The organism is Paucibacter hankyongi, assembly GCF_037482915.1.
GTDB classification, from domain to species: domain Bacteria; phylum Pseudomonadota; class Gammaproteobacteria; order Burkholderiales; family Burkholderiaceae_C; genus Paucibacter_A; species Paucibacter_A hankyongi.
The window spans coordinates 1-57671 of the sequence record NZ_JBBHJX010000005.1 but is presented as its reverse complement, the minus strand read 5'-3'; the positions used below and the strand labels follow the sequence as shown (position 1 = coordinate 57671).

The following is a 57671-nucleotide window of genomic DNA, read 5'->3' as shown; positions in this document are numbered from 1 at the left end:
CACTTCGACATACCGCTCTGACATTCGCCCTGGCGCTGGCCCTGGCACCCGCCCACGCCGTGGAGACCATCGCCGTACCCGAGGCGGCCATCGAGTCCATCTTCGCCAATGCAGGCGTGTCCATTGACCTGCGTCTTTCGGCGGGCCGCAGCCTGGTGAATGCCAGTTTGCTGGACCTGAATCGCAACGAGTTCTTCGCGCTGCGTTCGACGCTGGGCTTGGGCGCTGCCAATCCCACCCTAGCCCTGGTGTTCGTGGACACCCTGAACTTCACTGATTTCAGCGCCAACCAGGATGCTGTTGCCGGCGTTGGCTTGGGGGCGACGGCCATCGAAGCCGCTGCCATGGAGAAGCTGTTTGGCGCACACGTCACCGCGCAGAGCCTGGGCTACAACCTGGGCCTGACCACGGTGGTGGGGTCGAACGGCAACCTGATGAACCCGACCTACCTGGACATCGCCAACAACCCGGCTGGCCTCACCCCGGCGCAGATCCAGAAGATCCTGCTCAGTCCACTGCTGCAGACCGATGCCAACGGCCAGCGCTTCATCGACATCCTGCCGGTTTATGTGACGGCCACGGCTGCGGTGCCCGAGCCTGAGAGTTGGGCGCTGATGGCTGCGGGCCTGATGGGTCTGGGTGCACTGCAGCGCCGTCGCCCTCGCACCTCACAGGCCGGCGCCTAAACACAGCAGCCCATCCGCGGCCCACGTTTCCAATGCAACAGGAATAGCCCATGAGCCCCCCCTTCAAAACCTCGCGCACCGCCCCGGAGCGCATGCGCCTGAACACCCTCGCCCTGGCCTGCCTGCTGCTGTCCGGCCCGGCCGCGCTGGCCGCACCCGCCGGCCGCACCACCATCGTCGTCAGAACGGGCGACAGCCTCAGCGGCTTGGAGGCTGGCACCACAATCAGTCAGGTGCAGGGGCCTCTCACCTTGAGCGAGGCCGGAGATCTCAGCTTCATGAGCATACTGGCCGGCAAAGCGGTCACCACCGGTAACGATCGCGCCTATTGGCAGGGCACGACACTGGCTGCTCGGGAAGGCGCCGCCGTCAACGGGCTGGCCAAGGGTCAGACGCTGTCGAGCTTTAACCCTCTGGGTGGCGGCAACTTCATGGGCTTCATCACCGGGCCGGGCACTGTGCTCGGCAACGAGGTGGGGCTTTGGTCCGGCGGACAACTGCAGGCGCGGACCGGCACGCCGATCACCAACGACAAGGCCGATCGCGCCGTCAACGGGCAACTGGTGCGCATCGACAACACCTGGCAAAGCCGCAGTGGCGCACTGCTGTACAGCGCGCCGCTGCAGAGCAGCAGCAATCCGACCGAACGCGCACGCCACAGCCTCTGGCGCGATGGCAGCCTACTGCGCCTCAGCGGCGATGCGGCCCCATCGCTAGAGGGCAGCTTCACCGAGTTCCTGCAGGCCGACAGCAATGCCACCGGATCGCTGGCCTTCGTCGCCAACCACAACGCCACCAGCCAGCGCTATGTTGACGGCGCAGCGGGCGTGGTGGTGCAGCAGGGCGTGTGGCGCGGCCAGACGCTGCTGGCCCGCTCGGGCGGCAGCGCGGCCGACACGGGGCAGAGGTTCATCAGCTTCAGCCAGGTGATGCTGGCAGACAACGGCCAGGTGGCCTACAGCGCACGGGTGACGCCAGATGCCTTCCGGGACAACAAACTGTCGATCTGGCGGGACAACGCTCTGGTGGCGCTGTCGGGCAGCGCCGTCAGCGTGGCGGGCCAGAACTTCCGCCTGGGCGACCCCGTCCTGCACGGCATTGCCCGCGACGGCGCGGTTGTCTACGAGGGCCGACTGACCGGCAACAGCGAAACACTGGACGCCTTGTGGCGCGACCAGGCTGTGCTGGCCCACACCGGCCAAGCCAGCCTTGCTAACGGCCTGCAGAACCTGACGATGGGCGGCCTGAGCTTCCGCGCACTGGCCAATGGCGGGCAGGTATTGATGCAGACACAGCTGGTGGGCGCTGGCGTGACTACCAGCAATGACCACGCCCTCGTGCTGACCGATGGCATCGAGCAGGTGCTGGTGGCCCGCACCGGCGACGCGGTGGGCAACAGCGACGTGGTGCTGCGTCTGGGGGCGGCGACCGTCAACGACAAGGGCCAGGTGGCCTACCAGACCGATCTCACCAAGGGCAAGGAGAACGCCTCCATCTTCACGCCCACGCTGCGCTGGCGCGGCAGCGGCAGCAGCGGCAACTGGAGCGACACGGCCAACTGGACGCTCGGCCTCAACCCGGCCGACGTGCATGACGTGGTGCTGGACGCCAACAGCCGTCTCACCGTGACCGGCCCGACTGGCACGGTGAGCGTGAAGACGCTGCAGCTGGGCACTGGCACTGGCACCGGCCTAGCCACTCTGGCCATGGCCGGCGGGCGCATCAACGCCGACAGCGTGCGTGTCGGCGCGCTTGGCGTGCTCAGCGGCCACGGCAGCTTCGACGGCTTCGTGCACAACCAGGGTGTGCTGCAGGTGGAGCATCTGCAGATCACGGGCGGGCTGGAGAACGCGGGCAGCGTACGCGCATCAACCGGCCTGGGCAGCCGACTTGAGGCCAGCCTCAATAACAGCAGCACCGGTCGCGTGCGCGTGGGCAGCGGCGAGCTGCTGCAATTGGTCGGCAAGGCACACCAGAACGCCGGCGTGCTGGAGGTCAACGGCGGCCGGCTGGAAACCACGGGTGACATGGCCAACGCCCGGGGCGGCATCGTCGATCTGAAGAACGCCACTGCGGTGGCCGACGGCGCCTGGCGCAACGACATCGGCGGCCGGCTGTTGATGAACGAAGCCCGCCTGAGCACCAGCAGCGGCCTGGCCAACGCCGGCCAGGTGCTGATCACGTCGGGCAGCAGCGAGTTCTTCGGTGCGGTGACGAACCAAAAGGCCGGCCAGATTCTGCTTTCCGGCCAGGGCACGACCACCTTCTACGACACGGTGGAGCTGCAGACCAGCAGTGAGCTGCGCACCTCGGCCGGCGCCACGGCCGTGTTCTTCGGCGCGGTGGCGCAGCGCAGCGGCGCGCTGCTCAGCGGCACGGGCTACAAGTACTTCGAAGGCGGGCTCAGCATCGGCAACTCGCCCGGCCTGGGAGAGGATGCAGGCAACGTCAGCTTCGGTCTGGGCAATGTCTACCTGGCCGAGATCGGCGGCAACGAGCTGGGAAGCAGTTATGACCATTACCGCGTGGCCGGTACGCTGACTCTCGGCGGCACGCTCAAGCTCGCCTCGTTCGCCGGCTTCAGCGGCCAGGCCGGGCAGAGCTTCGACCTGTTTGACTGGGGCTCGCTGCAAGGCGAGTTCAGCAGGATCGACAGCAGCGGCCTGCTGCTGGCCGAGGGCACGCGGCTGGACATCAGCCGGCTCTACATCGATGGGGTGATCGGCGTGACCGCTGTGCCCGAGCCGGGTAGCTGGGCGCTGATGGCGGCTGGGCTGCTGGGCATCGCGGCCTTACGCCGCCGCGCCAGCAACGGGGGCAACACCTGAGCCAATACAAGTTTGGCTCGAAGAGCAGGCACAAGGCGAACCGCCCGCTGCAAACCTCCTGAGGTCTGAACATCACAGTCGTCCCCTAGCCTTAGTGGATTGAGGCCTTCACGCCTCAAAACAGGCGTTCGTTGAAGCAAGCTTGCGACGGTCGCATGGCAGGATGGCTCTGTTGGTCCTGCCGCCACATCCCTTCGACTCCGAGGACGCCCATGTCACAGCTCAGCCATCCCTCCCCACTGCAAGCGCTGGCCCTGGCCGCTGCACTGGCCGCCAGCGCCAACGCCCAGGCGACGACACAGACCTACAGCAACGAAGCGCTCTTTCTGGCCGCAGTGCCTGGGCTCACGATGGAGAGCTTCGAAGCGCTAGACGGCACTTTGCTGGGCTCGGCCCCGGTCATCACACCGCTGCTGAGTCTGTCGGTTAGCATCCCCGGCATTGCGGTGCAGACCGGCGCAAACACGCCACAACTCGGCTACGACGCTTCGGCGTCCGACGGCAGCCACTATGTGTTGGTCTACGGTGGGGCCGTGGCGCCGGGCACACTGACCATCACCTTCGCCCAGCCGGTCACCGCCTTCGGCTTCACCAGTTCCGATATCGGCGACAGCTCACCCCCAGCAGGCGCATTGCGCCTGAGCACCAACACGGGCACCTACGCTTCGGGCGTGGACGTGCTGAGCCTGAGCTCCAGCCAGCCCAGTGGCGCGACGCAGTTCATCGGGCTGGCTCAGGAGCAAGCCTTCACCCAAGTGCGACTGTCCTTCGGTGGTTTTGACGACGCCTACGGGCTTGATGAGATCTATTTCGCCGCCGCAGCGGTGCCTGAGCCCGCGCAATGGGGCTTGCTGCTGAGCGGGCTGGGCCTGCTGGCTTGGCGGCGGCGCCCGACGCGCTGAGCCATGCCGCCGCCAGTCAGCCCACCGGATGGCCGGCGGACGGCGTCAATCCAGCACGACTTCCGTGCGCACCGTCCCCGCCCGCTCGGCGCTGGCGGTCAGCGCCAGCCGCGTGCCCTTGGGGGCGCGCACCACCCACTCGCCCACCGCCCGGTCGGCGGTCAGTTCGCGGTTCGGCAAAAAGGCCTGCTGTGAGTTCTTGGGCCCATGACCCTCCAACTGCGGGCCTTCCATCCGTTCCTTGCCGCTGACCAGGCTAACGGTCGGGTCCAACGCAGGCAGATGGATTTCGAACATCACCCCGCGCACCACCTTGCGCTCTAGCGCACGCTTGGTCACATAGGCCGGCAAATAGCCGCTATTGGCCACCGCCATGCGGATGCGCCAGCTGTCCGGGCCGAGAGCGCGCACCTCGGTGCGCAGCAGCTCCAGCTTGGGCAGGCTCAGGGCGATCTGGTTCATCCAGGCCGGGAAGCGCGCCGCCTCGCGTTCGCGCAGCGCCGGCGGCGGATTGCGCCAGTAGTTCATCTTGTCCCAACCGCCAATCTCGACGTCACCGAGCTGCGGGTGGTGAAAGGGCTTCCAGTCCAGATAGGCTTGGCCGCCGCATTGCTCGTCGCTCCACTTGAGCAGCTTCAAGTCGTCCTCAACCGGATGATCGCGGTACCAGTCGATCCACTTATAGCCCTCGACGCCCGCCTCTTTATTCGGCGACCACAGCTCAACCACCCAGAACAGAGCGCCCAGGTGCTCGTAGACCCAGTCCTGCGTGCCGGTGATGACCTCCTTGGGGTGGTATTTGAAGTCGTGCCAGATGCTGATGGCCGGGTAGCCGCTGTGCTTTTCACCGAGGGCCGAGAAGCGCTTATAGCTCCACAAGTCCTCGGGGATCATGTCATCGTCGCTTTGCGATCCCATGGGCCGCAGGATCACGCCGCTGTGGGTGTGATAGCTGATGGCCGCGCCGATATTGGGGTGCGCGGTGATGAAGTCGACCATGGCCCGCACCTCGGGCTCGCTGGTCGGATAGGGCCCGGCGCCGACCTGCTTGTACTCCTGCCGCCATTCACTGGGGAAGTTGCGATTCAGGTCCAGTCCTTCGCGGTCCTTGTTGACGGTCACCGTCAGGCCGTCATGGTTCTTGATGAAGCCTTCGGGCAGCAGGCGGTAATACTGGCCGCCGAACTCGCCCGGCTCGCGCGCCACCAGCAGGCGCGGCTCGTCCGGATGCTTCTTGTAGGTGCCATGCGGGTCGGGCACACGCATGCTGAGGATGCGGCCATCTCCGTCCACGTCCTCCGGCGTCAGGCCATCGACCGGCTCTTCGTCATAGGGATAAGGACGGGTCGAGGAACGGATGTGGCGCGGCCGGTCCGCCAAGGCCAGCTCGGCGCCGTCCGGGTTCAGGCGCGGCACCATGTAGACGGCGCGGGTGTCCAGCAACCGCGTCACCTGCGGGTCACTGCCGTAGCCGCTGAGCAGGTGGTGCAGGTAGTAGAGGCAGGTGGTCGAGGCGGTCAGTTCGGCGGCGTGGATGTTGCCGTCCAACCAGAAGGCGGGCTTGTCCACATCGGCGCCGGTGGCGGTGTTGGTCAGCACCAGCACCCAGATGTCGCGCCCCTCATGGCTGCGCCCGATGGAGCGCACCGACACCAGATTGGGGCAGGCCTCGGCATAGGCGAACAGCAGCGCGGTCAGCGGCTCGTAACGGTAGAACTCATCGAAACGGGGAGTCGGGAACGGAGCCATCGATGCTTCTTTGTTCGGGTGAAAACGATCCGGCCATTGTGCACAAAGGCCAGGGCTTGTGTCACGGTAACTCCCCGCCCCTCAAAGCAGTGCCCACGCACCCGGAGGGCGGACTAGGACTGGCAGAAGCATCTGCTCAAAAACGACAGGCCAGAGAGAAGCAAAATCGGCCGACCGGGCCCGCCGGTGTATCGTGCGGCGCATCTCCAAATTTACAGGGACAAGCCCCGTGACCGCAGCACCTTCAGTCGCCCCTTATCCGATCGGCAGCCCCGGCACCCCCTGGGGCGCAGCAGAAAAAGCAGCTTGGCTCGCCCGCCAGCGCTTGCAGCGCAGCTATGCCGACGAGGTGCTCGCGCCGCTGCAGGCCCATCTGCCCGAACACGCTGAGCTGATTCAGTACGGCGCCACCGACTACGCCCGCCTTGGCTTGGGCAGCTACCCCCTCTATGCCGTGCGCAGCCGCAACTGGCAACCCGAGCTGCCGGTGGTCTTGGTCACCGGTGGCGTGCACGGTTATGAAACCAGCGGCGTGCAGGGCTGCCTGCAATGGCTGGCGCAGCAGTTCGATAAGCACGCAGGCCGCGTCAATCTGCTGGTCTTGCCCTGCATCAGCCCCTGGGCCTACGAGACCATCAACCGCTGGAACCCCGATGCGATCGACCCCAACCGGCAATTCAAGCCGGACAGCCCGGCCGCCGAGTCCGCGCTCGCCATGGCCTGTGTGGCGGCGAACTGCGCACATGTCGACCTGCACGTCGATCTGCACGAGACCACCGACACCGACAACAGCGAGTTCGGACCGGCCAAGGCGGCACGTGACGGCTCGGTCTTTGAATGGCATGCCATCCCCGATGGTTTCTACCTCGTCGGCGACGAAGAACGCCCTGCGCCTGAGTTCCAGCAGGCGCTGATTGCGGCCGTCGGCCAGGTGACCCACATCGCCGAGGCCGACGAGCAAGGCCGCATCATTGGCACACCGCTGCAGCAGTTCGGCGTCATCAATTACGCCAAGCGGACGCTGGGCCTGTGCGGCGGCATCACGGCGGCACGCTTCGTCACCACCACCGAGGTCTACCCCGACAGCAAGACGGCCAGCCCCGCTCAGTGCAATGAGGCGCAGATGGCGACGATCACGGCGGCGATCGCCTACCTGTTGAAGGACGGCGCGGCCTGAATTTCAACCACCGCCGTGCCCTGATGCAGCGGCAGCGGCGAGCCGCTTGTTCAGCGCAAGTCTTCGTGCCGCAACTTGATGTCGTAGCTTTTGAACAAGCGCTCGATGCTGCCGTCGGCCCGCATGGCGCGGTGCACGTCCCGCAACCGCTGCTGCTCGAGCTCGGTCACGCCGCCGCCCGCGGCGAGCCAAATTTCACCGGACTCGAGCATCAAGCCGACCTGAAAGTCAGCGGTCTTTCGCCCGCTGACTCGCACCATGTCCAGGGTGATTTCCTCACTCGCAAAGATGGCGTCGGCATGGCCACGCTCTAGCTGCCGCAGGGTTTCTTCCACGCTGCCGGCCCAGACCAGTTGCTCCTCGCTAAAGCCGGCCCGCAGCAATTGTGCGGCGCTGGGGGCACCGCGCAGCACCGAAATACGCAGGCGCCGAGCTTGCTCCAGCTGCGTGATGCGCGCCTGATCGGCCCGGTTGATGAAGACGAAATGCTGGACATACAGCTTCACCAACCATTGATACTTGGCCTCCCGTTCGGGTGTGCGGGTCAAGGGCAGGACCAAGATGCGAGGCTGACTGCTGGACAGCAACAGCGCTCGCGCCCAAGGGAAGAACTCCGTCTTGGTCGGCTGGCCGATGCGCCGCAACAGCTCCTCCGCCAGTTCAACCAACACGCCGGGCCGGTCTGCCGGCGGGCCGGCGGCAAACGGCGGCAAATCACCGGTGACCAGGCGCAATGCGGCGGGCGGCTGCGCGCGTGCACCCGGATGCACGCCCGCCAGAGCCAAGCCTCCGGCCCCCATGATTCCCAAGCAACGTCTTCTTATTTGCTCCATGCGATCCATCATCGCAGCTTGCGACTCGGCTCACAACACGGCAGCAAAATACCCGCTACTGCCCCTTGAACAAACCCTGGAACTGGCGCGACACCGGCAGCTTTTCCTCGCGGCCTTTGAGCGTGATGTGCATGGAGTTTTCGTCCACGCGCACGGCACTGGCGATGTGGCGGCTGTTGACCAGCACGCTGCGGTGCACCTGCCAGAACAGTTCCGTGTCCAAGGTGGTCAGCAGCTCCTTGAGGGGAGTGCGGATCAGCGCCTCGCCGCCGTCGAAGACGACCCGGGTGTAACGGTTGTCGCTCTCGAAATAGATCACGTCCTCGGGCGCGATCAGCTTGATCTCGCGGCCCAGCGAAGCCTGGATGGGCCGCGGCTTATGCGGCGCCACGGCGGGCAATAGCTGCTTGAGCAAGGCGTTCAGGTCGGGGCCCTTGCCGCCTTCTTTTTGCAGCCGGGTCTTGAGCCTCTCGATGGCTTGGCCCAGGCGGGCGTCGTCCACGGGCTTCATCACATAGTCGACCGCGCCGGCGTCGAAAGCCGACAAGGCGTGGTCACCAAAGGCGGTGACGAAGACCACCTGCGGCGGACTGGCGGTGGCGGCCATGCGGCGGGCCACTTCGATGCCGCTCAGGCCCGGCATGCGAATGTCCAGAAAGCAGACCTGCGGCTCATGGGCCAGGAAGTCGTCCCAAGCATCGACGCCATGCTCGCTGGCGGCGACGATCTGCAGCTCGGGCCAGAGCCGATGCAGCGCGGCGCGCAGCTGCTCGCGCGGGCCTTCTTCGTCGTCGGCGATCAGGGCGGTGATGGCAGGTTGGGCGGTGTTCATCGAAAGTCCTCGCAAAGATCGTTCAGGTTTGTTGTTGGGCTTGGGGCTGCGTGCGGCGCACCCGGACCTGCGCCCGGCAGCCCCCCTCGCTGCGGTGGCTGAGGCTCAGCTCGGCCTGGTCGCCAAAGGCTTGCCACAGGCGCAAGCGGCTGTTCTGTAAGCCCAGGCTGGCTTGGGCATCGCGCAATATGGCGGCCGGGTCCAAGGGAGGCAGCTGCAAGAGCGCATCCGAGGGCCCGGGGCCATCGTCCAGCACCTCGACGCACAAGCCGCCCTCGGCCGGCAGGTAGGCGCGCAGCTGCAACTCGCCGCCACTGAGCTGGGGCTGCACGCCATGCTCGACGGCATTCTCCACCAGGGTCAGCAGCACACCGGGCGGCAACTGGGCGGCGGCCGCGTCCGGGGCGATGTCGAGCACAAAACGCAGGCGCCCGCCCAGGCGGGCCTGCATCACCTCCAAGTAGCGACGCACGGCCTCGGCCTCTTCGCCGACCGAGAGCAAGGGCCGGTCGAACAAGGGCAAGGTGGCCCGCAAGTAGGACGTTAGCGACTGCAACAAGGGCGCGGCGCGGTCATCCTTGACCGCCACCCAATGCTGCAGCGAGGCCAGGGAGTTGAACAGAAAGTGCGGCTGGATCTGGGCGCTGCTGAGGCGCTGGGCCAGCTCCAGCTTCTGCTCGCGCAGGGCCTCGTCGTGCAGCCAGTCGGCCATGAATTCATTGCGCCACATGGCCACGGCCCAGATGGCTGTGGCGTAGAGAAAATTCAAAGCGAAGGTGCGGACCAGAAGCTCATGGTTCGACGGGTCTTGCAACCATTGCAGAGGTTTGTCGGCCATGAAGACGCCAATCGGTGCGCCTAACAGCAGGCCACTGATCCCATAAGCCCGGTAGAGGCGCTTCTGAGTCGGGCGCCGCCAGAGATCGGCGCCAAGCCACAGCGCCAGCAAACCCGACAGCAGCGCCGAGGCGAACAAGAGGCGTGCGCTGGCCTGTGGCAACTCCAGCGAAGCGATCCAGGCAATGGCCAGCATGTTGACCGAAGCGGCCACCTTGATGGTGGGCGAGATGCCCGGCAGGCGCTCCAGGCGCTGCCACTGCTCGGGCGTGAAGCGATGGCGCGGGCCCAGCATGAAGACCAGGCGCCAGTCCACTTCGCGAAAGAAACCGCGCAGGTTTGCTATCAAGTTTTTCATGAAGGGATGCCCGTTTCCGGCGGCCATGGCAGCAGTAACTCGGCCACACAGCCGCCCTGCTCACCGTTGCGCAAGCTCAGCCGGGCGGCCTCGCCATAGGTCTGCGCCAGACGCAGGCGCGAATTACTCAGACCCACGCCGCGGCCGGCGCCGGCGGGTGGAAGCGGCTCCGACAAGCCCGGGCCATCATCGATGACTTGCAGGCGCAAGACCTGGCCCCCTCCAGACTCGCCCTCGCGCCGCGCTTCGATGCGCAGCAGTGCGGCGCCCAGCTTGGGCACCACGCCGTGCTCGATGGCGTTTTCGACCAGAGTCAGCAGCAGGGCTGGCGGCAGCTGGACGGCGCGCAGCGCCTCAGGCACCTCGATCTCCACCTGCAGGCGTGCGCCCAGGCGCGCCTGCATCACCGCCAGGTACTGACGCACCGCCTCCAGCTCCTCACCCAGGCTGAGCTGCCGGCGGTTGAACAGCGGCAGGGTGGCGCGCAAATAAGCCGTTAGCGCATCCAGCAAGGGCGCGGCGCGGGCATCGCCCTGGTGTACCCAGTGCTGCAGCGAAGCCAGGGAATTGAAAAGAAAGTGCGGCTGGATCTGCGCCTGCGCCAGCTGCGCTTGAGCGGCCAGCGCCAGCTCGCGCTCGGCCAGTTCGCGTTGGCGAGCGCTGATCTGGTGGCGGCGGTACATGGACAGAAAGCTGATGCCACCCAAGACCATCAGGCCCAGGCCGAGAAACATCAGGCGCAGCCATTCGCTCTCGGCGCCCTCGGTGCCATGCTTGATCAGCAGGGCGAACAGCACCATGGCGATGGCGCAGCCCAGGGAGCTGCGGAAGATGCGCTCGGAGCTGGGCAGGGCCCAAACCCAGCGCGCCAGCCAGGCAAAGCCTGCCGCGGATGAGCCCAGCATCAGCAGCAGCAGGCCGCGCGCGGACGAGCTCTGCACCGGCCAGACCGACAGCAAGGTCAGCAGGGTCGAGGTGAAACCCAGCGGCCACCAGAGGGCCAGGCCACCCAGGGGCTGCAGGCCCAGCCGACGCATGGCGGCCTCGTCGGGCAGGCGATCGCTGGCGCTGTCGCAAGGCATCAGGCGGCGGCGCGTGGCGCGCCAGAGCGAGGCCACGGCGGCCAGGCTCATGCCGACGCTCCCGCGGCAGGCCAGGGAATCTGCACCTGGGCCAAGGCGCCCGGTGCACGCGGCAACAGGCGCAGGCTGGCTTGATCACCGTGCAGTTGGCGCAGGCGATCGCGCGAGTTGCTCAGGCCCAGGCGCTCGACCGGCTCGGCGCTGCTCAGGCCCATGCCGTCGTCCTCCACCTCCAGCACCACCTGCTGCTCCTGGCGCCAGGCGCGCACGACCACGCGGCCGCCGCGCAGGGCCGGCTCGATGCCGTGGCCGATGGCGTTCTCGGCCAGGGTCAGCAGCAGGCCCGGCGGCACGGTCACAGCGTCCAGACCAGGCTCGATTTCCAGCTCCCAGCGCAGGCGCTCGCCCAGGCGGGCCTGCATGACCTCCAGATAGCTGCGCACGATTTGCAGCTCCTCGGCCAGGCTCAGGCTCTCACGCTCGAACATGGGCAGGGTGGCGCGCAGGTACTGGGTGAAAGCGCGCAAGGTGCCACCGGCGCGCGGGTCTTGGGTGTCCACCCAATGCTGGACCGAGGCCAGCGTGTTGAAAAGAAAATGCGGCTGCATCTGCGCCGTGGCCAGGCGGCGGGCGAGTTGGAGGGCATGGGCTTGCTCGTCGAGCTCACGCAGGCGCGCCTCGATCTGCTGCACCCGAATCAAGACCAGAAAAAACCAGGAGGTCATGGCCAGCACCACCGCCGCCACAAAGGCCAGCATCACGCCCTTCGTTTCGGAGCTGCTCAAGGACGGCCCCAGACCCAGGGGCTGAAACTTCAGCAATATCAGCGAGCCCAGCATCAGCACGACACAGGCCACCGTGGACAGATTCAGGCGCGTGCGAGTCGGTTGCCGCCACAAGGACTTGGCAACCCACAGGCTGCCAAAGCTCAGCCCCAAGGCCGCCAACACCACCCAAAGGACCAGGCTGCGCGTCAGCAGGTTGTAGTTGATCGCCAGCAGCACCACCACATTGCCGTAAACGTAATGGTCGATCGAGTCGGGCCAGGGCTGATCACCGGCGCGCGCCATCTCGTCAGCGCTGAAGATCCGACGCGGACCGGGCCAGACCCATTGGCTCCAATCGAGCTTGAGCTTTTGGGCATCCTTATCGGATGGAGGTGTGGAAGAGCATCGCATGGTTGGCAGTCTAGGCCAGCACCGACGGCGCGGCCGCGCTCAAGCGGCGAATGGCGGAACACGGCGGCGAATGGGCCGCACAGCCCGTCAGCTTGCCGCAGCGCCCATCAATTCACCGCCCACAAAGACTTTGAGCTCGCCTGGCTGAAAGGCCACCCAGGGCTCATCGCGGGTCAGCGGCTCGGTGGCGATGATGGCCACCCGGTCATCGGAGGTGGTGTGCGCGGCGAAGTCCACGCTCATGTCTTCGTCCTGCAAATGCACCCGTCCGAAGGGGTGCGCACGCAACAGGTAATGCAGATGCGTCGAGCCATGCGCCCACAGCGCCTGACCATTCGAGAGCAACATATTGAAGGTGCCAAAGCGATTCAGCTGCGGCATCAGCTCGGCCAGCGTGCAGGTCAGCTCGGCAATGCTGGGGACGTCGCAATGCGCTTTGGCCAACTCTTGCATCAACCAGCAAAACGCGCGCTCGCTGTCGGTCTGCCCGACGGGCTTGAAGGCGGCGTGCAGGCGCGGCTCAAAGTCCTTCAAATTACCGTTGTGGGCAAACACCCAGTAGCGCCCCCACAACTCGCGCTGGAAGGGGTGGGTGTTCTCCAAGGCCACCTGCCCCTGCGTGGCCTTGCGGATATGGGCGATGACATTGTCGCTCTTGATCGGGTAGCGCTGCACCAACTCGGCCAGCGGCGAGACGCGGGCGCTGTGATGGTCAACAAAGTGGCGCAGACCGCGCCCCTCAAAGAAGGCAATACCAAAGCCATCCTTGTGTTCATCGGCGCGGTTCGCCAAACCGGTGAAGCTGAACATCACATCGGTGGGCACATTGGCATTCATGCCGAGCAGTTGGCACATAGATTGGCCTTTCCTAGCCTTCGAAGAACAGGCGCTTGAGGCCCTTCAGGCTGATCAGATTGCCCGGGTTGCTGGTCTCGTTCAAAACCCCGCTCATGCGGCGGCGCAGCCGCTCGCTCTTGTTGCCGCGCCAGATCAAGAGGTCGATCAACCAGGGGTGGGCATTGACCTTGTTGGCTCGCTCATACAGGTCGAACTTGGGTTTAAGGGCGCTCAGACTTTGCTCGTAGGCGCTGCGCACTTGCGCCTCGTTCCAGCCCTTGGCGCGACCGGCCAACACGGCGTCGGCGGCCAGCATGCCGGTTTCCATCGCCTTGCCAATGCCTTCGCCGGTGAAGGAGTAGGTGCTGCCGGCCGCTTCACCGGTGGCCAGCAGGCCCGGGCGGCTCCATTTGGCGCCGCTGAGCGTGCAGCGCAGCGGTGCGCCTTTCAGGTCACCCAGCAACTCGCCCTCGCGCATCAACTCCGCCGCCGGCGGGTAGTGCTCGACGAAGGCGTCGAAGATCTTGCGCAGATTCAGTTCCTTTTTGGCGCCTTTGCCGCCGACGGCTTGATGGCTGTCGGTCACGCCCACGCCGATGTTGAAGCAGCCATCGGGCGCCGGGAAAATCCAACCATAGCCCGGCTGCGCCGCCTTGCACCACACCACCTCCATGGCCTTGATGCGCCCCACCATCGCCGGTGCGCGCACATAACCGCGCAGCGCGACGCCACTGGGGGTGTGGCGCTCACACAGGCCGGCGGCCGTCAACGCCTTCGGCACCGCGCCGGTGGCCAGGATGACCCAGTCGGCACGCAACTCACGCTGCTGATCACCCACCTTCAGCTGTGCACCGATGACGCGTTGCTGCGCGTCCAGCAGCGGCGCCTCGAAACGCACCGGGGCAAAGAACTTCGCACCGGCTTCTTGGGCGCCCGTGCAGAGGATGTCATCCAATTGCTGGCGCGGCAAAACAGCCAAGGTGCCCGGCACATCGATGCGACCACCGCGCGGCCCGATGCAGGCCACATGCGCCACCGGTTCGGCGCGGGCCATCACGCGCTCCAACAAACCCAAGCGCGCCAAGGCGGCGTGGGAATCAGGGATTAGGCCGTCGCCACAAATCTTGTCGCGCCCTTGCGGCTGTTGATCGATCAACACGACATCGACACCGGCACGCGCCAACACCCGGGCGCAGGCACTGCCGGCCGGGCCGGCACCGATGATCAGGACTTCGCAAGCCGAAGGTAGCGCCGCGCTGGGCTGCGAATGAATATCGTCTGACTGGGACATGGCGCTATCGATGGGGTTCTTCTTCTACAAGAAGGTGGATTCTAGGAGGCTTCACCGGCTGAGCCCGGCCGGGCCTGCCGGCAAAAAAAATGGAGCCCGAAGGCTCCATGGTTTGATCTACTCAAACGGCATCAATAGCCGAAGGAATAGCCCAGGTAGTACTGACGACCCACCGCACTCATCGAGTTCGGGAAACCGGCATTCTGGTCATTGTCGGTCTGGCCCGGCATCGTATCGAAGGCATTCTTCACCCCAAAGATCAGCTTGCTGTTCTTGAAGCCCAGGCCTTTGTAGCCGAGTTGCAAGTCCACGGTGTTGAAGCCCTTGACCTTCTTGGTGGTGGCGGAAACGTCTTCCGGCTCATTGGCGTCCTTGAATCCGTCCATATAGCGGTCAGACACCGAGGCCATCCAGGGGCCGAAGTCCCAGTTGACGGTCACGTTGTTGACGAACTTCGGACGATCCATCAGGCCCACATAGTCCTTCAGCGGCTCGCCAGGAGCGCGGGCTTGACGGAAGTGCAGGTTGTAGCTGAACTGGTTCTCCAGCGCGAAACGACCCACGGCGGTAGGCAGACGGTAGCTGAGGCCAAACTCCAGGCCCTGCGCTTCGATCTTGGCCACGTTCAGGATCGGCAAGTCCGCGCCGACCAGATTGCCCACCTTGGAACCTGCGCCGGGTGCTGCGCGGGTAACCCAGTCCTTGCCCAGCTTGCCGCCAATCATCTTGTCCGGGTTGTCCAAGATGTATTGCAGGCTGCGGCCGATGGCGTCGGTCTTGTTGATGGCGTACCAGTCGGCCGACACCACCAGATCGCGGCTGATCTCGAACACCGCGCCGAGGGCGAAGTTCTTCGAATGCTCGGGCTTCAGATCGGGGTTGTTGTGGCGGACCACGTCGTACTGCGTTTGCACGCAGTTGGCCTTGTCGATGCCTTTGTCGGCGCAGACCAGATAGTCCTTGGCGAACTCGGCCGACTCTTCGTTGTCCTTCAGCAGGTCTTCAAACGCCGGGGCGCGGAAGCCTTCCGAGTAGGAGCCACGAATGGCCAGGCTGCGCACTGGGGTCCACTTCATGGCCAGCTTGGGCGTGGTGACCGAGCCAAAGTCGCTGTAACGGTCATAACGAACGGCGAGTTGCGCCTCCAGCGTCTTCAGAATGGGCAGGCCCAGTTCTGCGTAGACGGCGTCGAGCTTGCGGCTGCCATTGATGGCCGTGACCGGTGCACCGGTGGCGCTCAGGCGGCCAGCGGCCGACAGCTCATCGGGCTGGTAAGAGATCGACTCCTTGTTGTGCGAGTAACCGACCGCCGCTGCGGCCATGCCGCCGTCCAACTTGAACAGTTCGCGCGTGGCCTTGGCGTTGAAGAAGTCCACCTTGCCCTTGGAGATCGTCGTGCCGCTGACGTTGTACTTGGCAATGTCGGCCGCGTTCGGCACCACCCATGGCGAGAAGGTGCCCGCGGCGATGTCCTTCTTGGCGGTGGCGTAGTCGAAGAAGCCGGTCGCCTGGTAGTCGGTCTTGCTTTCGCTGGTGCCGATTTCGAAGGTGAAGTCGGTGTCCATGGCGCGGGTTTCAAAACCGGCGCCAATGCGGCTGAAGTCGGTCTTGGGCATCCAGCGACGCACGCCGTTCTGGTCATAGCGGATGCGGATCTTCTCGGCAATCTCACCCTCGGGCAACTTGGTGCCATTGGCCAGTGTGATACCACCCGCGGGGACCTTCACATTGGTAAAGGTGCCGGGAGGGGCGGAGAAGAAGTTGGTGGTCTTGTTGGTGCTGACCAGCGCTTCGACGTAGGCGCTCGACTCTGCACCAATCTTCTTCGTCAACACGCCCAGCACGCCGGTGCGCTCGGTGGCCGGGATCAGGTTGATCGCCTTGTTGAAGTAATAGGGGCAGTAGGTGCCGGCGTTGTCAGTCACCAGTTCTTCCGTGCACTTGTTGACGGGCATGGTGGCGCCGCCGGTGCTCTTGGAGATCACGTTGCCTGTGGGTGCGGCATCGTTATACATGCCCGGGCCCTTGCGGAAGGTGATGTCGCGGTCGCGGCGCAGGATGGGGTCGCGCTTCAGGTGGTCCAGCGTGACCAGCAGATTGAAACCGTCCCGCTCAAAGTCGCCGAAACCCAGGGCGCCGGAGAAGCGCTTCTCTTCACCGTCTCCACGCGAGGACTGGCCGTAGGTCACATTGCCTTCGATGCCTTGGAAGTCGCGGCGGGTCACAAAGTTGACCACGCCGGCGATGGCGTCGCTGCCGTAAATGGCGCTGGCGCCGTCCTTCAACACTTCGACACGCTCAATCGCGGCCAAGGGGATGCTGCTCAGGTCATAGGCGCTGGCATTGGCGGAGTTCTTGGCCATGCGGCGGCCATTTACCAAGACCAATACGTCGTCGGCCGAGAACTGGCGGAAGCCCAAGGTCGAACGACCGGGCGCGCCGGTGGCGTTGGCTTCGTCGTTGTAGGAGCTGAAGCCGGGCAGCTTCAGGAACACTTCGTTGGCGGTGGTCGCGCCCGAACGTTCGATGTCTTGCTTGGTGATGACCTGAACGACGGTGGCCTCTTCGGACTGCACACGCTTGATGTTCGAGCCCGTGACCGTCACGCGTTCGATCTGCTGGGTCTGAGGCGCTGTTTGCGCCGATGCGCTGGAGCCCAAGGCGCTCACAGCCAGGAAGGCCGCAGCGCCGATGGCGCTGACTTTGTACTGCTTCAACATGGAAAACTACTCCGGAAACTTTGGTGGATGACCAAACACACAATGGGCCGGAGCGATTCGCCGTCGGGTGGACGGCCTACGCCTCGGCGTCCATTGCCGGAACAAGTCTAGGGAGACGCCACACAAAAATTCGGCCACGCCAAGCGCTGTCAGGGGAGCACAACAGGGGGCCAAAACACCAACATTCCTGGTGTAGCCACTTGATTTCAATGCGCTATTCGCACCAACCCAGCGAACACACCGCCAAACCCATGACTTTTGGCACTCCACCAGTTCTTGCTGCGAGTAGGCTCACTTCCAAATCAAGCCTGCTTGAGGCACATCAAGCCGATCCGCTCAGCACCCAAGGGCGACATGACCGGGCGCCCTGCGCACACCCAGGCCCCAAACACGCCAGGTCGCCCACCCGCCCCCTCGCTTCGGGGGTACTTGAACGGTGACAGTTCGATGGATTGATCCATCAAGCCCCAGTATTTCCACCCCTAAGTCAGGCGTTGTGTTGCATACGACCAACGCCAATGCCCCTCAAGTCCATTCGCATGACCCCTGAATTCAGCGAACACGGCCCGACTCAGGATCGCCAGCGAATTGCGTTTGTAAATAAATATTTCCATCAAATCAAACACTTAACCTAACTTTTGGCACCTGCCATTCGTCACAAGGACTGCCGCAGCAGCACCCGCGCTTGTCGCAAGGGGTTTTCCCCTGAGCCCAGAAACTAGGTGTTCTGGGCACACTCGCCGGTCACGGCCATCGATACACGTCGCATCCGCTATCGCGGGGGCAACATCAAATCACGGTGGGTTTACGTGGTCTACCGACCTTCCCTCAGGAGAATTCATGCATCAACGCTCAAAGATCTCGGTCGCAGCAGCACTGGCATTGACTGCCGTTGCCAGCTTCGCCCAAGCCCAAGCCCCTGCGCCAACGCAGCAGATTGAACGAATCGAAATCACCGGTTCGCGCATTCGCCAGATTGATGCGGAGACTGCTCAGCCCGTCTTCAAGATGACTCAAGCCGACATCAAAAAGACCGGCTTGGTCACCGTGGGCGACATCATCAGCCAGATGACTGCCTCGGGCTCGCCTTCTTTCTCCAAGGGCTCCGTGCTGAGCGGCGGCCGCGATATCGGCGGCCAGTTCGCCAATATGCGCAACCTGGGCCCCCAGCGCGTGCTGGTGCTGGTCAACGGTAAGCGTTGGAGCCAGAGCGTCAACGGTTACACCGACTACTCCACCGTTCCGTCGTCGATGATCGACCGGATCGAAATCCTGAAGGACGGCGCCTCGTCCACCTACGGTTCTGACGCCATTGCCGGCGTGGTCAACATCGTTCTGAAGAAGACGATGGATGGCGGCGAAGCCAGCGCCTATTACGGCCAAAACGCCAAGGGCGACGGCAAGACCAGCGACTACAGCTTCAGCTTCGGCACCAGCACCGAAAAGGCATCGCTGATGTTCGGTTTCACCTACAACAAGGTGGACCCCACTTGGTCTAAGGATCGCGACATCACGTCGTACACCTACGGCCCGGATCACCCGACCGCTGGTTACGGCACCGCTCCCTGGGGCCGCATTCGCGCTGTCAATCCGGTCAACGGTCAAGCCACCGGCATGAACATGATCCTGAACCACACCGGCGGCCCCTTGGGCGACGGCACGGGTCAGGACTCGCGTAACCCAGCCAACTACCACGCCTACGCAGGCGCCGAGAACGACACGTTCAACTCGACCAGCCAGATGATGTTCCAGGCTGGCTCGGAGCTGAAGTCCATCTTCACACGCGGCACCTTGGAACTGAGCGACACCGTCCGCTTCGGCGCCACCGCCATGTTTGCAGACCGCAACTCGGCCCGTACCGTGGCCGGCTACCCGCTCAACAGCCTGTCACAGCTGGCCTTCCCGGTCTACATCGACAAGAACAGCTACTTCAACCCCTACGGTGAGCAAGTCGCTGGCGCTGGCAAGGGTCAAGACTTGTTCTTCTATCGCCGCACGATCGAAGTGCCCCGCACCTCGAACAACAACAACAAGACCTTCCACTTGGATGGCGGTCTTGAAGGCGACCTGACCATTGCTGGCCAGGCATGGAACTGGAGCACGGGTGTCAACTACAGCAAAGTGGACGGCAACACCACCGGCACCGGCAACCTGAATTTGTTCAACCTGAAGAAGGCCGTGGGTCCTTCCTTCAAGAACGCAGCCGGCGTGATCCAGTGCGGCACCGCAGCCGCTCCGATCGCTGGTTGCGTTCCCTTTGACATCCTGGGTGGCCCTTCGGCTTCCTCGCAAGCTGCGCTTGACTACGTGATGTCCAAGGGCTCGGCGCTGTACAGCAGCGAAGTGACCAGCGTCATGGCCGACGCCTCCGGCGAACTCTTCAAGCTGCCTGCTGGCGCTGTCGCCTTGGCTGTTGGCGTTGAGCATCGCAAGGTGAAGGGTTCGGACAATCCGGGTCAATTCGAGCAAACCGGTCAGTCCACTGATCTGGTCGGCTACGACACCAAGGGCGAGTTCACCGTCAAGGAAGCCTATGCCGAATTGAACGTGCCAATCTTGAAGGGCGTGTTCCTGGCTGAAGCTTTGAACTTGAACCTGGCTACCCGTCATTCGGACTACAGCAACTTCGGCAAGACCACCAACAGCAAGTTCAGCTTCACTTGGAAGCCAATCAAGGACTTGTTGACACGCGGTACCGTGGCCGAAGGCTTCCGCGCACCAAGCCTGGGTGACAACTTCGGTGGCGGCTCGCAGTCGTTTGACTCCTATCTGGACCCTTGCGACAGCCAATGGGGTGCCGTGAAGAATGACGCCAAGGTCAAGGCAGCTTGTGCTGCAGCTGGCGTGCCCGTCAACTTCCGTCAGAAGAACCAAGCCGGTACAGCAGTCGCCGGTGGCGGCGCGCAAACGCCGTTCCCGTTCCAGACTGGCGCCGGCAATGACAGCCTGACCCCAGAAACCGCCAAGACCAAGACCTTGGGTGTGGTGTTCAGCCCGTCGGCGCTGCAAGGCCTGACCGTGTCGATGGACTGGTACAACATCACGGTCAAGGACCGGATCGTCACCAACACCACGCCTTACGTCCTGAACCAATGCTATGTGCAAGGCGTTCAGACCTTCTGCGCGGCTGTTACACGTGATGCAGGCACAGGTCAAATTGTTGCCCTGTCGCGTGGCAATGCCAACCGTGGCTATCTGGAAACCTCTGGTGTTGACCTGGGCGTGAACTACAAGTTCCCAAGCACCCCATTTGGCCAGTTCACACTGCGCACGGAAAGCACCTACCTGGCAAGCTTCAAGAGCCGCGCCACCACGGATGCTGAATGGCAAGAAGTCGCTGGTGACTACGACTACAACCGCTTCAAGTCCAACATCAACATCGATTGGAGCAAGGGCGACTGGTCTATCAACTTCGGCACTCGCTACTACAGCGCTGTGAAGACCAACTGCTGGGACACGGATGACACCACCACTTGCAGCAACCCAACCGACACCTGGAGCGGTGGTACTGGCTACAACAAGCCTAGCGCTCTGATCTATAACGACCTGAACGTGTCGTACAAGACGCCTTGGAAGGGCACCCTCACGATTGGCGCGAATAACGTCTTCAACGTGAAGCCGCGCGTCGTCTTGGATGCAAACAGCAACTACGGTGGCAATTCGTCGTCGGCGTCTGTAGATCCAGACATGCCTTTGGATCGCTTCTTCTGGGTGCGTTACAACCAAGCTTTCTGATGAACGAGGCCCGCAAGGGTCTTGTCTGAAGAACCATAAAGCCCGCCCGGCACCAGCCCGGCGGGCTTTTTCGACTGAGGCCATTCCATCGAATGCCCTCTGCCCTTCATCCACAGGGATTCAATATGTTGCAAAAACCATTCATCGGCCGGCGCCTTGCCGCCAGTTTGGCTCTGCTGGTCACAACGGCACTGCTACCCGCAGCGGCCCAGGCTCAGAACACGGGCGTGCCCAGCAAGCCCAGCATTACTGATTTCTTCAAGGCCTCGACTTTCAGCGCTCCTCGCCTATCACCGGACGGGACGCGTCTGTCCGCCATCCTCAGTGATGGCTCCGAAGTCACCAAATTGGTGGTCTTCGAATTAAGCAATTTGAAGGCGTCCAAGGTTGTCGCCTCGTTTTCGGACGTGCAAATTGCCTCAGCCCAATGGGTCAACGACAAGCGCCTCGTCTTCAGCGTCAAACTGCCGGCGGGTTCAGCCAAACAAATTGGCGGTGGCCTATGGGGCGTCGACCCCGATGGCGAAGATCTGCGAGCGCTGATCAGCCCAGAATTCGAGTCCAGCATGGGCTCTCATATGCGCGGGGGCAAGGCACTCCCTCCTGATTGGGTACTTCTAAGCACACTCGACGACGGTAGCGATGATGTCATCGTACTCAAGCCCACCTTTGACACCAAACGGCAGTTGGTACGCGTCGGCATTTCAAAACTGAATACGCGCAATTCGGTCCGAACAGCCTTGGCAACCGATGCTCCCAATGGGGTTCAGCGCTGGGTTCTCGATCGCCAGGGGCAGCCGATGTGGGCCACGACCTCGAACAATGGTCGCATGACGATCTATCGCCGCAATGAAGGCCAAGACGGCTGGCAACAGTGGGATGAAGGCCCAATGATTGCGGGCGTCAAGGCCATACCCGCCTGGGTTGGCCCGGCACGTGAGGTCTATGCGCTTCAAGACCAGGGCGCCAAGTCCACGGCAGCCTTGTATCGCCTGAACCCAACGACTCAGCGCCCCGAAAACGAGCCCTTGGTCGCGCTGGCCGGCTACGACCTGGACCCGGAGTTTGTCTACGATGCTCAGGCCAAGACCTTGGTCGGCCTGCACTATTTGAGCGACGCCCCGGGCAGCGTTTGGTTTGATGCCTCGATGCGTCAAGCGCAAGCCGAAATTGACAAGCTTTTGCCAGCCACCGTCAACAGATTGGACTGCACGCGCTGCACCCAAGTGCCGACCCTGCTGGTCCGGGCCAATTCAGATCGCGCCCCCGAAGCCTACTATCTGTACAACCGTGAGACTCGAACCATAACGCCGCTTTCAAGCAGCAGGCCTTGGATAGATCCTCTGCAAATGGCACGCGTCGACGTTCAGCAATTCGCGGCCCGCGATGGCTTGGAAATCCCGGTGCAAATCACCCTGCCCAAGGGACCGGTGACGGGTCCGCGACCCACGGTTATGCTGATCCATGGCGGCCCCAATGTGCGTGGCAACTACTGGCAATGGAGCCCTGAAGCGCAGTTTCTGGCCTCGCGCGGCTATGTCGTGATTGAACCGGAGTTCCGCGGCAGCACTGGCTATGGCTTCAAACATTTCCAGGCCGGCTGGAAAAAATGGGGCCAAGAGATGCAGGACGACGTCACCGATGCGACCCAATGGGCCATCAAGAAAGGGCTCGCCGACCCCAAACGCATCTGCATCGCAGGGGCAAGTTATGGCGGCTACGCGACCTTGATGGGCTTGATCCGCGAACCCAATATGTACCAATGCGGCATCAACTGGGTCGGCGTCACCGACATTGAAATGCTCTACACCGTGAATTGGAGTGACGCCGCCGATGTTTCCCTGAAATACGGCATGCCCTTGCTCATCGGGGATCCGGACAAAGACAAGCAGATGATGCAGGCCAACTCACCACTGCGTCGCGCCGCGGAAATCAAGCGGCCCTTGCTGCTGGCCTACGGAGAAGACGATCGTCGCGTACCGATTGTTCACGGCACCGCGTTTCGTGATGCGGTGAAGGCGACCAACCCCGATGTTGAATGGGTCAGCTATATCCGCGAAGGCCATGGTTGGCGCCAGCTGAAAAACAATGAAGACTTCTGGGGCCGCGTCGAACGGTTCCTGGACAAAAACATTGGAGCGGCTCGCAAGCCCTGATGACGCCTGACCCCGGTCACGCTGTCATCTAAAGGCCGGTCGGGGCGTATGCTCCGGCCGGCCTTTTTTCACCCCGCCTGCTTCGAACTCAAGCCTGCGCTTTCACCTTCAGTCGCCACGCATGCAGCAGCGGCTCGGTGTAGCCGCTCGGCTGCGCCATGCCCTTGAAGACCAGATCGAGCGCAGCTTGGTAGGCCGCCGAAGTTTCAAAGTTCCCGGCCATCGGCTTGTAAAGCGGATCGCTCGCGTTTTGGCCGTCCACCACCGCCGCCATGCGCTGGAAGGTCTCGTTGACTTGGGCCGCAGTGCAGACACCGTGATGCAGCCAGTTCGCTATGTGCTGGCTGGAAATGCGCAGCGTGGCTCGGTCTTCCATCAAGCCGACGTTGTGAATATCCGGCACCTTGGAGCAGCCGACCCCCTGGTCCACCCAACGCACCACATAGCCCAAGATGCCCTGCGCGTTGTTGTCCAGTTCTTGCTGAACCTCGGCAGCCGTCCATTCGGCCTTGGCGACCACTGGAACCTGCAGCAGTTTGTCCAGAATGGCGTGACGCTCGGCATCGGCGTCGATCTTTTCCAACTCTTGCTGCACCGCGGCCACATTGACCTGGTGGTAATGCAGGGCATGCAAGGTGGCGGCAGTGGGTGACGGCACCCAGGCGGTGTTGGCGCCGGCCTTCGGATGGCCGATCTTTTGCTCCAACATGGCGGCCATCAAGTCGGGCATGGCCCACATGCCTTTGCCGATCTGGGCGCGGCCGCGCAGGCCACAGCTCAGGCCGGTCAGCACATTGCTGCGCTCGTAGGCGGCGATCCAGGCACTGGTCTTCATATCGCCCTTGCGGAACATCGGCCCGGCCAACATGGCGGTGTGCATCTCGTCGCCGGTGCGGTCCAGGAAGCCGGTGTTGATGAAGGCCACGCGGGCGGCCGCAGCGGCGATACAGGCTTTCAAATTGACGCTGGTGCGGCGCTCTTCGTCCATGATGCCCAGCTTGACGGTGTTTTCGGGCAGACCCAGCATCGCTTCGACGCGGCCAAAAATCTCCGAGGCAAAGGCCACCTCGGCCGGGCCGTGCATCTTCGGTTTGACGATGTAGACCGAGCCGGTGCGGCTATTGCCCTTGCGCTGCAGGTCATGAATGGCAATCGTCGTGGTGATGACGGCGTCCATGATGCCTTCGGGGATCTCGCGGCCGTCGGCGTAAAGAATGGCCGGATTCGTCATCAGATGGCCGACATTGCGCACAAACATCAGCGAGCGGCCATGCAGCGTCACCTGCCCACCGGCAGCGCCGGTGTAGACACGATCAGGGTTCAGGCTGCGCGCGAAGGTCTTGCCACCCTTGCTGACTTCTTCGGTCAGCGTGCCCTTCAGAATGCCCAGCCAATTGCCATAGGCCAGCACCTTGTCGTCGGCATCGACCACGGCGACCGAGTCTTCCAGATCCAAAATGGTCGACAGCGCCGCCTCCAGCACCAGGTCGCTGACGCCGGCGAGATCGCTCTTGCCGATGGCCGTGCTGCGGTCGATTTGAAGGTCCAGATGCAGGCCGTTGTGGCGCAGCAGCACCGAGCTGGGCGCGCCGGCCTCGCCTTGATAGCCAATGAACTGGGCCGGATCGGCCAGGCCGGTCGAGCCGGAGCCCTGGGCCACCAGCAATCGGCCCGCCTCCACACGGTAGCCGGTCGCGTCATTGTGCGAGCCTTGTGCCAGCGGCGCCGCCTGGTCCAGCACCTGGCGGGCATAGCCGATCACCTTGGCTCCGCGCACCGGGTTGTAGCGGCCGGCCTTTTCGGCGCCGTCAGTCTCGGGGATGGCGTCGGTGCCGTAGAGCGCGTCATACAGCGAACCCCAGCGGGCGTTGGCGGCATTCAGGGCGTAGCGCGCATTCAGAATCGGCACCACCAGCTGAGGGCCGGCTTGCACGGCCAATTCGGCGTCGACCTGGGCGGTGCTGATCTGCACCGCGCCGGGTGGCGGCACCAGATAGCCGATATTTTCCAAATGGGCGCGATAAGCCGGCATGTCGGTGATCGGGCCGGGGTGGGCGCGGTGCCAGGCGTCCATCTCGGTCTGCAGTCGGTCACGCTCGGCCAGCAGGGCGATGTTCTTGGGCGCCAAGTCCCTGACGATGGCATCAAAGCCGGCCCAGAAGGCCGTGCTGGCCACGCCGGTGCCCGGCAACACGCTGTCTTCGATGAAACGGTACAAGGGAGTAGCAACTTGCAGACTGTGGACGGTGGTGCGTGCGGTCATGGCCTGGGTCCTCGACAGAGATGAAATGAAAACGGGATGAGCCTGAATTTATGCCAATTTGAATGACAGATTCATGCGCGCCCATGCATTGAATCAATGACAAAAATGCACAAATAGATCGGTAAACCAAATTTTTAGGGCGGCGAAGTAGCAGAATCAGCGCCCATGGATCGCCTCAAGCAAATCGAATCGTTTGTCTCGGTCGCCGGCAAGGGCAGCCTGACGGCCGCCGCCGCGCTCGAGGGCGTGGCCCCGGCGGTGATGGGGCGGCGCATTGACGCGCTCGAGGCCCGCCTCGGCGTCAAGCTGCTGGTGCGCACCACCCGGCGCATCACGCTGACCCACGAGGGCAGCGCTTTCCTCGAAGACTGCCAGCGCCTGCTGGTGGATTTCAATAACGCCGAGGCCAGCGTCAGCGCCGGCGGCGTCAAGGCCAGCGGTCATCTGCGCATCACCGCCCCGGCCGGCTTTGGCCGTCGCCATGTGGCGCCGCTGCTGCCGGAGTTTTTGGCCCTGCACCCCGAGGTCAGCGTGTCGCTGAATCTGAGCGACCGGGTGGTGGACATTGCCGGCGAAGGCTTTGACTGCGCGGTGCGGGTGGGCGACCTGCCCGACTCCAGCCTGGTCAGCATGCGCCTAGCCGACAACCGCCGCCTGTGCGTCGGCGCGCCCAGCTACCTGAAGCGCGCCGGCCTGCCGCAGCACCCCAGCGACTTGGCCCGGCATTCCTGCCTAACGCTGAGCTCCGACGCCAGCCAGACGCGCGGCTGGGCCTTCTTGATCGATGAGCAAGTGGTGTTCTCGCGCCCGACCGGCCGACTCGACTGCAGCGACGGCCAGGTGCTGCACGACTGGTGCCTGGCCGGCATGGGCCTGGCGTGGCGCAGCACCTGGGAGGTCGAGGGCGACATCCAGGCCGGCCGCCTACAGACAGTGCTGGACACCTTTGCCGCGCCGCCGAATGGCATCTACGCGCTGGTGCCACAACGCAAGCACCTGCCGCTGCGGGTGCGGCTGTGGATAGACTTCCTGAAACACCATTACGCCAAGCCCGACTACTGGCTGAAGCCCGCCCGTCCGCTGGCCTGAACCTCGCCGCCCACATTGCCATGCATCTCGAAGCCCTGCTCGCCTTTCTTCATATCGCCGCCATCCTGACCCTGGTGGTCTTCATCAGCAGCCAGGCCGCGCTGTGCCGGGTCGAGTGGCTGAACGCCGCAGTGGTACGGCGCCTGCTCGTGCTGGACCGGATCTACCTGATCGCGCTCGCCCTGGTGGCCGTCAGCGGCCTGGCGCGCACGCTCTGGGGCATCAAAAGCGCGGCCTGGTACTTCGGCCAACCGCTGTGGATGGCCAAGTTCACCTTGCTGCTGCTGATTGCGGTGCTGGCCCTCAAGCCCAGCATGGCCTTCAAGCGCTGGAACCGCCGGCTCGACAGCGACGGTAGCCTGCCGCCCGAGGCCGAGATCAAGGCCGTGCGCGCCCTGATCATGCGCGCCGCCCACCTCTTGCTGCTGATCCCTGTGGCCGGGGTGATGCTGGCGCGCGGCCTGGGCTAGGCCGGTTCAGCTAGGCTGGGCGCAGCCAAGCCGCCTGCGGCCGCCACTCGTGCACCCAGGCGGGCAGCAGCGACGCCGGCATCGGCCGCGCAATGCCATAACCCTGCGCCAGGCTGCAACCCAGGCCGAGCAGCAAGGCGCCATGCTCGACCGTCTCCACGCCCTCGGCGACCACATCGCAACCAAAGGCCTGCGCCATGCCAATGACGCTCTTGAGAATCGCGATGTCGACCGGGTTGTCCAACATATCGCGCACAAAGCTCTGGTCGATCTTCAGCTGCGAGACCGGCAGCCGCTTCAAATAGGTCAGTGAGGAGTAGCCGGTGCCAAAGTCATCCAGCGCGAAGTAAACGCCGAAGGCCTTGCACTCATTGACCACCTGCACCACATGGACCATGTCCTCCAGCGCGGTGGTTTCCAGCACCTCCAGCGCCAGCCCGGCCGGGTTCACCTCCGGGTGCGCGGCCAGCAAAAGCCGCAGCCGCTCGACAAAATTGCTCTGCTGCAACTGCCGCGCGCCCACATTGACGCTGACCGACAGCTCCAGGCCCTGGGCCTGCCACAGCGCCATCTGCTGCAGCGCCGTATCGATCACCCATTCGCCCACCGACACGGCCAGCGGGTGATCCTCGATCGCCGGCAAGAACTCGGCCGGCGACAGCAGCCCACGCTCTGGATGCTGCCAGCGGATCAAGGCCTCGACGCCCACCACCCGACCGGCCCGCATATCGACCTTGGGTTGGTAGTACAAAAGGAATTCACCGTTTTCGAGCGCCTGCCGAATCCGGTGCAGGCTCTCATGATGGCCGCGCACACTGCGGTCCTGCTCGGCGTCGAAGACGTGATAGCGGTTCTTGCCCGCCAGCTTGGCTTGATACATGGCCTGGTCGGCCTGACGCAGCAACTGATCGGCGTCAATGTCGACGCCCTGGGGATAAAAGGTCACGCCCAAGCTACCGGACACCTGCAGGCTTTTCCCCGCCACCTGCAGCGGCTGCGCCGCTGCGGCCAACAGCCGGGTCAGCATCGGCAGGCTGGCCGCCACATCGGCCAGATCCACCAGCACGGCCACAAACTCGTCGCCCCCCAGGCGCGCCAGCGTATCGCCCTCGCGCAGCGCCTTTTTCATGTGCTCGGCCAGCGCCACCAGCAACTGGTCGCCGATCTCGTGGCCATGGGCGTCATTGATGGCCTTGAAGCCGTCCAAATCCAAAAACGCCACCGCCAGCTGATCGCCGCGGCGCTGTGCCTGCATCATGGCCTGCTGCAGCCGATCGGCCAGCAGCAGGCGATTCGGCAGATGCGTCAGCGGATCAAAATGCGCCAGATGCCGCAGCTTGTCCTCCTGCTCGCGCTGCTGCGTCACGTCGGAGAACAGCGACACATAGTTGAGGGTCTGGCCCGCCGCATCGCGCACCGCAATGATGGTCTGCATCGATGCAAACAACTCGCCGCTCTTGCGCCGGTTCCAGAGGTCGAGTTGCACATGGCCGTGGGTCCGCAGCTCGGCAAACATGCCGCGGTAAAAAGCCGCGTTCTGCCGCCCACCGCCGAGCACGCGCGGGTTGCGCCCAATGATCTCGTCCGGTGCATAGCCGGTGATGCGGCTGAAGGCCTCGTTGACCGTCAGGATGGTGCCGTCGGGCGCCGTGATCATGATGCCCTCACGGGCATGGGTGAAAACCTTGGCCGCCAAGGCATTGGCTTGCTCGGCCCGCTTGCGCGCCTCCACGTCCATCACGGCCAAATGCATCAAGGCCTCGCCGCCCTCGCCCTGCGCGTTCGAAGCCTGAATCTGCACCCAACGCATGCCTCCACTTGGGTCGCGCAGCCGCAGCTCAAAGGACTGAGGCGCCTGCTCACGCTGCAGCAGCAGGCGATGGCGATAGAAAATGTCTTGATCGTCGGGGCAGATATGGGCCGAGAACCGATGCCGCAGCAACTGGCTGCGCGGCACACCGAGCAGGGTGCCCAGGGCCAGATTGATGCGCTCGATCATGCCGGCCTCGCTCAGGCTGCAATAGCCAACCGGAGCCAGGTCATAGAGATCAAAGTAGCGCGAGCGCGAGGCCTCCAGCGCAAGCTGCGCATCGCGCAACTCCTGGTTTTGCATCTCCAGCTCAATCTGATGCACCTGCAACTCATGCAGCACCGACTGCGGCACCTGCACCAGCGCCGCGCCCAGCGCGCCCAAGGGTGGCCCGAGTTTCAGCAGGTCGAGAACCTGCGCCTCGGCACGCTCGCGCAGGCTCGGCAGCGAAGCGGTCGAAGCGGTCGAAGCGGTCGAAGCGGAAGCATCTTCAACACTCATCGGTGTGGCAACTCAGCTTTGGGCGGTCAGTGCCCGTTCGGTGGTCGACACAGCATAGGCCCGGCCCGCGCTGTCGCGCAAGGGTGAAGACACCACAAGCACCGCCAGCGTCCGGCCATCCTTGGTGAGACGCTGGGTCTGCAAGGGCTGCAGCAGGTCGGCCTGGGCCAACTCGTCCAGCGCCCGCTCACGCAAGTCGGCCGGCACCCGGTCGCGCACATTCATGGCCAGCGCCTCGGCCTCGCTCCAGCCATACAAGCGCGTGGCGGCGGGGTTCCAGGCCAAGGTGCGGCCGCTCAGGTCTTGCACGGTGATTGCGTCGGAGGCATCGCGCACCACCACGGCCAGACGCAGCAACTCGTTGGCATCGTGCAGTTGCTGGCGCGCCCGCACCATATCGGTGATGTCCACAAAGGAGATCACCGCGCCTTCGATCACATTGTCGAGCGTGCGATAGGGCTGGATGCGCATCGTGCACCACTTGCCCTCGCTGGTCTCGACCTCAATGGACTTGGACACCAGGCTGTCGAGCACCGCCTGCACATCGGGCACCAAGCGGTCATAGCCGACCAACTTGGACACCAAATGGCCGACCGGCCGGCCGGTGTCGCTCTGGATCAGGTTGATGAACTGGGTGGCCGCCGGCGTGAAGCGCAGGATGCGCAGCTGATGATCGACAAACACGGTACCGATGCCGGTGCCGGCCAGCAGATTGTTCATGTCGTTGTTGGCGCGCGAGAGGTCTACCACCTTGGTGCTCAGCTCGGTGTTGACGGTGGCCAACTCCTCGTTGACCGACTGCAACTCCTCCTTGGAGGTTTCCAGCTCCTCATTGGCCGACTGCAACTCCTCGTTGACCGACTGCATTTCCTCGTTGGCCGATTTCAGCTCCTCGTTGGCGCTCTCCAGCTCCTCCTGGGTGCTTTGCAGATATTCATCCTTGGCGCGCAGCTCGCGTTCCAGTTGTTCGACACGCAAGCGCAGCAGGGCCAAGTCGGCAGCCGCGGCGGCCACGGCACTGGGAGTGCTTGCGTCGCCCGAGCCCTCCGCAGCGGCGATGGCCGACTCCGCCTCACCGGCTAGGCCCGGGGTGAGCGCTGCCGGGGCCAAGTCGGCCGCTCCCAACTCCTCCAGGATGACCAGGAACAGCGGCAGCTGCCCGACCGGCAGCGCGCCCGGCTGCACCGGCCGCACCGTCAGGTCGACCCGACTGAAATGGCCATTCGTGCGCACCCGCAAACCGGCCACTTGCACCGTGTCCTTCAACACAGCGGCCTTGTGCAGCGCCATGCTCAGCTCATGCTGCAAGCCTTCGCGCGCCATCTTCAGGATGTTGTTGACGCCGGCCTCGCCGGGCGCCAGTTCCAGGAACATGCCGGTGCGCCCGTGCAGATACAGGATGTCGCCCTGCCCATTGACCAGGGCTCCGGCCGGCACCACCTGCAAGAGCAAGGCTTGCTCGGTAATTTCACGCAATGAGGATGACTTCATGAGACTCGCTGACTGAGGGCCGCCACGCAGCGGCCCGGCACTGAAACTCGCCCCCTGCGCCCCGAGCACTGCCGGACGCTGCGCCGACAACTGCGGCAAGGAGGCCTGGATGCGGCCGCTGCCGGCGCGCGGCTGGCCCGGCACATCGGGCCGGCGCCGGTACAGCTTGGCCTTGCGGTCGACCGCGCCGAACAACACATCAAACTCGCCAACGCCCTCGCTGGAGCCCAAGAACAGACTGCCGCCCGGCTTCAGCGCATAGTGAAACAAGGGGATCACCTGCTTTTGCAGCTCGGCACCCAAATAGATCAATAGATTGCGACAGCTGATCAGATCCAGCTTGGAAAACGGCGGGTCCTTGATCAGATTGTGCTCGGAGAACACCAGGTGATCGCGCAGGCTCTTGCGCACGCGGTAGGCCGTGCCGTCGGCCTCGGCGACGAAGAAGCGCGCCAAGCGCTCGGCCGACACATCGGCCGCGATGCTGCTGGGGTAGCGGCCCTCGCGCGCGACGGCGATCGCCCGGCTATCGATGTCGGAGGCAAACACCTGCAGGCGATAGCCGCAAGGCAAGCTGTCCATATGCTCCAGCAGCAGCATGGCAATCGAATAGGCTTCCTCACCGGTGCTGCAGCCGGCCACCCAGACGCGAATAGTCGCATCAGCCGGCTTGCCTTCGAACAGGCTCGGCACGCCCTGCTGCGCCAGCACATGAAAGGCCTCCGGATCCCGGAAGAAATTGGTCACGCCGATCAGCAGGTCGCGGAACAGCGCCTCCACCTCGGCCGGCGACTGCTGCAGATAGCGCGCATAGGCATCGACCGCGTCAATCTGATGCACCGCCATGCGCCTGTCGATGCGGCGGCAGATGGTGGTCGGTTTGTAATTGGAAAAATCATGGCCGGTCTGCGCCCGCAGCTGTGCGTAGATCTTGCGCAGCTGCGTTTCGCTCTTATTGCCCCCCTCGGCCGCCTGCAAGGTGGTGGCACCACGTCCGGCATAGATCAGCAGCTTGGCGCCCATGTCGGCCGCGTCCAACTCAAAGTCGACCAGGCCGGTGGCAAGAGCGGCGCGCGGCATGCCATCGAATTCGGCCGACTCGGGCGACTGCACCAGGATCAGACCGCCGTGCGCCTTGACGTCCCGCAGGCCCTGGCTGCCGTCGCTGCCGGTGCCCGACAGCAGCACCGCCACCGCCCGCTCGCCCTGATCCTCGGCCAAGGAACGAAAGAAAAAGTCGATCGGCAAGCGATGGCCGCGCTTGGCGGTCGGCTCCAGCAACTGCAAGAGGCCGTTCAGGCAGGCCATGTCCCGATTCGGCGGCAGCACATAAATATGGTTGGCCCGCAGCGGCATGCCGTCCTCGGCTTCCTGCACCGGCAGCGTGGTGTAGCGCTGCACCAAATCGCCGAGGATGCTGTTGTAGTCGGGGGCCAGGTGCTGCAGCAGCACAAAGGCCATGCCGGGTTCGACATCGCTCGGCAAGCCGGCAAAAAAGGCTTCAAACGCCGCCAGGCCGCCGGCCGAGGCCCCGATCGCCACGATGGGGAAGGCGCGCAACTCCGGCGCGGCCGGGTCTGGCGTGCGGATGGCTGGGGCTGCAGCGGCATCCTCAGCAACACCCTTAGCGACACCGTCAGCGACACCGTCAGCGACAGCCGAGTCTGATGCCGCGGGAGTCGGCGAGTTCGCCGGCACGGGAGCCGCGGGCGCGATACCGTCGTTCATGCAATCCTTTGTTGGGCAGGCATCAAAGCCTTGCTATGGCATCGGCCCTTTTAACCCGAAATTCAAGCCGGCGCGCCCGGCGCCCGCAACTTCCAAGAAATCAACAGGCAAATCCGCAATTTCACAAACCAAAGCACCAAAACCCTCTGTGCGAGGGTTTTGGTGCTTTCAAGGCTGATCCGTGCTGCTCGGTCTGATCAGCGCCGAACAGCGCTGCGGATGCTTACTTGGCGGCGTCAGCCACGCATTTCTTCTCGAAGGCGGTCTTGGCCGCGCCATGCAGCTTCTTCTCACCCGACTTGGCGGCGCAGGTCGCGGCGGCGTCCATGGCCGGCGCGGCGGCAGCGGCCGGGCCGCCATCGGCCGCGCACTTCTTGACGAAGCTGGTCTTGGCGGCGCCATGCAGCTTCTTCTCGGCGGCCTGGGCCTCACAGGCGGGGTTGCCGGCGGCCGGATGATCGGCATTGCACTTCTTCAGGAAACTGGTCTTGGCCGCACCGGCGAGTTTCTTCTCGGTGGCCTGGGCGTCACAGCTGGCATCGGCCGCGTGGGCAGAAACACCGCCGAAAGCAAGGGCGAGCACGGTCACAAAACCAAACAGCTTTTTCATCGATGAATCCTCTGGATAGAAGGGAAAGAGTAGCCCCGCAGGGAGTGCAAATTGAACGTTAGCCACATTCAAGCATGACAACGCGACAGACTCAAGACGGGTTTACATGATTCTGCGCGGATGCGCCAAAGCCTCGTGCGCGGCATGCAGGCGCCGCACCAGCACCTGGATAAAACCGCGGTCAAAACGGTGCTGGCATTCGGGACTCAACAGACCCAGCGATTCGGGCGTGAAGGAGATCGTGGTACAGATTTCGCTGACGCGCACATCGGTGCTGTGCCGGCGCAAATCGGGGTTAGGTGCGAGATAGGCCATCTCGCCGACCGAGGTGCCCTGGCCCAGCGTGGCCACCTTGTTGCCGTCGCGGAACACATCGACGGTGCCCTGCGCAATGATGTGGAAGGTGTTGCCTTCCTGGCCTTTTTTATACAGCGCATGCTCAAGCGGGAAGCGCCGCCAGCGCGCGCGGTGCACCACTTCCCACAACTCGACATCGCCAAAGTCGGCAAAGAACTCCAGCTCGCGCAGCATATTGAAGCGCTCGGAGTCCTTCACCTCATACAGCCGGGCCAAGGGCACCAACTGTTTGGCCACCAGGTCCGACAAGGCGCGCCCGAAGGCTTCCCAGTCGCCATAGCGCTCCTCTGGGTGTTTGGACAGCGCCTTCAGGATGACAGCATCCAACTCCGCCGTCACCCCGCCGCGCAAGCCGACCAGCGTCGGCGCGGCCTGGTGGTAAATCTGGTGCATCAAGGCCATCTGGCTGGGCGCATCAAAGGGCGGCCGGCCGGCGATCAGGTGGTAGAGCACGGCGCCCAGGGCGTAGATGTCGGCACGGCAGTCGACATCACCGCCCTCAATCTGCTCGGGCGGCATATAGGCCAGCGAGCCAACGCGGTGCACCTGGGTCTGGTCGGAGTTCAGATTCAAGGCGCTGCCAAAGTCGCTGACCTTGACATCGGTCACCTGGCCCTGCGCATCCAAGACCGCCAAGAGATTGGCCGGCTTGACATCGCGGTGGATCAGGCCCTGACGGTACACATAGCCAAGCGCCATGGCGCACTTGAAGCCGAGTTCGACGATCTGGTCCAGCGGCAAGAGCCGGTCACTGCGACAAAAATGCTTCAGCGTCACGCCGGGCACGTACTCCATCACCAGATAGGGCGCGTCTTGATCCGGCACCGCGTCCAGAATCTGCACCACATTCGGATGCTGCAGCCGACCGGCCAAGGCGGCCTCGGCGGCATAGAAGCGGGAGCTGAAGTCACCCTGCTGCCCCAACCGGCTGTTGCTGGCCCAAAACCGCATACGCTTGATGGCGACTTCGGTCTGCCGAAACTCGTCCAAGGCCAGGAAAACATCGCTGGTCGCCCCCTCGCCCAAGCGGCGCAGCACCCGGTACTTGCCGATATAGGCGGGCAAGTCAACGTTGGCTTCGAGAGGGAGGTCGAGGTCCGAGGACATGACGAGCATCATACGCAAGCGCCGCCCGTAGAATTGTCGAATGATCCAAGCCAAGCACGACCTGCTCGCCGCCCTGGGCGAAGCCATCCAGCAACTCAGCCCCGGCGCCACGCTGGCCGCTGCCTTTGAATCGCCCAAGCAGGCCAGCCACGGCGACTTCGCCTGCACGGCCGCCATGCAGCTGGCGAAACCGCTGAAAAAGAACCCCCGAGAGCTGGCTCAGTCGCTGATTGATGCGCTGAATGCCAAGCCCGCCTTCCAAACCTGGGTGGCGGCGCTGGAGATTGCCGGCCCCGGCTTCATCAATATCCGCCTGAAGGACGCCGCCAAGCAGGCCGTGGTCAGCGAGGTCTTGGGCGCCGCCGAAGCCTTCGGCCAGCAGCCGGCCAATGACCGCCATGTGATGGTGGAATTTGTCTCCGCCAACCCGACCGGGCCGCTGCATGTGGGCCATGCCCGCCAGGCCGCGCTGGGCGATGCGCTGTGCAGCCTGTTCAAGACCCAGGGCTCGGACGTCACCCGCGAGTTCTATTACAACGACGCCGGCGTGCAGATCGCCACGCTGGCCAACTCCACCCAGTGCCGCTTGAAGGGCATCAAGCCCGGCGACGCCGGCTGGCCGGAGAGCGCTTACAACGGCGACTACATCCAGGACATCGCCGACGCCTTCCTGGCCAAGAAGACGGTGGTGGCCGATGACCGCCAGTTCACCGCCTCCGGCGATATCGAAGACCTGGACAGCATCCGCCAGTTCGCCGTGGCCTATCTGCGCCACGAGCAAGACCTGGACTTGCAGGCCTTTGGCCTCAAGTTCGACAGCTACTTCCTCGAGACCAGCCTGTACAGCAGCGGCCGGGTCGAAGACACCGTCGCCAAGCTGATCGCCAATGGCAAGACCTTTGAAGAAGGCGGCGCGCTGTGGCTGCGCACCACCGACTACGGCGATGACAAAGACCGCGTGATGCGCAAGAGCGAGGGCGGCTACACCTACTTTGTGCCCGATGTGGCCTATCACATCGACAAGTTTCAGCGCGGCTACAGCAAGTGCATCAATGTGCAGGGCAGCGACCACCACGGCACGATCGCCCGCGTTCGCGGCGGCTTGCAGGCGGCCGATGTGGGCATCCCGCAGGGCTTCCCCGACTACATCTTGCACAAGATGGTCACGGTGATGAAGGGCGGCGAGGAGGTCAAGATCTCCAAGCGCGCCGGCTCTTACGTGACCCTGCGCGATCTGGTCGAGTGGACCAGCCGCGACGCGGTGCGCTTCTTCCTGATTGGGCGTAAGGCGGACACCGAGTTCATCTTCGACGTCGATCTGGCGCTGAAGCAGAACGACGAAAACCCGGTCTTCTATGTGCAGTATGCGCACGCCCGTATCTGCTCGGTGATCCGCAACTGGGTGGCCCGCGGCGGCGATGAGTCCACGCTGAAGAACGCCGACCTGAGCCTGCTGACCGCGCCGACCGAGGCCGCACTGATGCTCAAGCTGGCCGACTACCCGCGCATGCTCAGCAGCGCCGCCGAGTCGCTGGCCCCGCACGATGTGGCCTTTTACCTGCGCGACTTGGCCGGTTGCTATCACAGCTACTATGCGGCCGAGCGCGTGCTGGATCAGACGCCCGAGCTGAGCCAGGCCCGGGTGGCCTTGCTGGCCGCCACCCGCCAGGTGCTGCGCAATGCACTGACGGTGTTGGGCGTTAGCGCGCCCGAGGTGATGTCGCGCGAAGTCGCCAACGAGTCCACGGAGAACGCATGAGTCAACAGGGCGCAAAGCCACAACAGAAGGCCCCGTCCAAGGGCCAATCCAAAGGGCAACGCGGCGGGTTTGTGCTCGGCATGATCGTCGGCCTGCTGCTGGGTCTGGCCGTCGCCCTGGGCGTGGCGCTCTACATCACCAAGGTGCCGGTGCCCTTCATCAACAAGGTGCCGCAACGCACTGCCGAGAACGACGCCGAAGAAGCCGCCCGCAACAAGAACTGGGACCCGAACGCGCCCTTGGCCGGCAAGGCCGGAGCCAAGGTGGCCAGTGGCGTGGTGGGCGGCCCCGCCCCTGCCAGCACCGAGGCGCCCGCTGCGGCTACCCCGGCCGCGGTGGCGCCGGCAACGGCGACGGCCCCACTGACTGCGCCGGCAACGGCACCTACAACCAGCCCGGCCCCGACCAAGGCGGCCGAGAAGCCAGCAGAAAAGCCGGCCGAGAAAGCTGCGGAAAAAGCCACCGACAAGAAGGCCGACGCGAAAGCCGCAGCAGCCGCCGCGGCCGACCCCTTCATGTACTTTGTGCAGGCCGGCGCCTTCATGAAGGCCGAAGACGCCGAGCAACAACGCGCCAAGCTGGCGATGCTGGGCTTCACGGCCAAGGTGATGGAGCGCGAGCAATCGGGCCGCACCGTGCTGCGCGTGCGCATCGGCCCCATGGATGTACGCGACGAAGCCGAAGAGCTGCAGAAAAAGGTCGAGGCCGCCGGCATCGAAGCCAATCTGGTGCGCGTGCAACGCTAACGCCCTGCAGCTGCGGTGCTCGGTTGCGGCGCTCGAGCGCGGCACTCGAGCGCGGCGCCACCCCGAAAGCCCTGGCCTGCCGGCCTGAAGTTCAAGCTGATTCCCACTGTCCGCCCTAGGAATTGAAGATGATCAAGCGACGCGATTTCTCCGCCACTCTGGGTCTGGGTACCCTGGCCGGTCTCGGTCTGGCCGGCGCAATGCCTGGCCTGGCCCAAGCCCAAGGTGGCCCGATCGAAGGCAAGCAGTTCGAGCGCCTGGCTGCCGCGCTGCCGCCCACGCATCCCGGCAAGATCGAGGTGATCGAGTTCTTCTGGTACGGCTGCCCGCACTGCTTTGCCTTTGATCCGGCGCTGAGCGCCTGGGTCAAACAATTGCCGGCGGACGTCACGTTCCGGCGTGTCCATGTCTCATGGAACGCCTACAACAAGCTGCACCAACGCCTGTTCTTCGCGCTCGAGGCGATGGGCAAGGAGGCCGAGGTGCACGATCAGGTGTTCCACGCCTTCCAGGTCGACCGACTGCCGCTCGACAGCGAAAAGTCCATCACCGAGTTGGCCGTCAAGCTGGGCCTGGACGGCGCCAAGTTCAGCGCCGCGTTCAATAACTTCGGTATGAACGCCAAGTGTGAACAGGCCAATAAATTGTCCGAAGCCTTCCACATCGACGGTGTGCCGGCGCTAGGCATCGGCGGCATGTTCCTGACTTCGCCCTCGAAGGCTGGCATCCGCGGCCAGTCGGAGCAGCAACTGGGCAAGCAAGCGCTGGCCGTTGCGGACTATCTGATCAATCTGGCTCGCCAACGCAAGGGCTGAGGCGCCCAACCGTACGCAGGCACACAAGCACGCACGCAAGCACCACAGGACCGCATTCGATGATGAAGATCCAACGCCGCAATTTCAACGCCAGCCTGGCCGCCATGGCCGCCGCCGGCCTGCCTACCTTGAGCCTGGCCCAGGGCGCTCCGGCCACGCCGGTTGAAGGCACTCAATACCTGCGCCTGGCCCAGCCACTGCCGGCCAGCGGCAGCAACAAGATCGAGGTGTTCGAGTTTTTCCTCTACACCTGCCCGCATTGCTACGCACTGGACCCGCTGCTGACGGCCTGGAGCAAGCAATTGCCGGCCGATGTGGTGCTGCGCCGCATTCATGTCGGCGTCGGCGCCATGCACAAGTTGCACCAGCGCATGTTCTACGCGCTCGAATCGATGGGCCGTCTGGGCGATCTGCATGAGTCGGTCTTCAAGGCCTTCCATGTCGACCATCTGGAGCTGAGTGACGAAAAGGCGATCACCGCCCTGATGGTCAAGCTCGGTGTTGACGCCGCCAAGTTCAGCGCCGCCTTCAACTCCTTTGGCGCCCAGACGCGACTCGGCCAAATGGCCAAGTTGGCCACCGACTACAAGGTCGAAGGCGTGCCCGCACTGGGCGTCGGCGGCCGTTTCCTGACGGCGCCTAGCCTGGCCAAGGGCAATGCGCAGGCCTTGGCCGTGACCGATCACCTGATCAAGCTGGCGCGCGGCAAGGCATAAGGCCAGCCTGCGCCCGATGCCGGGCTAGAATGGTCTGCAAGAATTGTGCCGCCATGCGAAACCCTGATCCCCGCCCCATGACCTCGTCCCCTGCCCGCCTGCTGCAACAGGCCTTGGGCCTGGGCTTGGCCGCCCTGCTGAGCCTGGGCGCCGCGCCGGCACGGGCGGAAAAGGCTGATCGACTCAAGCCGCTGAATATCTCTTCCGAAAAAGGCGGCCGCATTGATGTAGCCAACCAGCGCACCGAGTTTCTCGGCGATGTGGTGCTGAGCAAGGGCAGCCTCTTGCTACGCGCCGAGCGGATTGACCTGCGCGAAACCGGCGACGGCTATTACCAGGCCTACGCCAATGGCCAGACCGGCAAGCAGGTCAGCTTCCGCCAGGGCCGCGATGTGCCGGGCGAAGCGATCGAGGGCTTTGCCGATCAGGTGGAGTACGACACCCGCAGCGACGCGGTGCGTTTCATTGGCAATGCGGTGGTGCGCCGCACTGTCGGCACCGCCGTGGGCGACGAGGTCACCGGTGCGGTGATCGTGTATGACAACCGCGCCGAGGTGTTCACGGTGGAAGTGGGCCAAGCCTCGCCGCATCCGACGGGGCGTGCGCGGGTGGTGATCATGCCGCGCGGCGCGGCCGGTGCCACCGTCAGCGAAACGCCCAACCCCGCCGTGACGCTGCAGCCCAGCACCGAATTGCAAACGCCACGCAAGCCCTCATGAACAACGCCGCCGTTACGCATCCGCCGGCCGCGCTGGAGTCTGGCCCGCGCAGCCGCCTTGAAGCCGAAGGCTTGGCCAAAAGCTATGGCGTGCGCCGCGTGGTCAAGAATGTGCATCTGAGCGTCGGCAGCGGCGAAGTGATCGGGCTTTTGGGCCCCAACGGCGCCGGCAAGACCACCAGTTTTTACATGATCGTCGGCCTGGTGCGCGCCGATGCTGGCCAGATCCGCATTGACGGCCAGGCCGTCGAACATCTGCCCATCCACCAACGCGCCCGCCTCGGCCTGAGCTATCTGCCGCAAGAAGCCTCGATTTTTCGCAAGCTAACGACCGAGCAAAACATCCGCGCGGTGCTGGAGTTGCAAGTCGGGCCGGATGGCCGCTCGCTGCCGCCCAAGCGCATCAATGAATTGCTGGAAGGCCTGCTGCACGACCTCAGCATCGAATCGCTGCGCGACAGCCCGGCGCCCGCCTTGTCCGGCGGTGAACGCCGGCGCGTTGAGATCGCCCGTGCGCTGGCCACCCAGCCACGCTTCATCCTCTTGGACGAGCCCTTTGCCGGGGTGGATCCGATCGCGGTGCTGGAGATCCAGCGCATCATCGGCTTCCTGAAGGCGCGCGGCATCGGGGTGCTGATCACCGACCACAATGTGCGCGAAACGCTGGGCATCTGCGACCGCGCCTACATCATCAGCGAGGGTTCGGTGCTGGCCGAAGGCACACCGGACGAGATTGTCGACAACGCCGACGTGCGCAAGGTCTACCTCGGCGAAAACTTCCGCATGTAGCGGGGCAAAAGACGATGAAGCCCTCACTACAGGTTCGGCTGAGCCAGCATCTTTCATTGACGCCGCAATTGCAGCAGTCAATCCGGCTCTTGCAGTTGTCGACCCTGGAACTGAACCAGGAAGTGGACCAGATGCTGGCGCAGAACCCGCTGCTGGAGACCGAAGAGGACTACAGCGTGGCCGCGCCCGAGTTGGCCGAGATGCGCGGCAGCATCAGTGAAGCCACCGCCGCCGAAGACAGCGGCGCCGACCTAGAAGTAGGCGGCGGCAGCGAAGGCCCGGCCGAGATTCAGGCCGAAGACTTCGGCAGCACCGAGCGCGAAGACTGGGAGAACGGCACCGAGCGTGACGACTTCGACGGCATCCGCGAACAGCCCGCCAATAGCAGCAGCGGCGGCGATGAAGACGGCGAGCGCCAAGACCAGTCCAGCGGCGAGATCAGCTTGCAAGAGCATCTGGTGCAGCAAATGGCCGGCATGAGCTTGTCAGACGCCGATCGCATGGCCCTGCATGTGCTGATCGAATCGCTCAACGAAGACGGTTATCTGGAAGATACGCTGGAAGACATCGCCGCCTCCTTGACCGACGCGGCCGATGACCCGGAAGAGCACGAAGAACTGCTGGCCCAGTTGCGCATCGCGCTGAAGTGGTTGCAGCACATGACGCCCAGCGGTGTCGGTGCCAAGGACCTGGCCGAATGCCTGGAATTGCAGTTGCGCGCCCTGCCGCGCAGCCAAGCGCAGATGATCGCCATCATGATCTGCAAGCGCCATCTGGAACTGCTGGCGCGGCGCGATCACAAAAAACTGATGGCACTGACCGGCGCCGATGAGGCCTTGCTGCGCGAAGCGCAGGCCTTGATCGTCTCGCTGGAGCCCAAGCCGGGCCGGGCTTTTGCACGCGGCATGGCGGCGGCAGTGATTCCGGATGTGATCGTGCGCAAGGTCGGCCGCGAGCTGCGCGTCATCATCAACCCCGAGGTGGCGCCCAAGCTGCGCATCAACGAGATGTACGCCAATGCCCTGCGCCAAACGCGCGGCGGCATCACCAACAGCGCGCTCGGTGGCCAGCTGCAAGAAGCGCGCTGGTTCATCAAGAACATTCAGCAGCGCTTCGACACCATTTTGCGGGTCTCGCAAGCCATTGTGGAGCGGCAAAAAGCCTTCTTCACCCATGGTGCCTTGGCGATGAAGCCACTGGTCCTGCGCGAGATTGCCGATGAGTTGGGCCTGCATGAATCAACCATCTCGCGCGTCACCACCGCCAAGTACATGGACACGCTGTTCGGCACTTTCGAGCTGAAGTATTTCTTTGGCTCGGGCCTGAGCACCGAGGCCGGCGGCGAAGCCTCCAGCACCGCGGTGCGGGCGCTGATCAAGCAGTTCATCGATGCGGAGAACCCGGCCAAACCGCTGTCCGACAGCGCCATCGCCGGCATGCTGGAAGAACAAGGCATCCAGGTCGCGCGCCGCACCGTGGCCAAGTACCGCGAAGGCATGAAGATCGGCACCACCACCATGCGCCGGGTCAGCTGAGCCGCAGCGTCATGGAGCGGGTACGGATTCTTCCCGCCACCCTGGCTGGCCTGTACGCCACCCACACCGTCAGCGCACGCAGTTACCCCAGGCATTGGCATGACGGCTATGGCATCGGCCTGATCGATGCCGGCGCGCAACGCAGCGCCAGCGGCCGCGGTCAGGTTCACGCCACCGCTGGCGATCTGATCACGGTCAACCCCGCCGAGGTGCATGACGGCGAAGCACTCGGCGGCCAAGCACGGCAATGGCGCATGCTTTATCTGGAGCCCGCGCTGATGCAGCAGCTGGCGCAGGATCTGGGCGTGCCCGCGGCGCAGCGGCTGGAGCTGAGCCGGCCGGTCTTGTCAGACCCGCAGCTGGCCCAGCGCTTTGCGCGTGTGTTCGAAGCATTAGCTGCAGCGGAGCATGAACAAAACAGCCTCGTCAGCGAAACCGAGCTGCAAGAGCTGCTGGCAGCGCTCTTGGCCTCTTATGCGAATCAAACGCCGCGCGAAGTCAAGACGCTGGGATTTGCTGCCATGGAGCAGGTGCGCGCACGTCTGGCCGATCAATCCGACCTCACGCCGAGCCTGGCCGAACTGGCGGACTTGGCCGGCCTGAGCCGGTTTCAATTGCTGCGCAGCTTCAAGCGGGCCTATGGCCTGCCACCGCACAGCTATTTATTGCAATGCCGGCTCGCGCAAGCGCGACGCCAGATTGCCCAGGGCCAAGGGCTGGTCGAGGTGGCGCTGAGTTGCGGCTTTGCCGACCAAAGCCATCTGACACGGGCATTTCAGCGCTTTCTCGGTTTGACGCCGGGCGCCTATCGCCAGGCTCAGGGCGGCAATCGACGCTGAGCCCATCAGGCCGGGTGCCTGCAATATTGTTCAAGACCGCGTGCGGCGGGCCCAGCAAACTGAGAGTTCAGTCTTCAAATACCGCATCGCCCGATGAACGAACAAACCCGCGCCTCAATCTACTGCGCTTTGGCCATGATCTTTGTCGGCAGCACCGTGGTCGCCAGCAAACTGATCGCCGCAGGCCTGCCGCCCTTTACCGCCACTGCGCTGCGCTTCGCCATCGCCCTGCCGGTCTTCCTTTTGCTGCTGCGCTGGCAAGGCGTTCGCTTGCCTCGGCTGGGCGAGCTGAGCTGGCGCGACCGCGTGCTCCTGCTTTGCCAAGCCGCCGCCGGCAGCGTCGGCTACACCGTCTTGATGATTGCGGGCCTGCGCCTGAGCTTGGCGGGCGATGCGGGCGTGATCGCCGGCAGCTTGCCGGCCATTGCAGCCCTTTTTGCCGTGCTGGTGCTGGGCGAAAGGCTTGATCGGCGGCTCGTCCTGGCCATCGCCTTGGCATGCTTGGGCTTGATGGCGGTGAACTGGCCCGCTGAACCAGGGACTGCCTTGGCAACAGACCGTGGCCTGGGCAATCTGCTGATTCTCGGTGCCATCGTCTGCGAGGCCTTGTTCATTCTCTTGAACAAGAAACTGCAGCAGCCCCAAGCCGCCTTGGTTTTGTCAACGCTGATGTGTGCGGGCGGCTTCTTGATCGCCCTGCCCTTGGCCTGCTTGGAGTGGCCATCGATAGACCTGTCGTCGGCGCATTTGCTGCCGGCGCTGCTGGGGGTGGCCTATTACGCACTGGTGCCCACAGTGCTTGGCTTCGTGCTTTGGTACGCCGGTTCCGCCCGACTTTCCAGCGCGCGCGCCGGCTTGTTCACCGCGCTGCTGCCGGTTTCTGCGCTCTTGTTCGCATCCGGCGTGCTGGGTGAGGACATCTCCGGCCGGCAGTTGCTGGGCATGCTCTGTGTGCTCGGTGCCATGGGTTTGATGGCCCTAGTCCCGCAACAAGCCATTCCCGACACAAACACAGCACGCACCCAGGTTTAAGCGCTTGGCGCAGAATCCCTGCATCGCTTGCCTTCAACGGGGACCGTGAATGCTGTCATCGAAACGCTCCTTTCACAGACTGCCGGCCATAGGCCTCCTGCTGCTGGCCCTGGCCGCTTGCGCCAGCTTGGACCCCGGCCGCAGCATCACGCCCGGCATGGCCGCCACCGAGGTGATGGCGCGTTATGGACAACCAACGCGCGTTTGGCCCGATGCCGATGGTGGGCGCACCTTGGAGTATTCGCAGCAGCCCATGGGCGAGCACTGCTATATGGTGAAACTCGGGCCCGATGAGCGCGTCATCCGCATCGAAGACAGCTTGCAGCTGGCGGGCCGCAACCGAATTCAGCCCGGCATGAAGCCCGACGAGGTCAGCCGCTTGCTGGGCAAGGAGCGCAGCCGCATGTTCTTCAAGCTCAGCGGCGAGGACGTTTGGGACTGGAGCATTCCCGATGAGCCCGGCGGCAAGCGCCAGCGTTTCAATGTGCATTTCAAAGACGGCGTGGTGCTGCGCACCAGCTACAGCACGATCTTTGACGATGATCGCTTGATGCCCTTTCGCTGAGCCAGACTGGCGGCCCGCAAGCTTCCTGGGACAATAGCGCCCATGGCCGCCAAAGAAACCCCCAAGAACCTGCACTATCTCTTCGTCTCCTGCCCCTCGGGCGTGGAGCGCTTGCTCGACGAAGAGGTGCGGGCCATCCTGCCCAAGACCCATATCGAGGTGCTGCGCGGCGGCATCGCGCTGAAGAGCGATCTCGAGGGCGTGATGAAGCTCAACCTCGAGTGCCGGCTGGCGCAGCGCGTGCTGATCGAGCTGATCTCGGGCGGCTATCGCCATGAGGACGATATCTACGCCCTGGCGCGCCGCATCGACTGGACGCAGTGGATCACACCCGCCGAGACGATTCGGGTCGACACCACCGCCCGCCACTCGCCGCTGCAAAGCCTGAACTTCGCCAATCTGCGCGTCAAGGATGCCATCTGCGATGTGCTGCGCGACGCCACCGGCGAGCGCCCCAGCGTGGACACCCGCTTCCCGGACCTGCCGGTGATGATGCACCTGAGCGAGACCGATGCCACGCTCTATATCGACACCTCGGGCGAGCCACTGTTCAAACGCGGCTGGCGTGAAGACAAGGGCGACGCGCCGCTGAAAGAAACCCTGGCCGCCGCCATGCTGGCCGCCGCCGGCTGGAAGGGCACGCCCGAGACCGGCGGCGCCTTGCATGACCCCTGCTGCGGTTCCGGCACCATCGCCGTTGAGGCCGCCCAAATTGCCTGCGGCATGGCCGCCGGCATGCAGCGCCGTTTCTCCTTTGAAAAGCAATTGCCTTTTGTGCCGCTGCGCGGCCGCTGGCAAGCCATCAAGCAAGCCGCCAAGGATCGCGAGCATGCGCCGGCCGTGCCGATCTTCTGCAGCGATGTGTCCTTCCGTATGGTGGACTTTGCACGCCGCAATGCCGAGCGCGCCGGCGTGGCCCAGTACATCCAGTTCAACGGCGGCGACGCCTTGGAGCGCCCGGCGCCCGAGCTGCCCGAGGGCATGCCCGGCACCATCATGATGAACCCGCCCTATGGCGAGCGTATCGAGGTACGCGGCAAGGCCGGCAATGTGCAGATGAGCCGCGATGCCTATGGCTCCGAAGCGCGCGACGGCGGTGACGACTTCTTCCCCCGCCTGGCCTCGCACTGGAAGCATGCCTACACGCTGAACCCAGCCGGCTGGACCGCCTGGCTGCTCTGCCCGGACATGAAGCTGCCCAGCAAGATGCGCCTGAAGGAATCGCGCAAGTTCCCGATGTGGAACGGTCCGATCGAATGCCGCTTGTTCCGCTTTGATTTGATCAAGGGCTCGGCGCGCAAGCCGCGCGGCAACGAGGGCGAAGGCAGCGTTGAGAACGCATGAAGCTCGGCCTAGCGCTGCTGGCGCTGGCCTTGGCTCAGCCGGCCTGGGCCTGTGAGTGCATACCGCCTCCGCCCACATCGAACGAGGGCTTCAATCAGATCAGCCTGGTCTTCAAGGGCCGCTTGCTGTCCAGCCGCACGCTACAGAGCGAGCGCGGCCTCACCATCGTCCGCAGCCGCTGGGCCGTTTCAGAATCCATCAAGGGTCTGGAGCTGCGCGAGGTCGAGATCGACTCGCCCTTCGGAGGAAGCGCCAGATGTGGCCTCGATTTACACCCGGGCATGCGGGTCACCCTGGCCGCCCGAGGCTCACTGCGGCAGGGTTTCCACACGGACTCCTGCACCTGGGGCCGCAGCGAATGGCCCCGCCTGCCGCCCTACCGCGCCGAACGGCAAAAGCTCAAGGAACAACTGCGCCAGCATCCCCATGACCAGGGCTTGCTGTTGACACAGGGGCAGTTGTTTCAGGACGCGGGCGAGTTCGACGACGCCATCAAAAGCTGGTCCGCGGTGTTGAATTTAGACCCCAAACATGCTCAGGCGCGCCTCGCCCGCGCCCAGGCGCTGCGGGCAGTCGGTGACTCGGACGCGGCGCGCAAGGACGAGGACGCGGCGGCGCGGCTCAGTCCCGTCAAACGGAACTAGGTGCGCGAGCGCCGGCCGACTGCCGAGCCAGCCATAACAAGGCGGCCGCGGTGCAGGCAAGCGGCAGCAGCGAGGCCCAGTTCATCCAGCTCCAGCCCCCGGTGGTGACCAAGGCTCCGCTTGAAAACGAAGTCAGGGTCATGACGGTGTAGATGCAGAAGTCCATCGCCCCCTGAGCGCGTGTCTTCTCCTCGGGCCGGTAGGCTTCGGTGAACAGCGTGGTGCCGCCGATGAACAGAAAGTTCCAGCCCACACCCAGGGTCAGCAGCGCGCCCAAGAAATGCATCAGATCGACGCCGGAAAGCGCAAAGACGATGCAGGCCAGATTGAGCAGCACGCCCACCGCCATCACCGGCAGCGCCCCCACCCGCTTGATCAGCGCGCCAGTGAAGAAGCTCGGCACAAACATGCCCAGCACATGCCACTCCAGCACCAGGGCGGTTTTGTCGAAGGGCAGGCCGCATTGCGCCATCGCGATCGGGGTGGCCGCCATCAAGAGATTCATCACACCATAACCGAGCGCACAAGCGGCCACCGCCACCACAAACACCGGTTGACGCGCCAGTTCGCGCAGGCTGCGCCCCTGCGGCGCCCCTGCGGCGCCCCCGGCGCGGCCACCGGCAAGGCCGGAAAGCGGATCAGGCTCTGCACCAGCAAGGCCAACAGGCCAACGCCGATCAGCACCAGATAGGCTCCGGCAAAGGGCTGAACCAGCAATTGCTTGCTGGCATTGGCCAGATTCGGCCCGGTCACCGCGCCCAGAATGCCGCCGGCCAGCACCCAGGAGATGGCCTTTTCCTTGTGCGAGGGCGGCACCAACTCGGTGGCCGCAAAGCGGTACAGGGAAGCGGTGGCGTTGTAGTAACCGGCCACCAGCGTGGCCAGCACCACCCAGGCGAATTGCTGTTCGGCCACCGCCCAGGCCGCCAGGCTGCAGCTCAAAATACCCACCACCTGGCCAGCCTGGAAGGCCCGTTTGCGCCCCCAGACACGCTGATTGCGCGCCACCAGCGGCGCGAACAGCGCGCCACCGGCCACATAGGCGCAAACCGGCAGCGTGGCCATCCAGGCGACCGGCGCCAGCGCCAGGCCGACCAAGCCATTGATGGCGATGAAGGTGACGTTATTGGTAAGGAACAGGCCCTGACACAAGGTCAAGAGCAGCAGTTGCAGATTCATGCAGGGCCTCGGGAGGGGTCGGCGAACCGGTAGACAAACAGGCAGAGAAAGGCTCGGCCGCGCGCCGAACTACCGGGCGCTGCGCGATGGTCGGGCAGCGTCAAAACTTCATTGCAAACCCAGCCAGGCCAGCACAGCCAAGGGGGCGGTGTCGGCACGCAGAATGCGCGGCCCCAGTTGCGCGGCCACAAAGCCGCGCTCGCGCGCCAGCTGTTCCTCGGCCGGGCTCAGGCCGCCCTCCGGACCACTCAAGACCAGGGTGGCTTCGGCGGCCACCGCTTTCAGGGTCTGCAGCGGCTGGGCCGCGCTCGGGCTCAGCAGCCAGCGGCGTTGCTCGCTCGCGGGCTGAGGCAGCTCGCCCAGCCAGGCGGACAAGGTCTTCACCGGGGCAATGCGCGGCACCTTGGTGCGGCCGCTTTGCTCGCAAGCGGCAATTGCGACGCCGCTCCAATGGGCGACCTTTTTTTCGGCGCGCTCGCCGCTCAGGCGCAGCACCGAGCGCTCGCTCATCAGCGGTTGAATGCAGGCCACGCCCAGCTCGGTGGCCTTTTCGACCAGGCTGTCCATGCGGTCATTGGCCGGCATGGCCAGGGCCAGGGTCACCTCATGCGCCAGTTCACGCTTGACCAGTTGACGGGCTTGCAGGTGCACGCGCACCTCGCTGCGGCCCATCGCGGCGACTTCGGCCTGCCACTCGAAACCCGAGCCGTCGAACAAGGTCACCGGGCTGCCGGGTTGCAGACGCAAGACTTGCACATGGCGGGCGGCCGAGGCGGGCAGGATCAGGTCGGGGGTGCTGGCTTCCAGATGGACCAGCGGGGTATCAATGTAAAAACGCGGCGGCATGACGGGGGCTCCTGTTGCCGCTAGTTTGCCAGCAGAACTCGGCGCGCTCAGCCCTTGTTGATCGCCAACGCCCGTCTCACCTGATCGGCCACCACTTCGCCCTGCGCCTGTTGCACATCGGCGACGAAACGTCGAGCCAGTTGCTGCAAGGCCGGCAGATCGGCGCAGCGCTCGACCTCTAACACCATACGGTAACCCTTCATCAGTCCAAGGTATTGCTTGGCATGACGGGTCAAAAAGCCGTAAAGCTGCGCGCGGTCCAGCGGCGAGAGATCATCTTCGACACCTGCGGCGCTAGAGGCTGAGGTGGGTATGGAAGCGGAAGGCGCAGCTGAGGAAATAGAGGCATTCGCGACCGCAATCAGGCCATGGGCCAAGAGGTAATCGATATCGGCAGGCCCGGTGCCCTGCACGAGGCCCACCCACTCGGCCGCGGTTTTGCCGCCATCGATCATCAGCAGCAGATTGCGCACGCTGCGCGACATCGGCAAGGCACGGGCCTTGATCTCGGCCCGCCCGGCCTCGGTCCTGACATACGCCCGCTCCAGCATCAACGCTTCCTCCTGAACAGACCCGACTCTAGTCGGGCCTGCCCTTCAATCAGCGCGCCGCAGGCCTGCGAAGACTCAGTTCTTGTCTCTTAGTTCACGGCGCAGGATCTTGCCGACCGGCGTCTTGGGCAATTCGTCGCGGAACTCGACCACCTTGGGTCGCTTGTAGCCGGTCAGGTTGGCTTCGCAATAGGCGCGCACATCGGCTTCGGTGATGGCCGGGTTCTTACGCACGATCACCACCTTGACCGCCTCACCCGCCTTGGCATCGGGAATGCCGACCGAGGCGCACTCGAGCACGCCTTCCATCTGCGTCAGCACGTCTTCGACCTCGTTCGGGTAGACGTTGAAGCCGCTGACCAGAATCATGTCTTTCTTGCGATCGACGATGCGGAAGAAACCGCGCTCGTCCATGGTGCCGATGTCTCCGGTGCGGAAGAAGCCGTCGGCCGTCATGACCTGGGCGGTTTCGTCAGGGCGCTGCCAGTAGCCGGCCATCACCTGCGGGCCGCGGATCGCAATTTCACCGCGCTCGCCGGGCGCCACCGGTTTGCCGGCATCGTCCAGCAGGCACAGCTCGGTGCTCGGCATCGGCAGGCCGATCGAGCCGGTGTAGGCGGTGCTGTCGGTCGGGTTGCAGCTGGCCACCGGCGAGGTCTCGCTGAGGCCATAACCTTCGCAAATGGGGCAGCCGGTCTTCTCCAGCCACAGCTTGGCCGTGGCCTGCTGAACCGCCATGCCGCCGCCCACAGCGATCACCAGGCCGCTCCAATCGACGGTATTGAAGTCGGCGTGATTGGCCATCGCCATGAACAAGGTGTTGACGGCCGGCAGGCTGTGAAAGCGATGCTTGGCCAGTTCCTTGAAGGTGCCGGGGATGTCACGCGGATTCGGAATCAGGACATTGCAGCCGCCCACATGCATGGACAGCATCATGTTGGTGGTGAAACCGAAGATGTGATACAGCGGCAAGGCGCAGATGCTGACCAGTTGCTCACCGGCCGGGATTTTTTTGAGCGCAGGCTGGTACCAGGCCTCGGCCTGCATCACATTGGCGACCAAGTTGCGATGCAAGAGCACCGCACCCTTGGAGACGCCGGTGGTGCCGCCGGTGTACTGCAGCACGGCGATATCGTTGGGGCCGACGTTCGGCGCCTTGTAGCTCAGCTGACGGCCGCGCGCGACCGCATCATTAAAGCCCACCGAACCGGGCAGCTCGAAGGCCGGCACCAGCTTCTTGACCTTGCGCACCACGTAGTTGACGATCAGGCCCTTGGGGAAGCCCAACATATCGCCCATCGCCGCCAGCACCACATGCTTGGTCGGCGTCTGCTTGATCACCTGCTGCAAGGTGGTCGCAAAATTCTCAAGGATGACGATAGCCTTGGCGCCGGCGTCTTTGAGCTGATGCTCCAGCTCGCGAGGGGTGTAGAGCGGGTTGACGTTCACCACCACATAACCGGCACGCAGCACGGCGGCCACCGACACCGGGTACTGCATCACATTGGGCATCATCAGAGCAACGCGGTCACCCTTCTCCAGACCGAGACTTTGCAGATAGGCCGCCAAGGCCCGCGAGGCCTCGTCCAACTGCGCAAACGTGATCTGCCGGCCCATCATCTTGTAGGCCGGCTGAGCCGGGAACTTCTTGAACGCCGAACTCATCAGCTCCACCAGCGAGGGGTACTGCTCGGCGTGGATCTCGGCAGGAACCCCTTCAGGGTAGTTCTTGAGCCAGGTCTTCTGCATGGGTCTTGTCTCCGATCGTTTGGGACGGATTCTCTCCGATGAACCAGTGCGAAGACTTAGGGAGAAGCGCTAGCTGTGAAGAGTCAACACGTTGTTGCCTGAATCAGGGAGACGGGACATGGGCGGGCGGCATCCAATGCCGTGATGCGGGCGATGCCAGTTGTAGTGATGAATCCATCGCGACAGCGCGCTGGTTCTGTCGCGGGAGTGCTGGTAGGTTTGGCTGTACGCCCACTCTCGCAACGCCGATTGAATGAAGCGCTCGGCCTTGCCGTTCGTTTGTGGACGGTAGGCCCGCGTGAAGCGATGCTTGATGTTCAGCTCAGCGCAGGCCTGCTTGAAGTCCTTCGACCTGAACGGCGAGCCGTTGTCTGTCAGAAGCGCTCGCACCGTGACACCCAGCCCCGCGTAGTAGTTCACTGAAGCCTGCAGGAAGGCCACCGCGCTGCTCTTTCGCTCATCGGGGTGCATCTGTGTGAACCCGATGCGGGCGTGGTCATCTACGGCCACGAACAAGACTTCCCAGCCTGCGCCGCCGAACGTGTCTGCGCGGTTGCCAGTTACGCGATGACTGGGTCGCTCAATGCGCCCAAGCTTCTTGGTATCGATGTGCAGCAGGTCGCCTGGCGCTTCATGTTCATAGCGCACTACAGGCTCAGGCGGACGCAGATCGCTGAGCTTGGACAGGCCGGCTCGCCTGAGAACGCGGCAGACAGTTGCCTTGGAGACGGCCAGGCTGGAGGCAATGCTTGCTTGCAGCATGAACTTGCGGCGCAACTCAACGATGGCAAGCGCCTTGCCCGGCTCAATCGCTCTGGGCGACTTCTCCGGCCGTGATGACTTGTCGAACAGGGCGGCCTCGCCTTGAGCAAGGTAGCGGCCAAGCCACTTGCGGGTCGTCATCTCGCTGACACCGTGAGCCTTTGCGGCTTGCGCCACAGTTTGTCCTCGCGATGTGATGTCCTGAACCATTTCGATTCGACGCACGTAGGTCAATCGGGCATTCTTATGAATGTTCATCTGGGTTGTCCTCCTGAGCTGACTGGGGGTTTGGCGATTTCCAGTCTCTCAGAACCAGTCCGGGTGAACACTCGATACAACCTATTGGAACTTCACAGCTAGCGGAAATAGAGTCACCTCCTCAACCCTCTGGCAGCAGCGTAAGAACCCAGTTGTGAAACGCCAATTTCCTCCTAGTTGAAGACAAGGCGTTCATTTGAGGGGGGAGGACTCATTCCGCAACAAAAACTGCTGCATAAATGATGCATTCATCTGATACAAAGACTGCGGCGGCCTTTTCCGCATCGATGGTCCATCGATGCGGGCACTCCATCGAACATGGCAACCACTAGACATGAACATCTGATACTCATTTGTTTCAAATACCCCAACCGTTAGAACAGCCACCTTGCTCCAACCTCAGCACCGATCAACATTAATCTCGGCAAGCTGAAGATAGCACTTACAGAGAAGACACAATGCATAACAGCAAAAACCCATCCAACCAACTTGCTGAACCATTGTTATCCATTGTAATACCGGTATATAACTCAACGAAAACAATTGCAGCGTTGCTGAAAAGAACCACTGAAGCCGTTTCAAGCTTCACAACTGCCTACGAGATAATTCTCATTGATGACGGCAGCAGGGATGATTCATGGGACACCATTCAATCACAACTCCCAACGTATAGACCCAATCTCCTTGCGATACAATTAATGAGAAACTACGGCCAGCACAATGCGCTCATGTGCGGCCTCGAAGCCGCAAAAGGCTCCTATATCGTCACGATGGATGACGACCTACAGAATCCTCCAGAAGAAATTCATCGCCTTTTGAAGCACATACAAGATAAAGAACTGGACCTAGTCTATGGTTGCGCCAATGAACGCAAGCATGCCACTTGGCGAAACATTGGCTCTGCTGTTGTGTGGAACTTCTACAAAACCGTCTTCAAGAGTAACGTCACACCAACACAGTTTCGGATTATGCGCAACCAGTTGGCCAAGAGCATCATGTTCTACGATTTGAATTTCACCTATCTTGATGGGTTGCTCGCCTGGTGCACTTCGCGCATCGACGGAATAGAAGTTGACCACCACCCTCGCAAAGAAGGCAAATCAGGCTACTCCTTAGGAAAGCTACTAGGGTTAGCTTTGAATTTATATACGAATTTTTCACTTATCCCGCTGCAAATCGTAAGTGGGCTTGGCTTTGTAACCGCCGCCTCCGGCATTTTGCTAGGAATTTTCTATTTGACCCTGTATTTAGCTTCTAGCATATCTGTGCCTGGGTTCGCGTCAACCATCATTGCCACCCTCATAATTGGGGGAGTTCAATTGCTTGCTTTGGGCGTCATTGGCGAATATTTAGGCAGATTACATTTGAACGTAAACAGAAAGCCCCAGTATGTTATACGCACACAAACAACCAAACATTCACCAGAAAACATTATGATAACTTAAAGTGATTTTATAAACCCCACCAATGCAACCATACAAGAAACCACTTCCAATTTTGTCATGGAAAATGAAATCGCGAACGGCTCCCTAAAAATGCGGTGGCAGAGGAATCCTTGGGATGAGCTCGTCTGCGGATTCCCCGTGCTGCAAATCAATGAATTTAAAGTCACCGGGGAATTTGCAAACAAGGAATTTGAATTATTCGAAAAAATTCGCGAAAAATTAAAAGCTGGTCTTGTAAGTTGTCGACTACCGCATCAAAATTTGGCCGAATCGATGCTATTGGAGGATCGTGGCTACAGATTTATAGAGATGGTTTACAGCCCGGAAATTGAATTAAGTCACATTGAGAAAAATAAATGTTTTGAGCCGCTTCAGGCATTAAAAGGGAGCCAATCTGATTTGGCTCTACTGCGGAAGTTGGCAGCCGGAGTTTTCAAAAATGAGCGCTTCCAAATGGATTTCCGACTAAACCCAAACATTAGTGACGCACGATTCGGAAACTGGATTGCCTCTTCATTCGACCATCCTTCCCAAAATTTGACCGTCTATCGCGATCAAGATAAAGTAGTTGGATTTTCCATTACTGAAATCCTTTCCGACGGGACCTGCTATTGGCACCTAAATGCAGTTGCCTCAGAAATTCAGGCGCAGGGATATGGAAGGCGTCTTTGGAAAACAATGCTTTTAAATGCCAAAAATGCCGGCGCAACCCGAGTAAAGTCAAGTATTGCCGCCAGAAACTACAAAGTACTGAATTTATATGCAAGCGAGGGTTTTAAATTCCCAGCCCCGGAAATGACATTCCACTGGGTTCGCAATTTTTTGCAATCAACAAAATAGCGAAAAACTATGCTGAGTCACAAATTCCATGCGCCATCAAAATTTCAATAAAAATCTTGAGATGTCGTTTCTATGGCTTTATACATGATCGAATTTAATACATGAACAGAGCTTTTGGACAATTGGTCCGCTACGGCATCGTTGGCATTGCATCGAATCTGGTTGGGTATTTTATCTATCTGGGCCTGACTCGTATTGGCGTTGGTCCCAAGACCGCGATGAGCCTACTCTATGCCATAGGAGTCGCGCAGACCTTTGTTTTCAACAAATCCTGGACCTTTACCTTCAAAGGCCCGCAAGCGCCCGCTTTGTTTAGGTACTCAACACTCTATGCAGCAGGGTATCTAATTAACTATTATTCAATGGCCCTTTTTGTTGATCAGAAAAATATTCGCCACGAGTTCGTTATGGCAGCCCTCACCGTGCTGATGGCAATTTTTTTCTTTCTTGGTCAGAAATTTTGGGTCTTTCCTGCTTGCACACAAAATAGGCCGACCGATATCAAATGAATGACCCCGAGAAATTCAGTCCCAACCTTAAGCGCCTCCTATTTGGAGTCTATTCATTCACTGAAAATATAAGCCGATTGATCTTGGAAATCCTCCCGCATTCAATCCGATTTTTACTATTCAAGATAGCATTAAGAAAACTTGGAAAGGGGTCAATGATCGACTACCAGACTTATTTTAGATACCCATGGAAGATCAAAATTGGGTCAAATGTGTGGATAAACAGAGGCTGCGAACTTTATGGCTCAATGCTATCTAGGGAAGGGCGTATAACCATTGGCGACAATTGCGCGCTAGGTCCTAGAGTTCGAATATTAAGCGCCACCCATGACTACCGATACCTCGCGCTGCCGGACACTTCCGCCAATGTAGTCATTAATGAGTTTGTTTGGATTGGTGCTGGCGCGACAATATTGCCGGGAGTTCAAATCGGAAAAGGGGCCATTATCGGAGCCGGCAGCGTTGTCACGAAAGACGTAGCACCATTTACGATCGTGGGCGGGAATCCTGCAAAATTTATCAAGAACAGGGGACTAGAAGATGGTAATTCCATTCAATAAACCTTACATGACCGGCAAAGAGCTTTGGTACATCTCACAAGCTCACGCGAAAGGTCATTTAGCCGGTGACGGTTCATTTACCAAGCGTTGCTCAAACTGGTTAGAGGCCCGCACCGGTTCGCAGAAATCCCTGCTGACGCATTCTTGTACCGGCGCCCTCGAAATGGCTGCCATCTTGGCCGACTTCAAGCCCGGCGATGAAGTGATCATGCCGTCCTACACATTCGTGTCGACGGCCAATGCCTTTGTATTGCGGGGTGCCGTGCCCGTGTTTGTCGATATTCGCCCCGATACGATGAACATCGATGAGGCCCGAATTGAAGCCGCGATTACCCCGCGCACCAAGGCCATCGTGCCAGTTCATTACGCGGGCGTCGCCTGCGAAATGGACACCATCATGGACATCGCCCGCCGCCACTCATTGCTGGTTATTGAGGATGCCGCCCAGGGCTTGATGTCCAGTTACAAGGGCCGTCCTTTGGGAAGCATTGGCCACATGGCTGCCTTCTCATTTCATGAAACCAAGAACATCATTGCCGGAGAGGGCGGCGCCTTGATGATCAATGACCCGCGATTTGTTAGCCGCGCCGAAATTATTCGCGAGAAGGGTACCAATCGAAGTCAATTCTTTCGCGGGCAAGTCGACAAGTACACATGGACAGATTTCGGTTCATCCTATTTGCCGAGTGAATTGATTTCAGCTTTTCTTTGGGCGCAAATGGAAGAGGCTGATTCAATCACCAAACGGCGAATGGAAATTTGGGATACCTATCACCGTTTTTTGGGGCAAGCCGAGCGACGCGGCAAACTGCGTCGACCTGTTGTGCCTGACGGCGTCACGCACAATGCGCATATGTATTACGTGCTGCTTCCAGATCTCAGCAAACGAAGTGCGTTCATTGCAAGACTGAAGGCCCTAGAGATTGGTTCGGTATTCCACTATGTTCCCTTGCACAGTTCGCCATTTGGTCAACAGGCCGCGCGTACCCAAGGAGAAATGTCGAACACGAACGAAATAAGTGACAGATTGGTGAGATTGCCATTATGGGTAGGACTCGACGAACAACAAGCTGAAGTAATTGAGAAGATTTTGAGCGTGCTAGAGGGCTAATCCGAGCATTGAAATTTCAAGCCCCCTTCATATTCATTGAATTCACTTGACAAGTCTACACTCAGTACTCATTGCAGTTGCTTGTTGAATTTAATCTAGTGCAAATTACTTTACTAATCAATTGCCATGGATGAACAGAGCGCGCGCCCACCCACTTCAAACTGGACCAATGTTGAGTTGGTTCGCCTCCTAGGCATTGCTATTTTTGCAGGTGTGCTTCGTTGGCTTCTTTTTGCCGGCTTTCAGGGAAGCGATGAAGTGACCTATCTGGGCGCCGCACTTGGTGTTTTGGAGGGGCGATGGCCAACCTCTACTTACATCGGCTCGCTTCGCTATGGTATCAATATTCCAATGGCGGCCGGCATTGCTGTATTTGGTTTATCGGAAAGCGGCGCCGCCGCATGGGGTTTTCTTTGCTCGGTGGGCGAGGTTGCTGTGGTCTACCTGGCTGCGCGGCAAGTCGGGGGCCAACGAGCGGCACTGTTTTCTGCGCTGATTCTCGCCATGCTGCCCCTTCATGTCCATGAAGCCACTCGGATGATTGGCGATCCGTCGTTGAGTTTTTTTATTACATTGGGTTTTTTCTCTGTATGGCTTGGAGAAAATAATTCGCAAAAAAAATGGTATTTTTGGGCCGGAATTTCCTTCGGGGCTGCGTACTGGATAAAGGATGCCGTTTTCTATATTTCCATACTATCAGGCGCCAGCTACATATTAATAACAAGACGTTTTCATTGGAATTGGCTGCTCTTGGCCATGGGCAGCATACTGGTTGTGTTTCTCAATACGGCATTGATGCAAGAGCTGCATGGAAACTGGCTTCACTTGTTTTCAATTTCAAAAAATACAATAAGTAGAGTCGAAAGCACCACGAATTCATTTTTCTATTTTAAATATTTACTAGCAGATTTTCGTCATTTTTGGATTGTTCCATTTTTGACTTTAGGTGGAATATTAAGCTCATTACCAAAGCAGCAAGTCAATAAGAATTCAGTTCGACTGTATGGTATTTGGTTGGTAGCTTTTTTGGTCATACTCTCCGCGCTGCCGTTAAGGCAAGTTAACTACTTGCTACTGATCGCAGCACCATTAGCAATATTTGCCGGTATCTTTCTTGCAGGATTGAAAAGTGGTTATGCCGTAAATTTAACAGTCCTCACCCTGGTGGGCTCGCTCTTGCTCGCCGCCTTGCAACAGCAATCCCTGCACAAATTCACTGCCAATTCTCGAGCAACTGTCGACTTTGCTGAACGCAATCTGGATGCACAGGTGTTCGCAGGAACAGGGGGATTCCGCGCTGACATCTATTTCCAGCATCTGAATGGGCGAGGCACACCAACTAATAGAGCACCAGTGAAAGGCTTACCTGACTTTGATCGTCTGAATGCCGCGAAAGCGCTCAACGCCAATATCCCGACTTTTGTTATTCAGGATCCCGAAACATTTGGCTGGGGCGACAAGGCTGACAGCGCTTGGTCGGAGCGAACAAAGAACAGTTGCATGAAGATGGTTGGGAGTTTGGAGCCGGTCAGCCTTGGGATTGGCCACTATGTGTCGGATCTCTTGATAGCATTGAGTGAAAAAATCTCCAAGCCCATCAATAAGAAGTTGATAGGTTTGCTCAGGCCTGAAAAGGCCACTGTCTATCAACTCTCGCAGTGCCCCTCCGTAAGCCCCCCGTAAGCTCACCTGTCAAGTAGACAGTCGATTACTGGAATCTGCGGCGGTGGTT

Annotated in this window: 43 protein-coding genes and 2 pseudogenes (1 of these 45 running past the window's edge); 26 read left to right on the top strand and 19 right to left on the bottom strand. The window is 62.3% G+C overall.

Features of this window, described 5'->3' with window-relative positions; all coding sequences use genetic code 11:
* The 3 genes from WG899_RS09875 to WG899_RS09865 all read left to right on the top strand — a co-directional run.
* Positions 1-686, top strand: partial view of a PEP-CTERM sorting domain-containing protein gene (locus WG899_RS09875; protein ID WP_339595469.1) — the 3' portion only. Its footprint begins 13 nt before the window's first position; only the last 686 of its 699 coding nucleotides appear in the window; its start codon lies beyond the left edge, outside the window; its stop codon occupies positions 684-686.
* 50 nt (positions 687-736) lie between these two features.
* Positions 737-3514 (top strand): DUF7453 family protein, encoded by a 2778-nt coding sequence (locus WG899_RS09870; RefSeq protein ID WP_339595468.1) that lies wholly within the window; start codon positions 737-739, stop codon positions 3512-3514.
* A gap of 212 nt (positions 3515-3726) precedes the next feature.
* The gene (locus WG899_RS09865) at positions 3727-4416 is read left to right on the top strand and encodes a PEP-CTERM sorting domain-containing protein (RefSeq protein ID WP_339595467.1); all 690 of its coding nucleotides are present in this window, start codon (positions 3727-3729) and stop codon (positions 4414-4416) included.
* Between the two features lie 45 nt (positions 4417-4461).
* On the opposite strand, the gene WG899_RS09860 is transcribed toward WG899_RS09865, so the two are convergent.
* Positions 4462-6165 (bottom strand): M14 family zinc carboxypeptidase, encoded by a 1704-nt coding sequence (locus tag WG899_RS09860; protein ID WP_339595466.1) that lies wholly within the window; start codon positions 6163-6165, stop codon positions 4462-4464.
* A gap of 229 nt (positions 6166-6394) precedes the next feature.
* On the opposite strand from WG899_RS09860, the gene WG899_RS09855 reads away from it, so the two are divergent.
* The gene (locus tag WG899_RS09855) at positions 6395-7342 is read left to right on the top strand and encodes a M14 family metallopeptidase (RefSeq protein WP_339595465.1); all 948 of its coding nucleotides are present in this window, start codon (positions 6395-6397) and stop codon (positions 7340-7342) included.
* 50 nt (positions 7343-7392) lie between these two features.
* Here the strand turns inward: WG899_RS09855 and WG899_RS09850 are convergent, their stop codons facing one another.
* The 8 genes from WG899_RS09850 to WG899_RS09815 all read right to left on the bottom strand — a co-directional run bounded on the left by WG899_RS09850 (position 7393) and on the right by WG899_RS09815 (position 17310).
* Entirely contained in the window at positions 7393-8151 is a 759-nt protein-coding gene (locus WG899_RS09850) for a substrate-binding periplasmic protein (RefSeq protein WP_444718835.1), read from the bottom strand.
* A gap of 79 nt (positions 8152-8230) precedes the next feature.
* On the bottom strand, positions 8231-9007 hold the full coding sequence (locus WG899_RS09845; RefSeq protein ID WP_339595464.1) for a LytR/AlgR family response regulator transcription factor: 777 nt from the start codon (positions 9005-9007) through the stop codon (positions 8231-8233).
* A 22-nt stretch (positions 9008-9029) separates the two neighbouring features.
* Positions 9030-10202 carry a sensor histidine kinase gene (locus WG899_RS09840; protein WP_339595463.1) on the bottom strand — a complete coding sequence of 391 codons (1173 nt, stop codon included), beginning with the start codon at positions 10200-10202 and terminating at the stop codon, positions 9030-9032.
* Positions 10199-11335, bottom strand: a complete 1137-nt coding sequence (locus tag WG899_RS09835) for a sensor histidine kinase (RefSeq protein WP_339595462.1) — start codon at positions 11333-11335, stop codon at positions 10199-10201. The genes WG899_RS09840 and WG899_RS09835 overlap by 4 nt, the downstream gene beginning before the upstream one ends.
* A complete protein-coding gene (locus WG899_RS09830; protein ID WP_339595461.1) occupies positions 11332-12462 on the bottom strand; it encodes a sensor histidine kinase in 1131 nt (376 codons plus the stop codon). The genes WG899_RS09835 and WG899_RS09830 overlap by 4 nt, the downstream gene beginning before the upstream one ends.
* 87 nt (positions 12463-12549) lie before the next feature.
* On the bottom strand, positions 12550-13317 hold the full coding sequence (locus WG899_RS09825) for a class II glutamine amidotransferase (RefSeq protein ID WP_339595460.1): 768 nt from the start codon (positions 13315-13317) through the stop codon (positions 12550-12552).
* 13 nt (positions 13318-13330) lie between these two features.
* Positions 13331-14590, bottom strand: coding sequence for an NAD(P)/FAD-dependent oxidoreductase (locus WG899_RS09820; RefSeq protein WP_339595459.1), 1260 nt, complete (start codon positions 14588-14590; stop codon positions 13331-13333).
* 131 nt (positions 14591-14721) lie between these two features.
* A complete protein-coding gene (locus WG899_RS09815; protein WP_339595458.1) occupies positions 14722-17310 on the bottom strand; it encodes a TonB-dependent receptor in 2589 nt (862 codons plus the stop codon).
* Positions 17311-18150: 840 nt separating this feature from the next.
* Between WG899_RS09815 and WG899_RS09810 the strand changes: the two genes are divergently transcribed.
* Together WG899_RS09810 and WG899_RS09805 are read left to right on the top strand one after the other, a co-directional pair.
* Complete coding sequence (locus WG899_RS09810; RefSeq protein ID WP_339595457.1) at positions 18151-21045, top strand: TonB-dependent receptor plug domain-containing protein; 2895 nt, start codon at positions 18151-18153, stop codon at positions 21043-21045.
* Between the two features lie 125 nt (positions 21046-21170).
* Positions 21171-23201 carry an alpha/beta hydrolase family protein gene (locus WG899_RS09805; RefSeq protein ID WP_339595456.1) on the top strand — a complete coding sequence of 677 codons (2031 nt, stop codon included), beginning with the start codon at positions 21171-21173 and terminating at the stop codon, positions 23199-23201.
* 88 nt (positions 23202-23289) lie between these two features.
* Here WG899_RS09805 and WG899_RS09800 read toward each other — a convergent pair whose 3' ends face one another.
* The gene (locus WG899_RS09800; RefSeq protein ID WP_339595455.1) at positions 23290-25464 is read right to left on the bottom strand and encodes a malate synthase G; all 2175 of its coding nucleotides are present in this window, start codon (positions 25462-25464) and stop codon (positions 23290-23292) included.
* Positions 25465-25629: 165 nt separating this feature from the next.
* Here WG899_RS09800 and WG899_RS09795 point away from each other — a divergent pair, with 165 nt between their 5' ends.
* The gene (locus tag WG899_RS09795) at positions 25630-26553 is read left to right on the top strand and encodes a LysR family transcriptional regulator (protein ID WP_339595454.1); all 924 of its coding nucleotides are present in this window, start codon (positions 25630-25632) and stop codon (positions 26551-26553) included.
* A 20-nt stretch (positions 26554-26573) separates the two neighbouring features.
* Entirely contained in the window at positions 26574-27023 is a 450-nt protein-coding gene (locus WG899_RS09790) for a DUF2214 family protein (protein WP_339595453.1), read from the top strand.
* A 10-nt stretch (positions 27024-27033) separates the two neighbouring features.
* Here the strand turns inward: WG899_RS09790 and WG899_RS09785 are convergent, their stop codons facing one another.
* The 4 genes from WG899_RS09785 to WG899_RS09770 form a co-directional block, all read right to left on the bottom strand.
* Positions 27034-29334: a putative bifunctional diguanylate cyclase/phosphodiesterase gene (locus WG899_RS09785; RefSeq protein WP_339595452.1), complete on the bottom strand. Its 2301-nt coding sequence runs from the start codon at positions 29332-29334 to the stop codon at positions 27034-27036.
* Between the two features lie 12 nt (positions 29335-29346).
* Positions 29347-32553 (bottom strand): chemotaxis protein CheB, encoded by a 3207-nt coding sequence (locus WG899_RS09780; protein ID WP_339595451.1) that lies wholly within the window; start codon positions 32551-32553, stop codon positions 29347-29349.
* 223 nt (positions 32554-32776) lie between these two features.
* Positions 32777-33163 (bottom strand): hypothetical protein, encoded by a 387-nt coding sequence (locus WG899_RS09775; RefSeq protein ID WP_339595450.1) that lies wholly within the window; start codon positions 33161-33163, stop codon positions 32777-32779.
* A gap of 102 nt (positions 33164-33265) precedes the next feature.
* Positions 33266-34627, bottom strand: coding sequence for a protein kinase domain-containing protein (locus WG899_RS09770; protein ID WP_339595449.1), 1362 nt, complete (start codon positions 34625-34627; stop codon positions 33266-33268).
* A gap of 40 nt (positions 34628-34667) precedes the next feature.
* Here WG899_RS09770 and argS point away from each other — a divergent pair, with 40 nt between their 5' ends.
* The 12 genes from argS (at position 34668) to WG899_RS09710 (ending at position 46129) form a co-directional block, all read left to right on the top strand.
* Positions 34668-36386, top strand: a complete 1719-nt coding sequence (argS, locus tag WG899_RS09765) for an arginine--tRNA ligase (protein WP_339595448.1) — start codon at positions 34668-34670, stop codon at positions 36384-36386.
* Positions 36383-37132, top strand: coding sequence for an SPOR domain-containing protein (locus tag WG899_RS09760; protein ID WP_339595447.1), 750 nt, complete (start codon positions 36383-36385; stop codon positions 37130-37132). The genes argS and WG899_RS09760 overlap by 4 nt, the downstream gene beginning before the upstream one ends.
* Before the next feature lie 128 nt (positions 37133-37260).
* A complete protein-coding gene (locus WG899_RS09755) occupies positions 37261-37947 on the top strand; it encodes a thiol:disulfide interchange protein DsbA/DsbL (RefSeq protein ID WP_339595446.1) in 687 nt (228 codons plus the stop codon).
* A 59-nt stretch (positions 37948-38006) separates the two neighbouring features.
* Positions 38007-38663, top strand: a complete 657-nt coding sequence (locus tag WG899_RS09750) for a thiol:disulfide interchange protein DsbA/DsbL (RefSeq protein WP_339595445.1) — start codon at positions 38007-38009, stop codon at positions 38661-38663.
* Positions 38664-38740: 77 nt separating this feature from the next.
* Positions 38741-39382: a lipopolysaccharide transport periplasmic protein LptA gene (gene lptA, locus WG899_RS09745; RefSeq protein ID WP_339595444.1), complete on the top strand. Its 642-nt coding sequence runs from the start codon at positions 38741-38743 to the stop codon at positions 39380-39382.
* Complete coding sequence (gene lptB, locus WG899_RS09740) at positions 39379-40170, top strand: LPS export ABC transporter ATP-binding protein (RefSeq protein WP_339595443.1); 792 nt, start codon at positions 39379-39381, stop codon at positions 40168-40170. Before lptA ends, lptB begins: the two co-directional genes overlap by 4 nt.
* 14 nt (positions 40171-40184) lie before the next feature.
* Positions 40185-41705 carry an RNA polymerase factor sigma-54 gene (locus WG899_RS09735; protein WP_339595442.1) on the top strand — a complete coding sequence of 507 codons (1521 nt, stop codon included), beginning with the start codon at positions 40185-40187 and terminating at the stop codon, positions 41703-41705.
* An 11-nt stretch (positions 41706-41716) separates the two neighbouring features.
* Positions 41717-42544 (top strand): AraC family transcriptional regulator, encoded by an 828-nt coding sequence (locus tag WG899_RS09730; protein WP_339595441.1) that lies wholly within the window; start codon positions 41717-41719, stop codon positions 42542-42544.
* 93 nt (positions 42545-42637) lie between these two features.
* On the top strand, positions 42638-43576 hold the full coding sequence (locus WG899_RS09725; RefSeq protein ID WP_339595440.1) for a DMT family transporter: 939 nt from the start codon (positions 42638-42640) through the stop codon (positions 43574-43576).
* A 49-nt stretch (positions 43577-43625) separates the two neighbouring features.
* Positions 43626-44141 (top strand): outer membrane protein assembly factor BamE, encoded by a 516-nt coding sequence (locus WG899_RS09720; RefSeq protein WP_339595439.1) that lies wholly within the window; start codon positions 43626-43628, stop codon positions 44139-44141.
* Positions 44142-44183: 42 nt separating this feature from the next.
* Positions 44184-45485 (top strand): THUMP domain-containing class I SAM-dependent RNA methyltransferase, encoded by a 1302-nt coding sequence (locus tag WG899_RS09715; protein WP_339595438.1) that lies wholly within the window; start codon positions 44184-44186, stop codon positions 45483-45485.
* The gene (locus WG899_RS09710) at positions 45482-46129 is read left to right on the top strand and encodes a tetratricopeptide repeat protein (RefSeq protein WP_339595437.1); all 648 of its coding nucleotides are present in this window, start codon (positions 45482-45484) and stop codon (positions 46127-46129) included. The genes WG899_RS09715 and WG899_RS09710 overlap by 4 nt, the downstream gene beginning before the upstream one ends.
* Here the strand turns inward: WG899_RS09710 and WG899_RS09705 are convergent.
* The 5 genes and pseudogenes from WG899_RS09705 to WG899_RS09685 form a co-directional block, all read right to left on the bottom strand.
* Positions 46116-47308, bottom strand: a pseudogene (locus WG899_RS09705) (MFS transporter). The gene WG899_RS09710 and the pseudogene WG899_RS09705 sit on opposite strands and share 14 nt — an antisense overlap.
* A gap of 108 nt (positions 47309-47416) precedes the next feature.
* Entirely contained in the window at positions 47417-48154 is a 738-nt protein-coding gene (locus WG899_RS09700) for a 16S rRNA (uracil(1498)-N(3))-methyltransferase (RefSeq protein ID WP_339595436.1), read from the bottom strand.
* Positions 48155-48201: 47 nt separating this feature from the next.
* Entirely contained in the window at positions 48202-48705 is a 504-nt protein-coding gene (locus tag WG899_RS09695) for a hypothetical protein (RefSeq protein ID WP_339595435.1), read from the bottom strand.
* A gap of 75 nt (positions 48706-48780) precedes the next feature.
* Positions 48781-50454: a long-chain-fatty-acid--CoA ligase gene (locus WG899_RS09690; RefSeq protein WP_339595434.1), complete on the bottom strand. Its 1674-nt coding sequence runs from the start codon at positions 50452-50454 to the stop codon at positions 48781-48783.
* A 69-nt stretch (positions 50455-50523) separates the two neighbouring features.
* Positions 50524-51474 (bottom strand): IS481 family transposase, encoded by a 951-nt coding sequence (locus tag WG899_RS09685; RefSeq protein WP_339595433.1) that lies wholly within the window; start codon positions 51472-51474, stop codon positions 50524-50526.
* Positions 51475-51932: 458 nt separating this feature from the next.
* On the opposite strand from WG899_RS09685, the gene WG899_RS09680 reads away from it, so the two are divergent.
* The 6 genes and pseudogenes from WG899_RS09680 to WG899_RS09655 all read left to right on the top strand — a co-directional run bounded on the left by WG899_RS09680 (position 51933) and on the right by WG899_RS09655 (position 57622).
* Positions 51933-52919, top strand: a complete 987-nt coding sequence (locus WG899_RS09680) for a glycosyltransferase family 2 protein (RefSeq protein WP_339595432.1) — start codon at positions 51933-51935, stop codon at positions 52917-52919.
* A 57-nt stretch (positions 52920-52976) separates the two neighbouring features.
* On the top strand, positions 52977-53759 hold the full coding sequence (locus WG899_RS09675) for a GNAT family N-acetyltransferase (RefSeq protein ID WP_339595431.1): 783 nt from the start codon (positions 52977-52979) through the stop codon (positions 53757-53759).
* A gap of 101 nt (positions 53760-53860) precedes the next feature.
* Positions 53861-54268, top strand: a complete 408-nt coding sequence (locus WG899_RS09670; RefSeq protein ID WP_339595430.1) for a GtrA family protein — start codon at positions 53861-53863, stop codon at positions 54266-54268.
* 365 nt (positions 54269-54633) lie between these two features.
* Positions 54634-54798: pseudogene (locus WG899_RS22350) on the top strand (DapH/DapD/GlmU-related protein); the annotation flags it as partial.
* Between the two features lie 37 nt (positions 54799-54835).
* Entirely contained in the window at positions 54836-55939 is a 1104-nt protein-coding gene (gene rffA, locus WG899_RS09660) for a dTDP-4-amino-4,6-dideoxygalactose transaminase (RefSeq protein WP_339595428.1), read from the top strand.
* A gap of 126 nt (positions 55940-56065) precedes the next feature.
* The gene (locus tag WG899_RS09655) at positions 56066-57622 is read left to right on the top strand and encodes an ArnT family glycosyltransferase (RefSeq protein ID WP_339595427.1); all 1557 of its coding nucleotides are present in this window, start codon (positions 56066-56068) and stop codon (positions 57620-57622) included.
* The last annotated feature ends 49 nt before the right edge of the window (positions 57623-57671 follow it).

Excerpts from the sequence above, each read along its gene's own strand:
- WG899_RS09680 (WP_339595432.1), top strand. The coding sequence starts at position 51,933 with ATGCATAACAGCAAAAACCCATCCAACCAACTTGCTGAACCATTGTTA.
- WG899_RS09835 (WP_339595462.1), bottom strand. The coding sequence starts at position 11,335 with ATGAGCCTGGCCGCCGTGGCCTCGCTCTGGCGCGCCACGCGCCGCCGC.
- WG899_RS09845 (WP_339595464.1), bottom strand. The coding sequence starts at position 9,007 with ATGAACACCGCCCAACCTGCCATCACCGCCCTGATCGCCGACGACGAA.
- WG899_RS09795 (WP_339595454.1), top strand. The coding sequence starts at position 25,630 with ATGGATCGCCTCAAGCAAATCGAATCGTTTGTCTCGGTCGCCGGCAAG.
- WG899_RS09785 (WP_339595452.1), bottom strand. The coding sequence starts at position 29,334 with ATGAGTGTTGAAGATGCTTCCGCTTCGACCGCTTCGACCGCTTCGACC.
- WG899_RS09700 (WP_339595436.1), bottom strand. The coding sequence starts at position 48,154 with ATGCCGCCGCGTTTTTACATTGATACCCCGCTGGTCCATCTGGAAGCC.
- WG899_RS09825 (WP_339595460.1), bottom strand. The coding sequence starts at position 13,317 with ATGTGCCAACTGCTCGGCATGAATGCCAATGTGCCCACCGATGTGATG.
- WG899_RS09870 (WP_339595468.1), top strand. The coding sequence starts at position 737 with ATGAGCCCCCCCTTCAAAACCTCGCGCACCGCCCCGGAGCGCATGCGC.
- WG899_RS09775 (WP_339595450.1), bottom strand. The coding sequence starts at position 33,163 with ATGAAAAAGCTGTTTGGTTTTGTGACCGTGCTCGCCCTTGCTTTCGGC.
- WG899_RS09860 (WP_339595466.1), bottom strand. The coding sequence starts at position 6,165 with ATGGCTCCGTTCCCGACTCCCCGTTTCGATGAGTTCTACCGTTACGAG.
- WG899_RS09695 (WP_339595435.1), bottom strand. The coding sequence starts at position 48,705 with ATGCTGGAGCGGGCGTATGTCAGGACCGAGGCCGGGCGGGCCGAGATC.
- WG899_RS09830 (WP_339595461.1), bottom strand. The coding sequence starts at position 12,462 with ATGCGATGCTCTTCCACACCTCCATCCGATAAGGATGCCCAAAAGCTC.
- WG899_RS09725 (WP_339595440.1), top strand. The coding sequence starts at position 42,638 with ATGAACGAACAAACCCGCGCCTCAATCTACTGCGCTTTGGCCATGATC.
- WG899_RS09820 (WP_339595459.1), bottom strand. The coding sequence starts at position 14,590 with ATGTCCCAGTCAGACGATATTCATTCGCAGCCCAGCGCGGCGCTACCT.
- argS (WP_339595448.1), top strand. The coding sequence starts at position 34,668 with ATGATCCAAGCCAAGCACGACCTGCTCGCCGCCCTGGGCGAAGCCATC.
- WG899_RS09685 (WP_339595433.1), bottom strand. The coding sequence starts at position 51,474 with ATGAACATTCATAAGAATGCCCGATTGACCTACGTGCGTCGAATCGAA.
- WG899_RS09690 (WP_339595434.1), bottom strand. The coding sequence starts at position 50,454 with ATGCAGAAGACCTGGCTCAAGAACTACCCTGAAGGGGTTCCTGCCGAG.
- WG899_RS09720 (WP_339595439.1), top strand. The coding sequence starts at position 43,626 with ATGCTGTCATCGAAACGCTCCTTTCACAGACTGCCGGCCATAGGCCTC.
- WG899_RS09810 (WP_339595457.1), top strand. The coding sequence starts at position 18,151 with ATGCATCAACGCTCAAAGATCTCGGTCGCAGCAGCACTGGCATTGACT.
- WG899_RS09735 (WP_339595442.1), top strand. The coding sequence starts at position 40,185 with ATGAAGCCCTCACTACAGGTTCGGCTGAGCCAGCATCTTTCATTGACG.
- WG899_RS09780 (WP_339595451.1), bottom strand. The coding sequence starts at position 32,553 with ATGAACGACGGTATCGCGCCCGCGGCTCCCGTGCCGGCGAACTCGCCG.
- WG899_RS09715 (WP_339595438.1), top strand. The coding sequence starts at position 44,184 with ATGGCCGCCAAAGAAACCCCCAAGAACCTGCACTATCTCTTCGTCTCC.
- WG899_RS09710 (WP_339595437.1), top strand. The coding sequence starts at position 45,482 with ATGAAGCTCGGCCTAGCGCTGCTGGCGCTGGCCTTGGCTCAGCCGGCC.
- WG899_RS09730 (WP_339595441.1), top strand. The coding sequence starts at position 41,717 with ATGGAGCGGGTACGGATTCTTCCCGCCACCCTGGCTGGCCTGTACGCC.
- WG899_RS09790 (WP_339595453.1), top strand. The coding sequence starts at position 26,574 with ATGCATCTCGAAGCCCTGCTCGCCTTTCTTCATATCGCCGCCATCCTG.
- WG899_RS09815 (WP_339595458.1), bottom strand. The coding sequence starts at position 17,310 with ATGTTGAAGCAGTACAAAGTCAGCGCCATCGGCGCTGCGGCCTTCCTG.
- WG899_RS09670 (WP_339595430.1), top strand. The coding sequence starts at position 53,861 with ATGAACAGAGCTTTTGGACAATTGGTCCGCTACGGCATCGTTGGCATT.
- WG899_RS09655 (WP_339595427.1), top strand. The coding sequence starts at position 56,066 with ATGGATGAACAGAGCGCGCGCCCACCCACTTCAAACTGGACCAATGTT.
- WG899_RS09865 (WP_339595467.1), top strand. The coding sequence starts at position 3,727 with ATGTCACAGCTCAGCCATCCCTCCCCACTGCAAGCGCTGGCCCTGGCC.
- WG899_RS09800 (WP_339595455.1), bottom strand. The coding sequence starts at position 25,464 with ATGACCGCACGCACCACCGTCCACAGTCTGCAAGTTGCTACTCCCTTG.
- WG899_RS09755 (WP_339595446.1), top strand. The coding sequence starts at position 37,261 with ATGATCAAGCGACGCGATTTCTCCGCCACTCTGGGTCTGGGTACCCTG.
- lptB (WP_339595443.1), top strand. The coding sequence starts at position 39,379 with ATGAACAACGCCGCCGTTACGCATCCGCCGGCCGCGCTGGAGTCTGGC.
- rffA (WP_339595428.1), top strand. The coding sequence starts at position 54,836 with ATGACCGGCAAAGAGCTTTGGTACATCTCACAAGCTCACGCGAAAGGT.
- WG899_RS09770 (WP_339595449.1), bottom strand. The coding sequence starts at position 34,627 with ATGTCCTCGGACCTCGACCTCCCTCTCGAAGCCAACGTTGACTTGCCC.
- WG899_RS09805 (WP_339595456.1), top strand. The coding sequence starts at position 21,171 with ATGTTGCAAAAACCATTCATCGGCCGGCGCCTTGCCGCCAGTTTGGCT.
- WG899_RS09750 (WP_339595445.1), top strand. The coding sequence starts at position 38,007 with ATGATGAAGATCCAACGCCGCAATTTCAACGCCAGCCTGGCCGCCATG.
- WG899_RS09675 (WP_339595431.1), top strand. The coding sequence starts at position 52,977 with ATGGAAAATGAAATCGCGAACGGCTCCCTAAAAATGCGGTGGCAGAGG.
- WG899_RS09840 (WP_339595463.1), bottom strand. The coding sequence starts at position 10,202 with ATGAAAAACTTGATAGCAAACCTGCGCGGTTTCTTTCGCGAAGTGGAC.
- WG899_RS09760 (WP_339595447.1), top strand. The coding sequence starts at position 36,383 with ATGAGTCAACAGGGCGCAAAGCCACAACAGAAGGCCCCGTCCAAGGGC.
- lptA (WP_339595444.1), top strand. The coding sequence starts at position 38,741 with ATGACCTCGTCCCCTGCCCGCCTGCTGCAACAGGCCTTGGGCCTGGGC.